General features: G+C 54.7%; 47 protein-coding genes, 1 tRNA gene, 3 rRNA genes and 1 pseudogene (2 of these 52 running past the window's edge). 17 read left to right on the top strand and 35 right to left on the bottom strand.

The genetic code is table 11. The features are described 5' to 3' along the window. Together OQV00_RS23365 and OQV00_RS23360 are read right to left on the bottom strand one after the other, a co-directional pair. Positions 1 to 432 carry the 5' portion of a fimbrial biogenesis chaperone gene (locus tag OQV00_RS23365; protein ID WP_075808918.1) on the bottom strand. 258 nt of this gene lie to the left of the window's left edge, so the window shows 432 of its 690 coding nt (coding positions 1–432); it begins with the start codon at positions 430 to 432; the stop codon falls past the left edge of the window. A gap of 61 nt (positions 433 to 493) precedes the next feature. Then, on the bottom strand, positions 494 to 1,060 hold the full coding sequence (locus tag OQV00_RS23360) for a fimbrial protein (protein ID WP_032716440.1): 567 nt from the start codon (positions 1,058 to 1,060) through the stop codon (positions 494 to 496). A 1,022-nt stretch (positions 1,061 to 2,082) separates the two neighbouring features. Here OQV00_RS23360 and OQV00_RS23355 point away from each other — a divergent pair. The 4 genes from OQV00_RS23355 (at position 2,083) to yjeJ (ending at position 6,754) form a co-directional block, all read left to right on the top strand. Then, entirely contained in the window at positions 2,083 to 2,427 is a 345-nt protein-coding gene (locus OQV00_RS23355; protein WP_224050096.1) for a hypothetical protein, read from the top strand. Between the two features lie 62 nt (positions 2,428 to 2,489). Then, positions 2,490 to 3,773 (top strand): HlyD family secretion protein, encoded by a 1,284-nt coding sequence (locus tag OQV00_RS23350; protein ID WP_032716441.1) that lies wholly within the window; start codon positions 2,490 to 2,492, stop codon positions 3,771 to 3,773. Further along, the gene (locus tag OQV00_RS23345; protein WP_032716442.1) at positions 3,766 to 5,877 is read left to right on the top strand and encodes a peptidase domain-containing ABC transporter; all 2,112 of its coding nucleotides are present in this window, start codon (positions 3,766 to 3,768) and stop codon (positions 5,875 to 5,877) included. Before OQV00_RS23350 ends, OQV00_RS23345 begins: the two co-directional genes overlap by 8 nt. 28 nt (positions 5,878 to 5,905) lie before the next feature. After that, the gene (gene yjeJ / locus OQV00_RS23340) at positions 5,906 to 6,754 is read left to right on the top strand and encodes a YjeJ family protein (RefSeq protein ID WP_015585245.1); all 849 of its coding nucleotides are present in this window, start codon (positions 5,906 to 5,908) and stop codon (positions 6,752 to 6,754) included. A gap of 210 nt (positions 6,755 to 6,964) precedes the next feature. Here the strand turns inward: yjeJ and OQV00_RS23335 are convergent, their stop codons facing one another. Both OQV00_RS23335 and OQV00_RS23330 read right to left on the bottom strand, forming a co-directional pair. Continuing rightward, positions 6,965 to 8,293, bottom strand: coding sequence for an OprD family outer membrane porin (locus OQV00_RS23335; protein ID WP_032716444.1), 1,329 nt, complete (start codon positions 8,291 to 8,293; stop codon positions 6,965 to 6,967). A 77-nt stretch (positions 8,294 to 8,370) separates the two neighbouring features. Then, entirely contained in the window at positions 8,371 to 9,153 is a 783-nt protein-coding gene (locus tag OQV00_RS23330; protein WP_015585243.1) for a histidine phosphatase family protein, read from the bottom strand. 584 nt (positions 9,154 to 9,737) lie between these two features. On the opposite strand from OQV00_RS23330, the gene surE reads away from it, so the two are divergent. Next, positions 9,738 to 10,577: a 5'/3'-nucleotidase SurE gene (gene surE / locus OQV00_RS23325; protein WP_155075448.1), complete on the top strand. Its 840-nt coding sequence runs from the start codon at positions 9,738 to 9,740 to the stop codon at positions 10,575 to 10,577. Positions 10,578 to 10,627: 50 nt separating this feature from the next. On the opposite strand, the gene OQV00_RS23320 is transcribed toward surE, so the two are convergent. From OQV00_RS23320 to OQV00_RS23305, 4 genes are read right to left on the bottom strand one after another with little or no spacing between them, the layout of a single operon-like run. After that, positions 10,628 to 13,786: a CusA/CzcA family heavy metal efflux RND transporter gene (locus OQV00_RS23320; RefSeq protein ID WP_032716448.1), complete on the bottom strand. Its 3,159-nt coding sequence runs from the start codon at positions 13,784 to 13,786 to the stop codon at positions 10,628 to 10,630. A gap of 11 nt (positions 13,787 to 13,797) precedes the next feature. Further along, positions 13,798 to 15,075: an efflux RND transporter periplasmic adaptor subunit gene (locus OQV00_RS23315; protein WP_048025016.1), complete on the bottom strand. Its 1,278-nt coding sequence runs from the start codon at positions 15,073 to 15,075 to the stop codon at positions 13,798 to 13,800. Positions 15,076 to 15,120: 45 nt separating this feature from the next. Next, entirely contained in the window at positions 15,121 to 15,468 is a 348-nt protein-coding gene (gene cusF / locus OQV00_RS23310) for a cation efflux system protein CusF (protein ID WP_015585239.1), read from the bottom strand. A 29-nt stretch (positions 15,469 to 15,497) separates the two neighbouring features. After that, entirely contained in the window at positions 15,498 to 16,883 is a 1,386-nt protein-coding gene (locus OQV00_RS23305; RefSeq protein ID WP_266279487.1) for an efflux transporter outer membrane subunit, read from the bottom strand. A gap of 172 nt (positions 16,884 to 17,055) precedes the next feature. Between OQV00_RS23305 and OQV00_RS23300 the strand changes: the two genes are divergently transcribed. Beyond that, positions 17,056 to 17,739 carry a copper/silver response regulator transcription factor gene (locus tag OQV00_RS23300; protein ID WP_004857434.1) on the top strand — a complete coding sequence of 228 codons (684 nt, stop codon included), beginning with the start codon at positions 17,056 to 17,058 and terminating at the stop codon, positions 17,737 to 17,739. Next, positions 17,729 to 19,180, top strand: a complete 1,452-nt coding sequence (locus tag OQV00_RS23295; protein ID WP_004857437.1) for a Cu(+)/Ag(+) sensor histidine kinase — start codon at positions 17,729 to 17,731, stop codon at positions 19,178 to 19,180. Before OQV00_RS23300 ends, OQV00_RS23295 begins: the two co-directional genes overlap by 11 nt. Before the next feature lie 56 nt (positions 19,181 to 19,236). Here OQV00_RS23295 and OQV00_RS23290 read toward each other — a convergent pair whose 3' ends face one another. Further along, positions 19,237 to 20,358, bottom strand: a complete 1,122-nt coding sequence (locus OQV00_RS23290) for a ribosomal protein uL16 3-hydroxylase (RefSeq protein ID WP_004857441.1) — start codon at positions 20,356 to 20,358, stop codon at positions 19,237 to 19,239. Between the two features lie 622 nt (positions 20,359 to 20,980). Between OQV00_RS23290 and OQV00_RS23285 the strand changes: the two genes are divergently transcribed. The 5 genes from OQV00_RS23285 (at position 20,981) to OQV00_RS23265 (ending at position 27,133) form a co-directional block, all read left to right on the top strand. Continuing rightward, positions 20,981 to 22,519 (top strand): 16S ribosomal RNA (locus OQV00_RS23285). 85 nt (positions 22,520 to 22,604) lie between these two features. Further along, positions 22,605 to 22,680 (top strand) — tRNA-Glu (locus tag OQV00_RS23280). A 218-nt stretch (positions 22,681 to 22,898) separates the two neighbouring features. Further along, positions 22,899 to 25,802, top strand: a 23S ribosomal RNA gene (locus OQV00_RS23275). Between the two features lie 93 nt (positions 25,803 to 25,895). Continuing rightward, a 5S ribosomal RNA gene (gene rrf, locus OQV00_RS23270) occupies positions 25,896 to 26,011 on the top strand. The 16S, 23S and 5S rRNA genes sit together here with 1 tRNA gene alongside, the layout of an rRNA operon. Positions 26,012 to 26,815: 804 nt before the next feature. Continuing rightward, entirely contained in the window at positions 26,816 to 27,133 is a 318-nt protein-coding gene (locus OQV00_RS23265) for a hypothetical protein (protein WP_064357568.1), read from the top strand. A gap of 54 nt (positions 27,134 to 27,187) precedes the next feature. On the opposite strand, the gene OQV00_RS23260 is transcribed toward OQV00_RS23265, so the two are convergent. From OQV00_RS23260 to OQV00_RS23250, 3 genes are read right to left on the bottom strand one after another with little or no spacing between them, the layout of a single operon-like run. Continuing rightward, the gene (locus OQV00_RS23260; protein ID WP_142632021.1) at positions 27,188 to 28,312 is read right to left on the bottom strand and encodes an ABC transporter permease; all 1,125 of its coding nucleotides are present in this window, start codon (positions 28,310 to 28,312) and stop codon (positions 27,188 to 27,190) included. Further along, positions 28,312 to 31,053 (bottom strand): ribosome-associated ATPase/putative transporter RbbA, encoded by a 2,742-nt coding sequence (rbbA, locus tag OQV00_RS23255; protein WP_015585236.1) that lies wholly within the window; start codon positions 31,051 to 31,053, stop codon positions 28,312 to 28,314. Before rbbA ends, OQV00_RS23260 begins: the two co-directional genes overlap by 1 nt. After that, a complete protein-coding gene (locus OQV00_RS23250) occupies positions 31,050 to 32,117 on the bottom strand; it encodes an HlyD family secretion protein (protein ID WP_004857450.1) in 1,068 nt (355 codons plus the stop codon). Before OQV00_RS23250 ends, rbbA begins: the two co-directional genes overlap by 4 nt. A gap of 415 nt (positions 32,118 to 32,532) precedes the next feature. Here OQV00_RS23250 and OQV00_RS23245 point away from each other — a divergent pair. Next, positions 32,533 to 33,941: pseudogene (locus OQV00_RS23245) on the top strand (diguanylate cyclase). 18 nt (positions 33,942 to 33,959) lie between these two features. On the opposite strand, the gene trpS reads toward OQV00_RS23245, so the two are convergent. The 21 genes from trpS to OQV00_RS23140 form a co-directional block, all read right to left on the bottom strand. After that, positions 33,960 to 34,967: a tryptophan--tRNA ligase gene (trpS, locus tag OQV00_RS23240; RefSeq protein WP_004857455.1), complete on the bottom strand. Its 1,008-nt coding sequence runs from the start codon at positions 34,965 to 34,967 to the stop codon at positions 33,960 to 33,962. A gap of 202 nt (positions 34,968 to 35,169) precedes the next feature. After that, entirely contained in the window at positions 35,170 to 36,426 is a 1,257-nt protein-coding gene (gene mtr / locus OQV00_RS23235) for a tryptophan permease (protein ID WP_065905761.1), read from the bottom strand. A 136-nt stretch (positions 36,427 to 36,562) separates the two neighbouring features. Next, entirely contained in the window at positions 36,563 to 37,951 is a 1,389-nt protein-coding gene (tnaA, locus tag OQV00_RS23230; protein ID WP_266279483.1) for a tryptophanase, read from the bottom strand. Positions 37,952 to 38,075: 124 nt separating this feature from the next. After that, on the bottom strand, positions 38,076 to 38,171 hold the full coding sequence (tnaC, locus tag OQV00_RS23225) for a tryptophanase leader peptide (RefSeq protein ID WP_004098218.1): 96 nt from the start codon (positions 38,169 to 38,171) through the stop codon (positions 38,076 to 38,078). 249 nt (positions 38,172 to 38,420) lie between these two features. Further along, positions 38,421 to 38,750 (bottom strand): DMT family transporter, encoded by a 330-nt coding sequence (locus OQV00_RS23220; RefSeq protein WP_004857466.1) that lies wholly within the window; start codon positions 38,748 to 38,750, stop codon positions 38,421 to 38,423. Between the two features lie 17 nt (positions 38,751 to 38,767). Next, a complete protein-coding gene (locus OQV00_RS23215; RefSeq protein WP_004857468.1) occupies positions 38,768 to 39,187 on the bottom strand; it encodes a DMT family transporter in 420 nt (139 codons plus the stop codon). Between the two features lie 14 nt (positions 39,188 to 39,201). After that, positions 39,202 to 39,894 (bottom strand): hypothetical protein, encoded by a 693-nt coding sequence (locus tag OQV00_RS23210; RefSeq protein WP_044348918.1) that lies wholly within the window; start codon positions 39,892 to 39,894, stop codon positions 39,202 to 39,204. A 12-nt stretch (positions 39,895 to 39,906) separates the two neighbouring features. Continuing rightward, entirely contained in the window at positions 39,907 to 40,527 is a 621-nt protein-coding gene (locus OQV00_RS23205) for a phosphate propanoyltransferase (protein ID WP_064359618.1), read from the bottom strand. Continuing rightward, on the bottom strand, positions 40,524 to 40,949 hold the full coding sequence (locus OQV00_RS23200) for a BMC domain-containing protein (protein WP_064359617.1): 426 nt from the start codon (positions 40,947 to 40,949) through the stop codon (positions 40,524 to 40,526). The genes OQV00_RS23205 and OQV00_RS23200 overlap by 4 nt, the downstream gene beginning before the upstream one ends. Before the next feature lie 12 nt (positions 40,950 to 40,961). Beyond that, positions 40,962 to 41,909 (bottom strand): choline TMA-lyase-activating enzyme, encoded by a 948-nt coding sequence (cutD, locus tag OQV00_RS23195; protein WP_004857478.1) that lies wholly within the window; start codon positions 41,907 to 41,909, stop codon positions 40,962 to 40,964. A gap of 54 nt (positions 41,910 to 41,963) precedes the next feature. Continuing rightward, positions 41,964 to 45,356 (bottom strand): choline trimethylamine-lyase, encoded by a 3,393-nt coding sequence (cutC, locus tag OQV00_RS23190; protein WP_071359128.1) that lies wholly within the window; start codon positions 45,354 to 45,356, stop codon positions 41,964 to 41,966. A gap of 133 nt (positions 45,357 to 45,489) precedes the next feature. Further along, the gene (locus OQV00_RS23185; protein ID WP_071359129.1) at positions 45,490 to 46,671 is read right to left on the bottom strand and encodes a 1-propanol dehydrogenase PduQ; all 1,182 of its coding nucleotides are present in this window, start codon (positions 46,669 to 46,671) and stop codon (positions 45,490 to 45,492) included. A 15-nt stretch (positions 46,672 to 46,686) separates the two neighbouring features. Further along, the gene (locus tag OQV00_RS23180; protein ID WP_004857483.1) at positions 46,687 to 46,944 is read right to left on the bottom strand and encodes a EutN/CcmL family microcompartment protein; all 258 of its coding nucleotides are present in this window, start codon (positions 46,942 to 46,944) and stop codon (positions 46,687 to 46,689) included. A 26-nt stretch (positions 46,945 to 46,970) separates the two neighbouring features. Next, positions 46,971 to 48,581 carry an acetaldehyde dehydrogenase (acetylating) gene (locus tag OQV00_RS23175; RefSeq protein WP_004857485.1) on the bottom strand — a complete coding sequence of 537 codons (1,611 nt, stop codon included), beginning with the start codon at positions 48,579 to 48,581 and terminating at the stop codon, positions 46,971 to 46,973. 53 nt (positions 48,582 to 48,634) lie between these two features. Next, the gene (locus OQV00_RS23170) at positions 48,635 to 48,913 is read right to left on the bottom strand and encodes a BMC domain-containing protein (RefSeq protein WP_015585230.1); all 279 of its coding nucleotides are present in this window, start codon (positions 48,911 to 48,913) and stop codon (positions 48,635 to 48,637) included. Between the two features lie 14 nt (positions 48,914 to 48,927). After that, positions 48,928 to 49,212, bottom strand: coding sequence for a BMC domain-containing protein (locus tag OQV00_RS23165; RefSeq protein WP_004857488.1), 285 nt, complete (start codon positions 49,210 to 49,212; stop codon positions 48,928 to 48,930). 16 nt (positions 49,213 to 49,228) lie between these two features. Further along, positions 49,229 to 49,507 (bottom strand): BMC domain-containing protein, encoded by a 279-nt coding sequence (locus OQV00_RS23160; protein ID WP_010634659.1) that lies wholly within the window; start codon positions 49,505 to 49,507, stop codon positions 49,229 to 49,231. A gap of 406 nt (positions 49,508 to 49,913) precedes the next feature. Further along, positions 49,914 to 50,432 (bottom strand): FidL-like protein, encoded by a 519-nt coding sequence (locus OQV00_RS23155; RefSeq protein WP_015585229.1) that lies wholly within the window; start codon positions 50,430 to 50,432, stop codon positions 49,914 to 49,916. Continuing rightward, on the bottom strand, positions 50,429 to 51,241 hold the full coding sequence (locus tag OQV00_RS23150; protein ID WP_004857492.1) for a winged helix-turn-helix domain-containing protein: 813 nt from the start codon (positions 51,239 to 51,241) through the stop codon (positions 50,429 to 50,431). The genes OQV00_RS23155 and OQV00_RS23150 overlap by 4 nt, the downstream gene beginning before the upstream one ends. A gap of 143 nt (positions 51,242 to 51,384) precedes the next feature. Next, a complete protein-coding gene (locus OQV00_RS23145; protein ID WP_004857495.1) occupies positions 51,385 to 51,963 on the bottom strand; it encodes a TetR/AcrR family transcriptional regulator in 579 nt (192 codons plus the stop codon). A 147-nt stretch (positions 51,964 to 52,110) separates the two neighbouring features. Then, complete coding sequence (locus OQV00_RS23140) at positions 52,111 to 52,893, bottom strand: NAD(P)H-dependent oxidoreductase (RefSeq protein WP_048024655.1); 783 nt, start codon at positions 52,891 to 52,893, stop codon at positions 52,111 to 52,113. An 87-nt stretch (positions 52,894 to 52,980) separates the two neighbouring features. Here OQV00_RS23140 and OQV00_RS23135 point away from each other — a divergent pair, with 87 nt between their 5' ends. The 4 genes from OQV00_RS23135 (at position 52,981) to OQV00_RS23120 (ending at position 54,995) form a co-directional block, all read left to right on the top strand. Next, the gene (locus OQV00_RS23135) at positions 52,981 to 53,889 is read left to right on the top strand and encodes a LysR family transcriptional regulator (protein ID WP_004857513.1); all 909 of its coding nucleotides are present in this window, start codon (positions 52,981 to 52,983) and stop codon (positions 53,887 to 53,889) included. Further along, the gene (locus OQV00_RS23130) at positions 53,883 to 54,302 is read left to right on the top strand and encodes a FosA family fosfomycin resistance glutathione transferase (protein ID WP_004857515.1); all 420 of its coding nucleotides are present in this window, start codon (positions 53,883 to 53,885) and stop codon (positions 54,300 to 54,302) included. Before OQV00_RS23135 ends, OQV00_RS23130 begins: the two co-directional genes overlap by 7 nt. 116 nt (positions 54,303 to 54,418) lie before the next feature. Further along, positions 54,419 to 54,706, top strand: coding sequence for a BrnT family toxin (locus tag OQV00_RS23125; protein WP_032716505.1), 288 nt, complete (start codon positions 54,419 to 54,421; stop codon positions 54,704 to 54,706). Further along, positions 54,693 to 54,995 (top strand): BrnA antitoxin family protein, encoded by a 303-nt coding sequence (locus OQV00_RS23120; RefSeq protein ID WP_064357555.1) that lies wholly within the window; start codon positions 54,693 to 54,695, stop codon positions 54,993 to 54,995. The genes OQV00_RS23125 and OQV00_RS23120 overlap by 14 nt, the downstream gene beginning before the upstream one ends. A gap of 100 nt (positions 54,996 to 55,095) precedes the next feature. Here OQV00_RS23120 and OQV00_RS23115 read toward each other — a convergent pair whose 3' ends face one another. Next, positions 55,096 to 56,421 carry an McrC family protein gene (locus OQV00_RS23115; protein ID WP_375334599.1) on the bottom strand — a complete coding sequence of 442 codons (1,326 nt, stop codon included), beginning with the start codon at positions 56,419 to 56,421 and terminating at the stop codon, positions 55,096 to 55,098. Next, positions 56,418 to 57,671: the 3' portion of an McrB family protein gene (locus OQV00_RS23110; protein ID WP_100663657.1), read on the bottom strand. The gene runs 819 nt beyond the window's last position; 1,254 of the gene's 2,073 nt are visible here — the last part of the coding sequence; its start codon lies off the right edge, out of view — the gene reads right to left on this strand; its stop codon occupies positions 56,418 to 56,420. The genes OQV00_RS23115 and OQV00_RS23110 overlap by 4 nt, the downstream gene beginning before the upstream one ends.

Genomic DNA, 57,671 nt, shown 5'->3' with positions numbered 1-57,671 from the left:
GGATAACTCAGCTAACGCTTTGGGCCGATAGATTAATCGCATGCGATGCCTGACGGCGAGCTGTATAGTATTGCTGTTCGCATAGGTATCATCAGACGGTGGTATCGCCATGATGTTAAAAAAATAGGATGATTCGCGGTCAGTGGGAGCATTGATGCTAGCTACAGAGAATATACGGACAGTATTCTTCTGCTTCATCTCCAGGCGAAAAAGCGGAGGTGTCACTATGAAGGCTGGCGTTTTCCCTTCTGGCGCTTCAACCCATGATTTGATCAGATAAGGCATTTCGTCTTTATTATCAATTTGCGCAGATATCTCACGAGCGCCTTCTTTATAAAGATAGCGGGTTGATTCGATAACAATTCCTGCATGCGCAAAACCACTCAGCATCATGGCGAAGGCAAGGGTTGCCTTGATCATCATCTGGTACATTAGATTCCTTCAGCATTTAATTAAAAAGGTCTGCCGGAATGACAGACCCTTTAAAAATTAATTAGATGGTGTAATCAATGGTAAAGGTCGCAATGCCTTTCACCGGACCTTCAGTTACCGGGTTAGCGGCATTGACTTTCACATAACCTGCCAGGTACTCCAGGTTAGTTGCCTGGTGTGGGGTATAGGATTCGGCAAGCGGAGTGCCATCAAACTGGATACGCGCGCTGTTGCTCTTTTTCTGAATACCGATACCGATGTTTCCGGCACCGTTAGCTGCCACGTTATCCAGAATTTCAGGTGATGAAGAGGTCGTACCGGTAACTTTAACGCTCAGGCCGGTTACGTTGTTTTCATCCGGGCCGCCAATAGCGCAATCAGTCACCTGGAAACCAAACTGCTGGTGTTTAAATAAGGTATTCGCTGATTGACCAGTAGCTTCAGCAGTGGTCACCGTCATCAGCTTAACAATACCGTTGTTAAGCGTACCGGTTGGCGTGACGACGCAAGAGGTTTGGGAGTCTGCCACTTCGCCCAGGATAGTCACTTCAGCCTGGTTTGTTGCCAAAGCCTGAGCACTGAAAGCCGCAGAGGCAGTAATAACCATAGCCAGAATTGTTTTTTTCATCCGTTTAATCCATTCATTTAAAGTTAAATTATTAATACCGGAAAAGGTGCCGAAATTAGACTTCAGAAACTGATCCCGTATGTATCCGTATATACTTACTCTTTAACCATTTAACGGTTTGTGTGGGTAAGCGGTGCTATATTAATCGCGGCTCGCACAAATACTCATCTGATTTTTCTTTAATAAAGCTGAAGGGGGTGAATAACTGTCGATTAACCTCTGGATGTGGTTTGCTGATTTAAGTGGAACAGGATGCGCCGGCCGCCATAACCGGGAGCTCAGGCGTAAAAAATGATGCGCAGAGAAAAATTATAAAGTTAAACAAAGTTAATAGCCGTTAAGTGCTTAAATGATCGGGTTTAATCTTGATGATGGCATATAGTTTGCTTTTATTACGACAGCACATTAGTGGAACGTTTATAATAATGGCGATGTTGTTAATAACTTTAGGTTTATTATTAATGACAGTTGTATTATCGTCTTTACTGGTCTCTGCGATACCTTGAAACATCTTGTGGTGCAGCAGGTAAAATGAGGATAGGGTAGGGATATGTGCAGATTTAAACTTGCTGTGGCTAAGGCGGGAAACATTTGTCATATCGGTTCTGTGGTTTTGCTGTTATCTGTTACGCTGACTTGTATCTGACGTCACCAGCTATATTGCTTTTAATATTACCTGGGTGAATCTAATTTTTTGTGATTCAGAAAATTTAATCATTTCTCTCGCTTCTCTTTCTGCGACTGACCAGGGCCGGTGCTTTGTTCTGTCAGTGCCGCAACGCATATGCATACGAAGCATACTGGTTATCGCAGGTTGCTTAACGTCTGATGTTTATTCCCGCGGATGCCAGGATGGGGCCTGAATCATATTTTTATTTCTTATTTTATTTTGCACTGTAGAACATTCATGAAACTAAAGTTGTTTTTTTAGCGGAAGACCTGAAAATAGCCACCCATCAGCACAGCATATGTGATTGATAAATTTATACCATCTGGAATATACAAGTTTATATAAGGACTAAATGATGAAAGAACTTTCTTTTGAAGAAATGAATGTGGTATCCGGGGCGTACTCCTGGAGCAGTCCGTGGGATATCTTTGGCAATATCGGCGAAGCGGTGGTTAGTGCGACGCTGGGCGCGGTGGCGGGCTTTGCCGCCGGAGCTATTATTGGCGGTAAACACGGCGGTGACGGTGGTGGAGTCCTTGGCTTTGGTACTATTGGTCAGGGCGTTGGTATGATCGTTGGTGGTATTATTGGTGGTATTACCTGCGGGATTGGCGGGGCAATTGTAGGGTTTGAAAACACATGGGAATATACTCAGAAAACACTTGACGGTTTCCTTGACGGTACTTTCAAACCTTGATTTTAAAGTAGCTTCTAGTTTGGCCCGATGCGTCGGGCCTTTTAATATCAGGCCGGGTACTCATGGGTAAAAGATTGTTCAGGCGGGAAGCGATAGAGCATCAGAGAAGCTACTGGAAAGGAAGAGTCATTCTGCTCAGAGGCGTTTCACCATTAATCATTTCCGCATGCTGCGTTGCTTTTCTAGTGATGATTATTGCGATGCTTTGTCTGTTTAAATATACCAAAAGAATCGATGTTGTTGGTGAGGTTATCACGTTACCGCATCCTCTTAACATATCTTCACCGCAGCCTGGTTCAGTCTCCAGGCAGTCTATTCAGGTCGGGGATGTGGTTAAGAAGGGTGAGGTATTATTTGAACTTGATGTATCTAAAAGTACCGATGGTGGGAACGTCAGTGATACTAATGTTGCAATGGTGAAAGCAAAGATAGTTAATGCTGAAGATATCATCGCGAAGCTTAAGGTAAACAAAGATGGTTTCATTGAGACAACGCACCGTCAGATTCTGCGTTATGAACACTCCCTGAATGAAACTGAAAAGATGCTGACTACGGCGCAAAAGGGGCTCACCCACATAGAGAAATCGCTACAAAACTATAGCGACTATCTTAAGAGAGGGTTAATCAATAAAGATCAGTACAATAATCAGCACTCTCTTTTTGTGCAACAGCAAAATGCGTTTCAGTCATTATCATCGCAAAAAATGCAGCTGGAATTACAGCTCACGCAGACGCGGAGTGATTTAACCGTAAAGACGGCAGAACTTGATAACCAGATTACCTCGCAATATTCTCAGCTGAGAGATCTGCAGACGCAGCTCATTGAAAATAGCGCCAACGGTAAAATTGTAGTGAAGTCGACTATTGATGGCCGGGTCGAATCGATTGCGGTTACCCGCGGTCAAATGGTGGAAGCCGGGAGCAGCCTGGCTCAGGTAAAACAACTTACCGGTATTGAGTACTATTTATTGCTGTGGTTACCCGACAACAGTTTACCCTATGTCAAAATCGGCGATATCGTTAATATTCGCTACGATGCATTTCCTTCCGATAAATTTGGTCAGTTTTCGGGGAAAGTGCTGTCGATATCATCGATGCCGGCGACCCGACGGGAGTTGGCTGAATATAGTAATAACCAGATGAGCAATGCGCCAGCGCCTACGTTATATAAAGCAATCATCAATATTAAAGACAAAGAATTTATCTATAAAGATCGCAGGCTGGTTCTGGCGAATGGCCTCAAGGCGAAAAGTATCGTTTTTACTGAGGAAAGACCGCTGTACCAGTGGCTATTCTCGCCAGTATATAAAGTCGTTCAGAGTCTGAAGGGACCCGGAGATGAATAAAGATGTGCTTGATTCTATTTTTAAAAGAATCAATTTTTCCATGAAAAACAAAGTTCCGGTTATTATCCAGTCTGAGTCAACGGAATGCGGTAATGCTTGTTTATCAATGATTTGCGGTTTCTACGGGAAAGATATCGATCTGTTTAATTTTCGTAACCGCTACGGTTCCACTTCACAAGGGGCGACATTAAACGTTCTGGCGGCGATTGCGCAGAAGGCTGGACTCAAGACGCGGGCCCTGTCGCTGGATATTGCCGAGATCAAGGAACTCCGGCTGCCGTGCATCCTGCACTGGTCGTTAAACCATTTTGTCGTTCTGGTGGCGATAAAAGGGAAGCGTTTCATTATTCACGATCCGGCGCTGGGAAGACGCGTGGTGCATCTTCAGGAATTATCAGAAAACTTCAGCGGTATTGCGCTGGAGGCATGGCCTGATAGCGACTTTCGCCAGGAAAAGCAGCGCTCCCGACTTAAGCTACTGGACTTAATGCACAACATGGTTGGCCTCAAGTCGGCACTGATCAAAATATTCATGCTGTCCGTGGTGATTGAAACGGTGAATTTGCTGTTGCCGATGGGGACGCAGATCGTGACTGACCATGTCATTACCGCACATGACGAAAACCTGCTGCTGGTCATCTGCGTCGGGTTAATGTTTTTTACCATTTTTAAAACCTGGGTCAGCATGATCCGCGCGTGGGTCTCTCTCAAGTTGAATACGCTGACCGACGTGCAGTGGAAAACCAGCTTTTTTGATCATCTGATGAGCCTGCCGCTGGCATTTTTTGAAAAGCGCCAGTTAGGGGATATACAGTCGCGGTTTGCTTCTCTGGATATCATTCGCGCAACGTTTACCAACAGCATCGTGACGGGAATGATCGACTCGATCATGACTATTGGCCTGCTTATCATGCTGAGTTTGTATGGCGGCTGGCTGGTCTGGGTAGTATTAGGTTTTACCGTTTGCTACGCCATCATGCGAGCGCTGACCTATAAGTTTTATCGTACCGTCAGCGAGGAGTTAATCGTCAAACGTGCGCGTTCTGGCTCGCATTTTATGGAGTCGTTGTACGGTATTGCGACGATAAAATCGCTTAATCTCAAAAACAGACGCTCGCAACATTGGCTGAACACCAATATTGATGTCAGCAATGCCGGTCTGAAACAGACGCGTTTTGATATGCTGTTCGGCGGCATAAACACGTTCATTAATTCAGCCGATCAGGTTGTGATTTTATGGCTGGGCGCGCAGATGGTGATGGATAATACTATGACCATTGGTATGTTTATGGCGTTTAATGCCTATCGCGGCCAGTTTACTCAACGTGCCGCCTCGTTAATCGATTTGACGATGCAGCTGAAAATGCTGTCGCTGCACAACGAACGTATTTCTGAAATTGTCTATAGTGAGCCGGAGGTCGACTCCCCGTTAAGAAACGTTTTCGAAGAGAATGTTGGCGTCTCTCTGGAGGTTCGGGACTTAGCCTATCAGTATGATTTATTGTCAAAACCTGTTTTTTCTAACGTCAATATTAGCGTGGCCGCAGGAGAGTCCGTCGCGCTGGTCGGCGTGTCGGGCATTGGTAAGACGACACTATTAAAAGTCATGTCGGGTCTGCTCACGCCTGAACGAGGCGAGATATTTATCGGTGGTTTCGATATTAACAAAATTGGCATTAATAATTTCCGCAGCAATATCGCCTGCGTCTTACAGGAAGATCGTCTTTTTTCCGGATCCATTACCGATAATATTTCGGGGTTTGACGATGAGGTAGATGAGGCGCTGGTCATCGAGTGTGCGATGCAATGTAATATCCATGAAGAGATTTTACGCATGCCGATGGGCTATGAAACGATTATCGGGGAACTGGGTGCCGGGATTTCTGGCGGCCAGAAGCAGCGCCTGCTGATAGCTCGCGCGCTTTATCAAAAACCACGAATATTATTTATGGATGAAGCGACCAGTCATCTCGATATCAATAATGAAAAGATAATTAATGCAGCGATTGAATCCTTAAATATTACCCGGATTATTATTGCTCATCGTCCTTCGACTATTGCCTGTGCCGACAGGATTATTGATTTGGCAAAAATCACACCGTGACGTCATATTTTATTAAGAGAATCATTTTATGAACAAACTAATGGGTATTAATACCGGGATTATTAAATCAGCGGCAGGCGTACTAGCGTTGGCGCTGAAAGCACACAGTGCATCGGGCTCCGAAAGTCTCATTTATCTGCCGCCCGATCGGCTACAGTCCTTGCTTTTTGCCGTCTTTAGCGGTTATCGCAGGCTGCAGATGATGTTCCGGGAGGATGCTGAGGGCGTCAGAGAGCAGGTGATTGCCCAGTCTGAAGCGTTAAATAGCCGGATCCCTGTCGTCACGCTTGATGAGGTCCAGCAGCCCGATGTCGCTCTGCGGACGATCGATTTTGTGATGAAGCCGTATCAGGAACGGGTCACGTTTTTGTTCTTTTTGCAAAATGATAGCGTGGTCGCTATCGATCTGGCATTGACTCAGATGGAGTATCTACTGGGGCTATTATTAACCACGATCCAAAAGACAGAAGATCGGGACTTTATTTCACTGGCATTACGGGAAAACGATTTTATACCTTTCTATACCGTTGACTTTATGCCTGCGAATGGCGAGGGCATTAAATATAATCAATTTGATGTTCCCGCCTGGAAATCCGCCGCGTTGGACGATTTTTATTCACTGCTTATCGTGCAGGATAATGGTGATATTCCGTGCGGGGTTATTATTAAAGCGGTACCGGGAATTGAACCGAGCCGGGTAAACGCGATTGGTGAGCTGTTGCTCAACAATAACTCGTTACTCATACCCTATCGGCAGCACACCATGACCTTTGAGTATGAAAAGATGGATCCCGCCGCGACAGTAGAGGAGAGAGAGAGTCTGCTAAAGGCGCATATTAAACATCGGCAGGCAAAGATAGATTTATCAGCCCGCTAGAGTCAATCCATCGCCAGGCAAGCCAGCAACAGAGCCCGGAAATCGGGCCTGTCAGCGACGCGGCCACACATCACATTTTTTCGTTCACACGCGCCGGCAAAACGCTTTTTGCGGTCATGATTGTTGAGTGCAGACTCAACAGCGCCTCTTGCTATTTATCGGCGCTGATGGTCTGCAGCGAGAGTTGTTCTTTTACGGCAGGATGAATGATCAGAACAGACTAAAGCGATACTCGATGATGACCTCGGAAGAGAGGGAATTAGCCCGGATATAGTGTCCATCGTTCAGCACCGGCGTTTTTCCGTTCATACGATAGGACCATCCTGGCCCGAACATCGCCCAGACGGTCAGATTTTTCAGCTTCGGATGCGTTGGTACCCAGCGGCTAAACGCGTTGATTTCACCCGTACGCACGTGGTTGCCCTTGTAGTTGAACTGCGCAATGTTGCCCGCCAGACCTATCGCCAGCTCTGGCGTCAGGTTGTAGTCTGAAATATTTGCCAGCACCAGCTCCCCGTCACGCATGTAGTCGCTGCCGGCGTAGGCCATCGAAATAAAGGTGCCGCGTGAGTTCTTGCTCATATGCCGGGGGAAAAAGCCGATTTCGTGGGCTTTTTCGGCATCGGTATAGCCCAGCCCCCACTTCGTGCTCCAGTTATCCGCCTGCCATTTGACATCAATCGCATAATGCCGGGCATTGCTGTCGAAATCGCGCTTATTGGCCGGCATCGCTTTATATTCATCCAAAGCATGAGTGGCATAAATCTGCGTACCAATATTTAACTGCTTCAGCGGTTTGAGTTGCGTGAACAGCACATGGCGGCGCAGGTAGTTATCGCTTTCACCATAGCCGTACTGTAAATTCAGCCGGTCGCTCTGCCACAGAATATCGCCGCTGGCGATATGGTTAAGATAGCGTCCGGTGTTGGTCTGGAAGCGCTTCTTATCCGGCGAGTTACGGTCCATCGAACTTTCGATGTAGGCGCCGCGCAGGGTCACGTCACCGTAGTTGACGCCGCCGGTCCAGCCGAGATAGGTGGTGGGCGACAGACGGGTAGAGGTGGAGATGACGCCAGTGTTTTTAATCATCTGCCAGCCCCAGCGGGCGTTCAGATTGAGATCGGCGAGTTGATATTTCAGCTTCATGCTGCGCTGACCAAACTTGGAGAAACCTTCGGCATTGCTCTTTTTATTACCGGTCCCGTTATTATAGAGCACGCCGCGCGAGTTAAAATAGTCGCTGGCACCCAGCTTGATGGCACCGTAATAAGTTGCATCGAAACCGATGATATCGGCGAAATAACCTGACTGGTAATCCACGGCAACGCCCTGGCCCCAGGCATTGTGCACTTTCTTGGGTTCTGTCTCTTCTTCCTTAAGATATTTCCAGTAGTTTTTAAGCGACAGCGTCATATGGGACTGACTAAAAAAAGGATCGGCAAATACCGTATCAATCATATCCGCTTGCGCAACGTCATTCGCTGACCAGGCACAGGCAGGAAGCGTCAGCAGCATCATAGTAATAATATTATTTTTCATTATAAACCCCGAGGCGAGATGCTGCGAGCCAGCTGGGGCTGGCTTCAACAGTCATCTGCAATAATATAATTAAGCGATCAGTTATTGTTATTGAGAGCCTGCTTGCCGGCTTCGACATATTTCATGGTGCCGATTTCTGGAACCGAATAGATGCCATTTTTATAGACAATTTTCACCACCGCAGCGTTGGCCAGCGGTTTATTTTTCGCCGTGTCGTCGGTCAGGTCGGAAATCATAATTTGCATCGAGGTGCCGGACGAAATGGCGAGGATATTTTTGTCACCCTGGGACTCGGCATTTTCAACGATGGTATGCAACGCCGCCTGAGTACGGCTCTTCACCTGCTGATAATTTTCTGCCATACCTTGCGGGTCGGCAGCGGCCAGCGCGTTCTGACTTTCCGCCACCGGCAGAGTGCCTGCTTTCATTTTGCTGAACAGGGCGGCGCTGTCTTTTAACCCCAGCTGTTTTGCGCCGGCTGCGGCCATATCCTTGTTGAAGCCGCCTTCAAAGCTGCCAAAAAAGGCTTCGCGCAGGCCAGGCAGCTCGATCGGGTGATAATCGGCGATCCCGGCCTGTTTCAGAATCACCGCCAGGGTTTCCCGCTGTCGCCCGGCATCACTGGAATAAAAACGGTCGAACTTCACCTCTTTTAAACCTTCGCCGAGATAACGGGCGACGCGGATACCGTCTTCCGTCAGCGGAGAATCGGCCCATCCCTGCACGCGGTCAAAGGTATTTAATAGCGTTTTCCCGTGTCGGGCAAAATAAATATTAATGCTGCCATCGTCTTTCATTTCCGCTGCTGAACAGGTTGCGGCACTGGCGATCATGATGATTGCGGTTAGCCATTTGTTCATTTTGTTCTCCTTTTTATTATTTTAAAGCCAAAAAAAAACCTACGTCAGCGACTCGGGTTGGGCATGTGTTGCACGATGCCGCCAGAGTATATGACGTAGGTTTTGCCTGTGTTGAAAACAGTAACAATCCAATGTGGCCGACTTTATCATGTTAGCGATGGAAAAACAGGCGGAATTTGTTTTTATATTAATAAATGTGATCGTTCGCATGCCCTGTGGTTTGTTACCAATAACATTCCAACCCCCCGCCAATATCGTCAAAAAGCAGCAGGGATAATTCGCAATGATTAGCTGTTCGGATTCAGGTGAAATATCATTTTTCAGCCTTTGTTTTTAGTGGGAATAGTTTGTTGTTATTGACCGTAGTCACATAATAAGCCTGCTGCCTCTGGATTATTCTGCCGATACGGAGTATTTTTCCAACGTCCTGGGATTGTAACGGAATAACGGCAAAACCTAAGGGACCTGGCGCAAGTCAATTTGCGTGCAGGTCCCTTAGGTTTTTTTTTGCGCCAGATAAATATCTTGATACTGACTAAGGAGTGATCGTGAAAATCAACATCCTCGCCGCTGCGCTGCTCACCATGCTGACCGCCTCGACTCAGGCGGCGGAAAAACCGCTCAGAATCCTGCTGGTTAACGACGATGGCTGCCAGTCGGTTGGCACAACGTCGTTACAGGAAAAGCTGGCCGCCAAAGGGTATGACGTGTGGATGGTGGCGCCTGCGACCAACCAGAGCGGCATCGGCTCAGCGATAACCTTCAAACCGGGTAAAACGTTCGATGTTAAGAAAGTGGCTGACAAGCGCTACTGCTTCCCGGGCACGCCGGCGGATGCCGTGGATTTTGGCCTGTGGGGGGTGATGAAAGAGGCGGCGCCGGACCTGGTCATTTCTGGGGTGAATGATGGCCCCAATACCGGCATGGCGCAGGTGAACTCGGGCACCGTTAGCGCCGCGGCCCGCGCGCTGCGCTACGGTTTCCCGGCTATTGCGGCCAGCATCGGCTATCGCTTCACGGAAGAGGAGATGAAAAACAAATGGCCCAGCACGCATAAATACTGGCCCGATGCGGTGGATTACGTCGTGACCGTGGTGGATAAGCTGAACGCCACCCGCGAGCCGGGTGCCGCCTTATTACCCAAAGGGTCGGGGTTGAGTATCAACTATCCGCCGCTGCCGACAACGGAGATTAAAGGCGTCCATTACATCGACAATGAGCAGTTCCCTGTCCCGCAGATTAGCTATGAGCTACAGGCTGACGGCACGGCGAAGCAGGGCATGAACCCGGCGTCGCTGACGCCAACGACGGAGGATACCGACAGCGGCTGGTTAAATAAGGGCTACATCACTTACACCCTGTTTGACGGTTCGTGGAATGCGCCGCAGTTCCAGGCGCAGTATGAGAAATTACTGGGTCGTTAATACGGCGCTGAAGTGATAAAAGCGGGAGCCGTTCTGGCCCCCGCCTGGTATCAAGCCGATATCGCTTTCCGCGTCTGCCGGTGCCGGTACAGCCACATCAGTTTATACGCTGCCGGGATGATAAACAGCGACAGCAGCGGGGCGGTGATCATCCCGCCGATCATCGGGGCGGCGATGCGACTCATCACCTCCGATCCTGCGCCGGTGCCCCATAAGATGGGCAGCAGGCCGGCGATAATCACCGCCACGGTCATCGCCTTTGGCCGCACGCGCAGCACCGCCCCCTGATACAGCGCCTCGTCGAGCTTTTCGACGCTAAAGGTCTGCGGATTTTCCAGCGACGGGTGAGCTTCAATCGCGTGGCGCAGGTACATTAGCATCACCACGCCAAACTCCGCCGCCACCCCGGCCAGCGCAATAAACCCGGTGCCGGTGGCAACCGACAGATGGAACCCCATCCCATACAGGAACCAGATACCGCCAACGAGGGCGAACGGTACGCTGGTAATGATCAGCAGTGCCTCGCCAAAGCGGCGGAACGCCAGGTAGAGCAGGACGAAGATGATCATCAGCGTCATCGGCACCATCAGCTTCAGCTTCTGATTGGCGCGTTCGAGCAGCTCAAACTGCCCGGAGTACGACACGCTGATCCCCGGTTTCATCTGCACCTGTTCGGCGATGGTTTTTTGCAGGTCGTGAACCACGGAGACCATGTCGCGATCGCGGGCGTCGATGTAGATCCAGCTGGCCGGGCGGGCATTCTCGGTTTTTAGCATCGAAGGACCGGTCACCACCTTCACTTCAGCGACGTCACCGAGGGTGATTTGCTGCTTCATCGGGGTCAGGACTGGCAGCTGGCGCAGGGCGTCCGGGCTGTCGCGATAGCTTTGCGGGTAGCGGATGTTGATCGGATAACGCTCAACGCCTTCTACCGTTTCACCCACCATGGCGCCGCCGATGGCCGACGACACAAACAGCTGAACGTCGCCTACGGTCATGCCATAGCGGGCCGCTTTTTCGCGGTTGATATCGATATTCAGATAGCGCCCGCCCACCAGGCGTTCTGCCAGCGCCGAGGTGACGCCCGGCACGGTTCGGGCGACCACTTCGATCCGCTCGGCGACCTCGTCGATATCGGAGAGCACCGTGCCGGAAACCTTAATGCCGATCGGGCTTTTGATCCCGGTGGAGAGCATATCGATGCGGTTACGAATCGGCGGTACCCACAGATTGGCCAGCCCCGGCAGCCGCACGGTCTTATCCAGCTCCTCAATAATCTTCTCCATGGTCATCCCCGGCCGCCACTGCGCCTGCGGCTTGAGCTGAATAGTGGTTTCGACCATTTCCAGTGGCGCGGAGTCGGTGGCGGTTTCTGCCTTACCGGTCTTGCCAAACACGCGGGCCACTTCCGGCACGGTCATGATCAGCTTATCGGTTTTTTGCAGCATATCCGCTGCCTGCGCGGCTGAGATCCCCGGCAGCGTCGAGGGCATATACAGCAGATCGCCTTCGTTGATCTGCGGTAAGAACTCGCCGCCGACCCGGTTAAGCGGCCAGATGATCGTCAGGATCGACAGCAGTGCAACCAGTAGCGTGGTTTTCGGCCAGTGCAGCACCTTCAGCAACAGCGGGTGATAAATGCGGATCAGAAAACGGTTGAGCGGATTACTGGTTTCCGCCGGGATCTTACCGCGGATCCAGAAGCCCATCAGGATCGGGATCACCACGATCGCCAGCAGCGCCGCACCCGCCATCGACCAGGTTTTGGTAAAGGCGAGGGGACCAAATAGCTTCCCTTCTTGTCCTTCGAGGGTAAAAATCGGGATAAACGACAGGGTAATAATCAGCAGGCTGATAAACAGCGCCGGGCCGACCTCCACCGAAGCGTCGGTGATGATTTTCCAGCGCGTGTCGTTGGCCAGTTTCTGCCCCGGGTTATGGTGCTCCCACTCTTCCAGCCGCTTATGGGCGTTTTCGATCATCACGATGGCGGCGTCAACCATCGCCCCTACGGCAATGGCGATACCGCCCAGCGACATGATGTTGGCGTTCAGTCCCTGAAAATGCATGACGATAAAGGCGATACAGAGACCAAGCGGCAGAGAGATAATCGCGACCAGCGCGGAGCGGATGTGCCACAGGAACAGCGCGCAGACCAGTGCTACGACGATAAACTCCTCCAGCAGCTTGCTGCTGAGGTTGTCGATCGCCCGGTCGATCAGCTGGCTGCGATCGTAGGTCGTCACGATTTCTACCCCTTCCGGCAGGCTGCTTTTCAGGGTCTCGAGCTTGTCTTTAACGGCGGAAATCACTTCGCGGGCGTTTTTGCCGGAGCGCAGGATCACCACGCCGCCGGCCACTTCGCCTTCACCGTTCAGTTCGGCAATGCCGCGGCGCATTTCCGGGCCCATTTGTACCCGCGCCACATCGCGCAAAAAGACCGGCACGCCGTTGTCGCCGGTTCTCAGCACGATATTATTGAAGTCATCCAGCGTCTGCAGGTAGCCGCTGGCGCGCACCATATACTCAGCTTCCGACAGCTCGACGGAGGAACCGCCCGCCTCCTGGTTGGAGGCATCCAGCGCGGATTTCACCGTCGACAGGCTGATGCCATACTGGGTCAGTTTCTGCGGGTCGACGACAATCTGATACTCTTTGACCACGCCGCCGACCGATGCCACTTCCGAGACATTGGGGATGGTTTTCAGCTCATATTTTAAAAACCAGTCTTGCAGCGAGCGCAGTTCGGCGAGGTCGTGTTTACCGCTGCGATCGACCAGCGCATATTCGAAGATCCAGCCCACGCCGGTTGCATCCGGTCCCATTTCGGCGCTGACGCCCGCCGGCAGTTTACCCTGCACCTGATTGAGATATTCCAGTACCCGGGAGCGCGCCCAGTAGGGGTCGGTGCCATCCTCAAAAATGACGTACACATAGGAGTCGCCAAACTGCGAGAAGCCGCGTACCGTTTTGGCTCCTGGCACCGACAGCATGGTGGTGGTCAGCGGCCAGGTGACCTGATTTTCGACGATTTGCGGCGCCTGCCCCGGATAGCTGGTTTTAACAATAACCTGTACATCCGAGAGATCCGGCAGAGCATCGACCGGCGTATGGACGATGGTCCACGCGCCCCAGAGGCTGAGAAACAGCGCGCCCATCATCACCAGAAAGCGGTTGGCCACCGAGCGACGGATTATCCATTCAATCATTTGTCATCTCCTCAGTGGGCGTGCGCTGCGGGTGTCGGTATCGCGGCAGGCGTCTGCGCGCGCATCCTGTCCAGCGCGCCGGAAATATTGGCTTCCGAATCAATCAGGAACAGACCGCTGGAGACCACCTTTTCGCCTTCGCTGAGGCCGGCGCTGACCGCCGTGACGTCGCCGGATTGCTGGAATACGTCGATACGTTTCGGGACAAAACGCCCGTCGTTGTCAACCGTGATCACCCGCTGCTCCGTACCGGTATCGATCAGCGCTTTTGACGGAATCAAGAGCATCGGCTGGCTTTGGGTGTTCAACCGCAGCCAGGCGTTCATCCCCGGTTTGAGCATCTCGTCGGGGTTATCCACCTGCAGGCGCAGCTGTAGCGTGCGGGTCGTGGCATCGGCGCTGGGCAGAATCGTCCATTTGCTGATGGTGAAGGTTTTCCCCGGCCAGGCGGGAACGGAAATCGTCAACTGCGAGCTGTCTTTAAGCAGCCAGGCAATAGATTCCGGTACCGCGGCGCCGATCCACACCGGATCCATTCCCTGAATTTTCGCCACCACGTTATCCTTTGTGATGTTCATCCCGCTGCGCAAATCAAAGGCGGTGATAACGCCATCGATCGGGGCTTTGAGGGTGAAGCGGGTCTGAATTTTACGCGTCGCTTTTAAGCGGCGAATATCCTCTTCCGGCATACCGGCGAGGCGCAGACGCTCGAGGATCCCCTCCACCTGGGTGGCGGTTCCGCCGGTATCCCGCAGCAGCAGATATTCGCTCTGGGCTTCGACCCAGTCCGGAATGGTCAGATCGACCAGCGGCGTGCCCTGGCGAATTTTATCGCCAACGGTCAGGGGATATACTTTCTCGATAAATCCCGCCGAGCGCGCCTGCACAATCACAAACTGATATTCGTTAAAACTGACGCTCGCCGGCAGCAGCTGCTCGAAATGCAGCGGGCCACGGCGAACGGGTTCGGTTTTCAGCCCCAGGTTTTGGGTCTGCGTGGGATCGATACGCACGCCGGGTGTAGACGGGGAGGCTCCCTCTTCGTCGGCATACTTCGCCACCAGGTCCATATCCATAAACGGTGATTTTCCCGGTTTATCAAAGCGCGTATTAGGGTACATCGGGTCATACCAGAACAGCACTTTACGGGCCTCTTTTGTACCGGTCGGTGCCGCGCTGTCCGCGGCGGTTGGTGGCGAGAACCAGGCGTACAGGCTTGCGGAGATCATGCCGCCAATAAGCATACTGCCGATAATCAGCGCGCTGTTTTTGAGGGTTAACGAGGCCATATCTGTGTCCATTCCGGTGTTATTGGGAAGCTATCTCCGTGGGCGTTACTGTGCGAGATGGATATCCTGTAATAAGGAGAGATTGCCCTGCTGAATAAAGGTAAAGGCGACTTTGCTGCCGGCTTTAATGTCGTTGAGCGGCGTTTGCGGGGTAAAGGTGAAACGCATGGTCATCGGTGGCCAGTTCACCGCCGGAATCGCATCATGGGCGATGGTGACTTTTTTGCTTTCCATATCAATGGATTTAACCTCGCCGGTGGCGCTGATGGCCGGCGTTTGTTGCGCGGCGGGCGCGGCGTTCATCATTTCGCCATGCTGATGTTCGTTGGCCTGCGCGCCGAACATCACCGTAGAAAGCAGGCCGAAAATGAGGGTTTTAGTAAGGTGATTCATCATTCATGCTCCTGAAAGTAAATGAGGGGTTATTCCATCCAGCCGCCACCCAGGGCGGTGAATAGCTTGATTTCGTTGACCTGACGGGCGTAGTTGAGGTCCAGCAGGGTTTGTTGCGTGGTGAAGAGCGAACGCTCGGCATCCAGCACTTCGATATAGCTCACCGCGCCGTGCTGATAGAGCGCTCTGGCTCGCTGCCGGGTCGTCTGCAGCGAAGCGAGGTAGCGTTGCTGAGCGCTGATTTGGTCTGCCAGGCTCTGGCGCAGGGCCAGCGCATCGGCGACCTCTTTGAAGGCGGCCTGAATTTTTTGCTCATAATTCATCACCGACTGCTGCTGGCGGATTTCCGCTAAATCGAGGTTGGCCTGATTGCGCCCGGCATTAAAAATCGGCAGTTCGATTTTGGGGACGAAATTCCACATCCCGCTGGCGGGATTAAACAAGCGTGACAAATCCGCGCTGCTGCCGGACAGCGAGCTGGTTAAGGTTATCGACGGGAAAAAGGCCGCGCGCGCGGCGCCGATATTGGCGTTCGCGGCGCGTAAACCGTGCTCGGCTTCTAAAATGTCCGGGCGCTGCAGCAGGATCTGCGAAGAGAGCGCCGGCGGCAAGGCGACGCCGTTGATATCAAGGAGGCTGCTGGCCGCGTCATCAGGCAGATGCTGGTAGCTCCCCAGCAGCAGCTGCAGAGCGTTGTTGGCCTGCGCCAGTTCGCCTTCACGTTTGGCAATATCGGCACGGGTGCTTTCGATGACCCCGCGGGCCTGCTCCAGCGCCAGGACATTGGTGCTGCCGGTCAGCAGCTGTTTCTCGACAAAGGCGTAGGAACGCTGGTAGTTCTGCAACGTCTCCTTCGCCACCTGCAGCTGAGCCCAGGCCAGGCGCTGGTTGAAATAGCTCTGCGAGACATTCGAGACTAATAGAATATGAACCGCCCGGCGGGCTTCCTTGCTGGCGAAATAGTTTTGCCTGTCCGCCTCGCTTAAGTTTTTCAGACGGCCGAAGAAATCGAGATCAAAGCTGAGGTTAAGCCCGGCCTGATAGTCGCTGGCGGTGGTGGTGTCACCTTTGAGTTTGCCGCTCCAGGTGGTGCTGGCGGCGCTATCAAGCTGCGGGTAGCGATCGGCGTCGGTGACGCCATATTGCGCTCTTGCCTCCTGGACTTTGAGCGTTGCCATGCGCAAATCCCGGTTGTTCAGCAGCGCTTCGCCAATTAGCGACTTCACCTGCGGGTCGACGAAAAATGTCCGCCAGCCGCTATCCTGATAATTTACCGGCATCGTGACCAGTTTGTTCTGGCTGCGTGAGAACTGTTGCGGCACCGGCGAGGTTGGCTGCTGGTACTCCGGTGCTAAAGAGAGGCAGCCGGTCAGAACAAAAGTCACGCTGAGCGTGATGAGCTTTAATTTGCGCATAGGGCAGGACGTTTTCGACGACGAATGAATGACGGGTACTGTACAAAACGGCCTCTGTTCGATGCGTGACAGGAAAATGACAAAGCTGTCATTTACCTGAGAATTCATTGCTATCCGGTTTGGCTCCACTAGAATTGGAAACCCGCACAAAAGGCGCGTGAAGGAGCATGTCATGAAGATTTTGATCGTCGAAGATGAGAAAAAAACCGGGGAGTACCTGACCAAAGGGCTAACGGAGTCCGGTTTTGTCGTCGACCTGGCCGATAATGGTCTGAACGGCTATCACCTGGCGATGACCGGCGATTATGACCTGTTGATTCTCGATATTATGCTGCCCGATGTGAATGGCTGGGATATTGTCAGAATGCTGCGCGCCGCCAATAAAGGGGTGCCCGTCCTGCTGCTGACGGCTCTGGGCACCGTTGAGCATCGGGTCAAGGGACTGGAGCTGGGCGCGGACGACTATCTGGTGAAGCCCTTTGCCTTTGCCGAGCTGCTGGCGCGGGTCAGAACCTTGCTGCGCCGCGGTGCGTCGACCATGGTTGAAAGCCAGTTTCAGGCGGCGGATCTGTTCGTCGATCTGGTGAGCCGTAAAGTGACCCGCGGCGGAACGCGTATCACCCTGACCAGCAAAGAGTTCACGCTGCTGGAGTTCTTTCTGCGTCATCAGGGAGAAGTCCTGCCCCGGTCGCTGATTGCATCCCAGGTCTGGGACATGAACTTTGATAGCGATACCAATGCCATCGACGTGGCGGTCAAACGGCTGCGGGCTAAAATTGATAATGACTTTGAACCGAAGCTTATCCAGACCGTGCGCGGCGTGGGCTATATGCTCGAGGTCCCGGATGTTGAGTAAGTGGTTTCCGCGGCCCTTTTCGCTGGCTTCGCGACTGACTTTTTTTATCAGCCTGGCCACGATCGTGGCGTTCTTTGCCTTCACCTGGATAATGATCCATTCGGTAAAAGCGCACTTTGAGGAGCGTGACGTTCACGACTTAAAGCAGCTCGCGACAACGCTTGAAACGGTGCTGAACCACGGCGACTATCCGCAGGCCCAGCGGCTGGACATCGTGAAAAACGTCATTGATGGCTACGCCAACGTCTTTATCTGCCTCGATGATGCTAACGGACAGACGCTTTTCCAGTCGCCGAATGGCCCGGATCTGAGCCATATCATGAACACCCCCGGGCTGGTGGCTCGCCTGCAGGACGGGAGTGTGATCTCGTGGAGCGATCCGCATCCGCGGGCGATGACGCATGATAACCATCAACTGCAAAGCAGCGCCTGGCGGCTGATTATGCTGCCGCTCGGCAAAACGGCGGAGGGCAAACCGGCTTATTACCTGCTGATGGCGTTATCGATTGATTTCCACCTGCACTATATTAACGAACTGAAGGCGAAACTGATTTCGGCGGCGTCGGTGATCAGCATTCTTATCATCTTTATTGTGCTGTTCGTGGTTTATCAAGGACACAAACCGATCCGCCAGGTCAGCCGGCAGATCCAAAACATCACGTCCAAAGATCTCGACGTACGGTTAAATCCCGGGAGTGTTCCGGTGGAGCTGGAGCGGCTGGTGATTTCGTTTAACCATATGCTGGAACGTATTGAAGATGTCTTCACTCGCCAGTCCAACTTTTCTGCCGATATTGCCCATGAGATCCGCACGCCGATTACCAACCTGGTGACGCAAACGGAAATCGCCCTCAGTCAGACCCGCAGCCAGAAAGAGCTGGAAGATGTGCTGTACTCCAGCCTGGAAGAGTTTTCGCGGATGTCGCGGATGGTGAGCGATATGCTGTTTCTGGCGCAGGCGGATAATAATCAGCTGATCCCCGAGCAGAAAACCCTGAACCTGGCCGATGAGGTCAACAAAGTGTTCGACTTCTTTGAAGCCTGGGCGGAGGAGAAAGAGGTGACGCTGCGTTTTACGGGAAATGCATGCTGGGTGAACGGCGACCCGCTGATGCTGCGGCGGGCAATCAGCAACCTGCTGTCGAACGCCATTCGCTACACGCCGGGTCAGCAGGCGGTGACGATTCAGGTCAGCGAAAGCGCCGGGCAGGCGAAGCTGGTGGTGGAAAATCCGGGGGCGCCGATTGCGCCTGAGCACTTGCCTCGGCTGTTCGACCGTTTTTATCGCGTCGATCCTTCCCGGCAGCGTAAAGGTGAGGGGAGCGGTATTGGCCTCGCGATCGTGAAGTCTATTGTCACCGCGCATCACGGCAGCGTGGTGGTGGAGTCCGATAGCCGCTCAACGCGCTTTATCCTGACCTTGCCAAAACAGATGCCATAAACGGCGAAAGCCTGGCAAAACCAGGCTTTCGGGTAGACCCGTGCGGGGCCGCGGGATTACTCTTCGAAGTACCAGTAGCCCTGATTGATCAGGCGGACGAGTTCCGCCACAAATGCCGGATTCTGTAGCGCTTCGCCCAGCTCGCCCTGACCCACAGTGGTATACCGGCACAGAGCGTCCAGCGCATTCGCGTCGGTTGTTTCCAGCTGCTCGCTGTTGACAAAGAAGCTGTCGCCGATATGCAGAACTCGTAGTCCGCTCAGGCGGCACAGCTTTTCCCCCCCCGTCAGCGCATCCACAACGTCCTCTTCAGTATACGGCGGTTCGGCCGGGGCAATGTCCAGCTCATGGCGCGGGGTGGTCGCAAAGCGGCCGAACCACTGCTTAAAGTCTTCCGGTTGCTTAATCATGTCGATCATCATCGACTGCAAGCGCTCGAGCTCATACTCTTCCACGCGGCCGGGATGCTCACGGCAGGTGAGGTCCGGATCGCTGTAGTGCTCGCCGCCGAGATCGTTTTCCAGCGCGTAATCGGCAAAGCTACTGATGAGATCGCGACCATTAGGACCCCGGAAGCCGACGGAGTAGTTCAGCGCGGTTTCGTGGGTAACGCCATCGTGCGGGAATCCCGGCGGGATATAGAGGATATCGCCTGGCGCCAGATCTTCATCAATGATTGGCGGGAAAGGATCGACATGCAGCAGCGCCGGGTGCGGACAGAACTGGCGCATTGGCAGCTTGTCGCCCACGCGCCAGCGACGGCTGCCCATTCCCTGAATAATAAAGACATCATACTGATCGATATGCGGGCCAACGCCGCCGCCGGGGACGGAGAAGGAGATCATCAGATCGTCGAGGCGCCAGTCCGGCAGAACGCGGAAGGGACGTACCAACTCAGCAGCCGGCATATGCCAGTGGTTTACCGCCTGTGCCAGCAGAGACCAGCCGCTCTCGCCCAGGCCGTCAAAATGTTCAAACGGTCCGTTGCTCGCCTGCCAACGGTCGTTAACCAGGCTCACCAGGCGACTGTCGACTTCTGGTTCCATGGCCAGACCGGCCAGCTCATCCGGCGTAATCGGATCGACGAAGTCCGGGAAAGCATTCTTTAATACCACCGGCTGCTTTTGCCAGTACTTCTCTAAAAACTCGGGCCAGTTGATGTTCAGTTGATAAGCCATAGGTTCACACCAGTAATGTAGAAACGGGCCTGATTATAGAAAGGAGTCGGCCAGCGGCGCTTTGTCATGAGTCAATACAGCCGCTTAATTCGCCATCTGCGACGGTACGCGGTGAGAGGAGTAAAGAAAGAGAGGTGGAAAAATGGCGATGACCCATACCGCGCGTGCTTTTTTACACCGAGCAGGATTTGGCCTTGTTACCGCTGTAAGCCGCGTGGATACTGGGTTTCTCCGTTTCAGGGCCACCGGGGAGAAAACGGGAAAGTTCAAATAATGAGCGTTTGATAAGTTTTTTGTATTTTAAGGCTTGCCATGCAAACAAAACTCCCTATAATGCGCTCCCACTGACACGGCAAACGTGAACGAGTTCACAGATTAAGCCGGGTCGGCAGAGAAAAAATTCTGAAATTCAGGGTTGACTCTGAAAGAGGAAAGCGTAATATACGCCACCTCGCGACAGAGCGCTCAGCGCCGTCGCACTGCTCTTTAACAATTTATCAGACAATCTGTGTGGGCACTCAAAGTGACATGGATTCTTAACGTCCTCGGACGAAAAATGAATACCAAGTCTCTGAGTGAACACGTAATTCATTACGAAGTTTAATTCACGAGCATCAAACTTAAATTGAAGAGTTTGATCATGGCTCAGATTGAACGCTGGCGGCAGGCCTAACACATGCAAGTCGAGCGGTAGCACAGAGAGCTTGCTCTCGGGTGACGAGCGGCGGACGGGTGAGTAATGTCTGGGAAACTGCCTGATGGAGGGGGATAACTACTGGAAACGGTAGCTAATACCGCATAATGTCGCAAGACCAAAGTGGGGGACCTTCGGGCCTCATGCCATCAGATGTGCCCAGATGGGATTAGCTGGTAGGTGGGGTAATGGCTCACCTAGGCAACGATCCCTAGCTGGTCTGAGAGGATGACCAGCCACACTGGAACTGAGACACGGTCCAGACTCCTACGGGAGGCAGCAGTGGGGAATATTGCACAATGGGCGCAAGCCTGATGCAGCCATGCCGCGTGTATGAAGAAGGCCTTCGGGTTGTAAAGTACTTTCAGCGAGGAGGAAGGCATTAAGGTTAATAACCTTAGTGATTGACGTTACTCGCAGAAGAAGCACCGGCTAACTCCGTGCCAGCAGCCGCGGTAATACGGAGGGTGCAAGCGTTAATCGGAATTACTGGGCGTAAAGCGCACGCAGGCGGTCTGTTAAGTCAGATGTGAAATCCCCGGGCTCAACCTGGGAACTGCATTTGAAACTGGCAGGCTTGAGTCTTGTAGAGGGGGTAGAATTCCAGGTGTAGCGGTGAAATGCGTAGAGATCTGGAGGAATACCGGTGGCGAAGGCGGCCCCCTGGACAAAGACTGACGCTCAGGTGCGAAAGCGTGGGGAGCAAACAGGATTAGATACCCTGGTAGTCCACGCTGTAAACGATGTCGACTTGGAGGTTGTTCCCTTGAGGAGTGGCTTCCGGAGCTAACGCGTTAAGTCGACCGCCTGGGGAGTACGGCCGCAAGGTTAAAACTCAAATGAATTGACGGGGGCCCGCACAAGCGGTGGAGCATGTGGTTTAATTCGATGCAACGCGAAGAACCTTACCTACTCTTGACATCCAGAGAACTTAGCAGAGATGCTTTGGTGCCTTCGGGAACTCTGAGACAGGTGCTGCATGGCTGTCGTCAGCTCGTGTTGTGAAATGTTGGGTTAAGTCCCGCAACGAGCGCAACCCTTATCCTTTGTTGCCAGCGATTCGGTCGGGAACTCAAAGGAGACTGCCAGTGATAAACTGGAGGAAGGTGGGGATGACGTCAAGTCATCATGGCCCTTACGAGTAGGGCTACACACGTGCTACAATGGCATATACAAAGAGAAGCGACCTCGCGAGAGCAAGCGGACCTCATAAAGTATGTCGTAGTCCGGATTGGAGTCTGCAACTCGACTCCATGAAGTCGGAATCGCTAGTAATCGTAGATCAGAATGCTACGGTGAATACGTTCCCGGGCCTTGTACACACCGCCCGTCACACCATGGGAGTGGGTTGCAAAAGAAGTAGGTAGCTTAACCTTCGGGAGGGCGCTTACCACTTTGTGATTCATGACTGGGGTGAAGTCGTAACAAGGTAACCGTAGGGGAACCTGCGGTTGGATCACCTCCTTACCTGAAAGAACCTGCCTTTGTAGTGCTCACACAGATTGTCTGATGAAAAGTAAATAGCAAGGCGTCTTGCGATTGAGACTTCAGTGTCCCCTTCGTCTAGAGGCCCAGGACACCGCCCTTTCACGGCGGTAACAGGGGTTCGAATCCCCTAGGGGACGCCACTTGCTGGTTTGTGAGTGAAAGTCGCCGACCTCTATATCTCAAAACTGATTCTCAGGAATCACGTTTGAGATATTTGCTCTTTAAAAATCTGGATCAAGCTGAAAATTGAAACGACACACTGTTTCCTTTCTACGTAATAAGAGAGGAAAAGCGGTGTGTTCGAGTCTCTCAAATTTTCGCAACGCGGACTGTTTTACGAAACAGTTTCGGGTTGTGAGGTTAAGCGACTAAGCGTACACGGTGGATGCCCTGGCAGTCAGAGGCGATGAAAGACGTGCTAATCTGCGATAAGCGTCGGTAAGGTGATATGAACCGTTATAACCGGCGATTTCCGAATGGGGAAACCCAGTGTGATTCGTCACACTATCGTTAAGTGAATACATAGCTTAACGAAGCGAACCGGGGGAACTGAAACATCTAAGTACCCCGAGGAAAAGAAATCAACCGAGATTCCCCCAGTAGCGGCGAGCGAACGGGGAGGAGCCCAGAGTCTGAATCAGCGCGTGTGTTAGTGGAACGGTCTGGAAAGTCCGGCGGTACAGGGTGATAGCCCCGTACACTAAAATGCACACGTTGTGAACTCGAAGAGTAGGGCGGGACACGTGGTATCCTGTCTGAATATGGGGGGACCATCCTCCAAGGCTAAATACTCCTGACTGACCGATAGTGAACCAGTACCGTGAGGGAAAGGCGAAAAGAACCCCGGCGAGGGGAGTGAAAAAGAACCTGAAACCGTGTACGTACAAGCAGTGGGAGCCTACTTGTTAGGTGACTGCGTACCTTTTGTATAATGGGTCAGCGACTTATATTCTGTAGCAAGGTTAACCGTATAGGGGAGCCGCAGGGAAACCGAGTCTTAACTGGGCGTTAAGTTGCAGGGTATAGACCCGAAACCCGGTGATCTAGCCATGGGCAGGTTGAAGGTTGGGTAACACTAACTGGAGGACCGAACCGACTAATGTTGAAAAATTAGCGGATGACTTGTGGCTGGGGGTGAAAGGCCAATCAAACCGGGAGATAGCTGGTTCTCCCCGAAAGCTATTTAGGTAGCGCCTCGTGAACTCATCTTCGGGGGTAGAGCACTGTTTCGGCTAGGGGGTCATCCCGACTTACCAACCCGATGCAAACTACGAATACCGAAGAATGTTATCACGGGAGACACACGGCGGGTGCTAACGTCCGTCGTGAAGAGGGAAACAACCCAGACCGCCAGCTAAGGTCCCAAAGTCATGGTTAAGTGGGAAACGATGTGGGAAGGCACAGACAGCCAGGATGTTGGCTTAGAAGCAGCCATCATTTAAAGAAAGCGTAATAGCTCACTGGTCGAGTCGGCCTGCGCGGAAGATGTAACGGGGCTAAACCATGCACCGAAGCTGCGGCAGCGACACTATGTGTTGTTGGGTAGGGGAGCGTTCTGTAAGCCGTTGAAGGTGGCCTGTGAGGGTTGCTGGAGGTATCAGAAGTGCGAATGCTGACATAAGTAACGATAAAGCGGGTGAAAAGCCCGCTCGCCGGAAGACCAAGGGTTCCTGTCCAACGTTAATCGGGGCAGGGTGAGTCGACCCCTAAGGCGAGGCCGAAAGGCGTAGTCGATGGGAAACAGGTTAATATTCCTGTACTCGGTGTTACTGCGAAGGGGGACGGAGAAGGCTATGTTAGCCGGGCGACGGTTGTCCCGGTTTAAGCATGTAGGCGGGAAGTTTAGGTAAATCCGGACTTCTTTTAACGCTGAGGTGTGACGACGAGGCACTACGGTGCTGAAGTAACAAATGCCCTGCTTCCAGGAAAAGCCTCTAAGCATCAGGTAACAACGAATCGTACCCCAAACCGACACAGGTGGTCAGGTAGAGAATACCAAGGCGCTTGAGAGAACTCGGGTGAAGGAACTAGGCAAAATGGTGCCGTAACTTCGGGAGAAGGCACGCTGATGGTAGGTGAAGTGACTTGCTCATGGAGCCGAAATCAGTCGAAGATACCAGCTGGCTGCAACTGTTTATTAAAAACACAGCACTGTGCAAACACGAAAGTGGACGTATACGGTGTGACGCCTGCCCGGTGCCGGAAGGTTAATTGATGGGGTTATCCGTAAGGAGAAGCTCTTGATCGAAGCCCCGGTAAACGGCGGCCGTAACTATAACGGTCCTAAGGTAGCGAAATTCCTTGTCGGGTAAGTTCCGACCTGCACGAATGGCGTAATGATGGCCAGGCTGTCTCCACCCGAGACTCAGTGAAATTGAACTCGCTGTGAAGATGCAGTGTACCCGCGGCAAGACGGAAAGACCCCGTGAACCTTTACTATAGCTTGACACTGAACATTGAGCCTTGATGTGTAGGATAGGTGGGAGGCTTTGAAGCGTGGACGCCAGTCTGCGTGGAGCCAACCTTGAAATACCACCCTTTAATGTTTGATGTTCTAACGTAGACCCGTGATCCGGGTTGCGGACAGTGTCTGGTGGGTAGTTTGACTGGGGCGGTCTCCTCCCAAAGAGTAACGGAGGAGCACGAAGGTTAGCTAATCCTGGTCGGACATCAGGAGGTTAGTGCAATGGCATAAGCTAGCTTGACTGCGAGCGTGACGGCGCGAGCAGGTGCGAAAGCAGGTCATAGTGATCCGGTGGTTCTGAATGGAAGGGCCATCGCTCAACGGATAAAAGGTACTCCGGGGATAACAGGCTGATACCGCCCAAGAGTTCATATCGACGGCGGTGTTTGGCACCTCGATGTCGGCTCATCACATCCTGGGGCTGAAGTAGGTCCCAAGGGTATGGCTGTTCGCCATTTAAAGTGGTACGCGAGCTGGGTTTAGAACGTCGTGAGACAGTTCGGTCCCTATCTGCCGTGGGCGCTGGAGAATTGAGGGGGCTGCTCCTAGTACGAGAGGACCGGAGTGGACGCATCACTGGTGTTCGGGTTGTCATGCCAATGGCATTGCCCGGTAGCTAAATGCGGAAAAGATAAGTGCTGAAAGCATCTAAGCACGAAACTTGCCCCGAGATGAGTTCTCCCTGACCCTTTAAGGGTCCTGAAGGAACGTTGAAGACGACGACGTTGATAGGTCGGGTGTGTAAGCGTAGCGATACGTTGAGCTAACCGATACTAATGAACCGTGAGGCTTAACCTTACAACGCCGAAGCTGTTTTGGCGAAGAGACGAAATGTTCAGCTTGATTACAGATTAAATCATCACGCAGAAATGCGGGGTGAAACAGAATTTGCCTGGCGGCGATAGCGCGGTGGTCCCACCTGACCCCATGCCGAACTCAGAAGTGAAACGCCGTAGCGCCGATGGTAGTGTGGGGTCTCCCCATGTGAGAGTAGGGAACTGCCAGGCATCAAATAGAACAAAAGGCTCAGTCGAAAGACTGGGCCTTTTGTTTTATCTGTTGTTTGTCGGAGAGTGACTCTTTGAGCAGGACAAATTCGCCGGGAGCGGATTTGAACGTTGCGAAGCAACGGCCCGAAGGGTGGCGGGCAGGAAAGCCCGCCATAAACGGCCAGGCACCAAATCAGTCAGAAGCCCGTCCTCACCGACGGGCTTTTTGCGTTTTTGTCGGTACACAATCTGGCCTGACAGACAGGTGCGATCGGGCATCCCGGACAGATGTCACGCGTAACCCCCCTTCAGGATGGTGAAACAGGCGTCATACCTCACTCAGGCACTGCGCAACGAGAGATTCACTGCAACGCTCATCTTTTATTCTGCGAAAATACTGCTTTTCATCTCTCGTGGTGCAGAATATATCCCGCTTCTCTTTATGACGCTTTATTTATTAATATTAAATATTATTTCCTGAGTTTGTTATTGTCGTAATAAATAAAGCCAAAAATCCATATTTATATTTAAAAGTATTTGATTGATTTATATTTTTAATTTTAATCATTATTTATCAATATATTAAAATAGTTTGTTTGTATTTAACGACATGTGCTGTTGTAACTGGACTTTCGAGGGAAAATGTTTTAGTGTCATTAACAGTTTGTTAACTCGATCGAGTTCGTGTCACTGTAATATCGATATAATGTAGCGCGTACGATCAGTATTAATGCTATCCCGATGTCGCTGAGATCCTCCTCTACTCCACGCAGTCTCATGGGTGTGGCATCAATGTTATCGAGCGACACGATGAGAATATAAATGAAGATCCTTTTAAAATGGTCGCCTGTGCGACGGTTCATCCGTTACCTGCAGGAACGCTTCACCTTTTTGGTTCTGCTGTGCTGGCCGGCGATTATCTGGGTTGCTTGCCGGGTGTGCGTCTGGGCCGTTGACAGCGCAATGCTGCTGATGGGGAAACCGGTAAGCGAATCCTTTACCGTCTACCTGCAGCCGCTGATGACGTTCAGCGCGTTAGTGCGTATTTCGCTGAGCTGGGTGGTTCTGCTCTTTATCCTGTTCAGCATGGCGATGGGTTTTACCTGGCTGCTACGTCGCGTGATAAACCGCAAGCACTAACCTCGTCCCTTATCGCCGGTGGCCGTCACCTGACGTACGGCCACCGCGCATCACTCATGCCATTGTGCCAATCGTTTTACGAAAACGTAGCAGTGCAATAGTAAAGAACACGCCGCCGATGGCCATCAGGGTTAAAAACTGCGGCCAGACGATAGCAAAGTCAGCTCCCCGATACAGAATCGCCTGCGCCAGGCTGACAAAATGCGTGGTCGGCATGGTTAACATAATATCCTGCACCGCCTGCGGCATGCTTTCCCGCGGGGTCGACCCACCAGACAGCATCTGCAGCGGCAGCAGCACCAGAATCATCAGCAGCCCCAGCTGCGGCATCGAGCGAGCCAGCGTTCCCATAAAGATACCGATTGAGGTGGTGGCAAACAGGCTCAGGGCCACGCCCAGCATAAATAGCGGGATGGAGCCTTCAATCGGCACCTGTAGCACCCCCTGGACCATGAGCAGCAGCGACAGCCCGGAAACAACCAGGACCACCAGTCCCATCGACCAGATTTTTGCCAGCATAATTTCGAATGGCGTGACCGGCATGACCAGCAGGTGTTCGATTGTCCCGTGCTCGCGCTCGCGGATCAGCGCCGAGCCGGTCAGCACGATGGCCAGCAGGGTGATGTTATTGATGATGGCCATGACCGCGCCAAAACGCTCCTGTTCGAGATTGGGGTTAAAGCGCATGCGCACCGCCAGCTCGACCGGCAGGGTATCATTACCCCGGTAGCGAGCCACGAAGCTGTTCACCTCCCCGCTAATGATATTCTGGATATAGCCATTGCCGGTAAACGCCTGACTCATACGCGTGGCATCGACGTTCACCTGAATTTCCGGCTGCCGTCCGGCGAGCACATCACGCTGAAAGTTGGGCGGAATATTAATGGCAAAAGTATAGTTCCCGGCATCCAGCCCGGCATCCATCTCATCTTCATTGATCAGCTCAGGCGGTAAAAACCACGGCCGATAAAAGCCGTTGATAATACGCGAAGAGAGCTGCGATTTATCCATATCGGCAATCGCGACAGGCGCCAGATGCAGCGACCCCGGCATCACGGTCGCTGAGGAATAGACCGACACGGTAAAGGCGAACATGATTAAGGTCAGCATCGCCTTATCGCCGAGCAGGCTGCGCAGCTCTTTGACGCCGAGATTATAAATATTGCGTAATCCGCGCATCATCCCTCCTGTTTTTTCAGCAGCCACACGCTGAGGCCGAGCACCAGCGGGATGGCAATCAGCAGCGGTATAAAGGACGCCCACAGATCGGTCAGGCTCAGGGCTTTTGAGAATGTGCCGCGGGCAATGGTCAGGAAGTGGCTGGTCGGGTAAATCTGCCCAATCCAGCGCCCTGGCCCCTCCAGCGAAGCGACCGGGTCAATCATGCCGGAAAACTGCGTGGCCGGTATCAGCGTAATAATGGCGGTGCCGAAGATGGCCGCAATCTGGCTTTTCATAAAGGTCGAGATCAGCAGCCCCAACCCGGTGGCGATGGTGACATAGAGCAGCGCCGCCAGCGTCAGGGTCAGAAAACTGCCCTTATGCGCCACGCCAAACACCACGACTGACAGCGCGCACAGCAGGAGGAAGTTAAACATACCCAGCGCGATATACGGCAGCTGCTTGCCCAGTAAAAACTCGCTGCGGGTCGTCGGCGTGACGTACAGATTGATGATTGAACCAAGCTCTTTTTCACGGACCACGCTCAGCGCGCTGAGCATCGCCGGGATCATCATCAACAGCAGCGGGATCACCGCCGGAACAATGGCCGGCAGGCTTTTCACGTCCGGGTTATAGCGATAGCGCGTCTCAATGGATATCAGCGACGTATCGCGACCGGGCGTCGCCTGCCGTCCGGCCATCTCCTGCAGCCAGGCCAGATGCATCGCCTGGACGTAGCCGCGTACCGTCTCAGCCCGGTTAGGCATCGCGCCGTCCACCCAGACGCCAATTTTTACCGGCGTACCGCGGGCAATATTGCGGCCGAAATCAGGTGGAATTTCAATGGCGACGGCCAGTTCGCCGTTGCGCATCCGCCTGTCCAGTTGGTCATAGCTCTGCAGCGGCGGTTGCTCAATGAAGTAGCGCGAACCGGCGATATTCTGCGACCAGGCCTGACTGCTGAGAGTCTGGTCGCGATCGAGGACCGCGAAGCGCAGATCTTCCACATCCATACTAATGCCATATCCCATGATGAACATCAGAATCACGGTACCCAACAGCGCCAGAGTCGAACGTACCGGATCGCGCCGCAGCTCCAGCGCTTCACGTCGGCTGTAGCTAAACAGTCGCCGCAGGCTGAACGCCTGGCGCGGGGCCGTCGTTCCGGCGGGAGAGCTAACCGGCGGGGCGGGCGGTATTTGTTCGACGGGCCGCTGGGCATCCTGCAGCCAGGCGATAAACGCCTCTTCAAGGTTCGCCGCGCCGCGCTGCGCAACCAGCGCCTGCGGCGTGTCGCTGGCCAGTACCTTCCCGGCGTGCATTAGCGAAATGCGATCGCAGCGCTCGGCTTCATTCATAAAGTGGGTCGAGATAAAAATCGTTACCCGATCCTGACGGGCGAGATCGACCATCAGCTGCCAGAACATATCCCTGGCGACCGGATCGACGCCGGAAGTCGGTTCATCAAGGATCAGCATTTCCGGACGATGGATCACCGCCACGGCAAGCGAAAGGCGCTGACGAATGCCTAACGGCAGAGAGGCGGGCAGCGCATCTTCGACCTCCGTTAACATAAAACGCTGGCTCATTTCCGCCACCCGAGCGGGGATCTCGGCATCCGGAATGTGAAATAAACGGGCGTGCAGTTCGAGGTTCTGCCTGACGGTCAATTCGCTGTAGAGGGAGAACGCCTGCGACATATAGCCGACGCGGCGACGGGTTTCGATATCCCTGGGATTGACCGGCTGACCAAATAGCCAGGCTTCGCCTTCGCTGGCGGGCAGCAGGCCGGTCAGCATTTTCATGGTGGTTGATTTACCGCAACCGTTCGAACCGAGGAAACCAAAAATCTCGCCGCGCGCGATGCGGAAGTTCACGTGATCGACCGCCACGAAGTTGCCGAAGCGCATGGTCAGGCCGCGGGCTTCAATCGCGATGTCATTTTCCTGGGCGTTACGCGGCGCAATGATCACCTCTTTATGCGCCTTGCGCTGGGCTTCCGGCAGCAGGGCGATAAACGCCTGCTCCAGGGTCTGACTGTGGGTTTGCGCTTTAAGTTCTTCGGCACTGCCGGTTGCCAGTACTTCCCCCGCGTTCATGGCTACCAGCCAGTCGAAGCGTTCCGCCTCTTCCATATAGGCCGTAGCGACCAGTACGCTCATCTCCGGCTGGCGCTGGCGGATGCTGTTAATCAGCTCCCAGAACTGGGCGCGAGAAAGCGGGTCAACGCCGGTCGTCGGTTCATCAAGGATCAACAGCTGCGGATCATGGATCAGCGCGCAGCACAGGCCTAGCTTCTGCTTCATCCCGCCGGATAATTTCCCGGCAGGGCGATCGCGGAAAGGGGCCAGTCCGGTGCTGCGCAGGAGTTCATCGATGCGGTTCTCGCGTTCGGCTTTGTCATGACCAAACAGACGGGCAAAGAAATCGACGTTTTCATATACCGACAGAGTGTGATAGAGGTTTTTGCCCAGCCCCTGCGGCATCCAGGCGATTTTGGGGCAAACATCCCGGCGGTGACGCGCATCGCGCATATCGCCACCGAGCACCATCACGTTACCCTGTTCAATGACCCGCGCACCGGAAATCAGCGACAGTAAGCTGGATTTACCGACGCCATCAGGGCCGATCAGACCGACCATCTGACGAGCGGGGATGCTTAGCGTGATATCCCGCAGCGCGACGGTGGCACCAAAGCGCTGGCCGACGTGTTCCAGCAGGGCGACCGGTGGGTGAGTATCCTGCTGAACGCCTCTCATTGCGGTAACCTCACCGTGAGCGTATCGGGCCACGCCCGCTGGCTATCCAGGCGAACATACGCCATGCCGGGCAGACCGGTTTTCACATACTCCAGGTGCTGCTCCAGCAGCTCCGGCGGGATGCGGGCCTTCACGCGGAACATCAGCTTCAGGCGTTCATCGCTGGTTTCTACCGTCTTTGGCGTAAACTGCGCGACGCTGGCGACAAAGCTGATATGAGCAGGCACCACCAGGCCCGGGGCCGCGTCGAGCACGATGCGTGCTTCGCTACCCAGTGCCAGCAAGCCTGCCTGCTCGGTAGGCAGGAAGAAGGTCATATAGACATCGGAGAGGTCAACCATATTCAGCACCCGACCGCCGGCGGCCAGCACTTCGCCCGGTTCGGCGACGCGATACTGAATGCGGCCGTCGCGTGGCGCTTTGAGTTCACTATCGTCAATATCGGCAAGGATGCGCCGTTCGGTTGCCTGAGCGGCATCAACGCGGGTCTGGGCCTGAATAATGCTGGTACGGGCGGCTTCAATTGCCGCTTTTGCCGCTGAGACCTGGGCTCTGGCGGATTCGAGCGCTGCCCGGGCGCTTTCCGCTGCCGCCCGATCGTCGTCAAGCTGCTGGGCTGACACCGCGCCGCGCTGCGACAGCGCGCTGGAGCGCACGTGGCGTTTCGCGGTGGAGTTCAGCTCCGCCTGCCGCTGCTTCACCACCGCTTCGGTGGCGCGCATTTCGCTTTGTCGCTGATCGAGCAGCGCTTTGGCGGCGGCGACCGCGCTTTGCGCCTCTTTAATCTGGGCGGCCGCTTCGAGGCGCTGTTCGTTCAGCACCCGAATATCCATCCGCGCCAGCACCTCGCCCTTGTGAACAAACTGCCCCTCTTTGACCAGAATGGCGTCGATGCGTCCGGCAGTTTTGGTGGCGATATCCACCTCAGTGGCTTCTATTCTGCCGTTGCTGCTGGCAAAGCCCTGCGGAAGTCCCGGCGGACGTAATGCCCACCATATCAGGGCGGCGATAACCGCCAGCAGGCCGATAAGGCACCAGGCCCAGTGCTGTTTGATTTTGTCCATACGCTACTCGCTCTGTTCCATATTGCTGAGTGATGCGCGTCTCTTCCCTCCGTTGTACGGAGCGTTATCCCTTTGTAAGGCAGAGGTGGGGAGGGGCAAGGCCGACCGGCGCGCACGTCCAGCTGCGCGACTACCCGGTGAAATAGATGTGCTACGAATGTGGTCATCATCAGCAATCCTGGCCTTAAATGAAACACGCATAAATATAGCTACTGTCTATGGGATACTAGCATTTACCGTGAGTATGTCCATACGATAAACATGGGTTATTGATGTCGCAGCGCCAATCACCGCAAACGGTCGGACAGGAGAGGGGAAAGCCCGGCTGCTGCATTTTTAATCTGGTTGACCTGGGCGAACTGTTGTATGATTTGCGGCCTTGAAAATAGACCTATGTCGGCGAGTGCTTTATTTCATGAGCGATGAAAGCAAAAAATATATCTCAGTTATTTTTAAGGAGTGGTTGCCGTTGTATGACGGCCTGAAGCCGGAAGTGAAGGCGATTCTTAAAAATATTGCCGCTGAGCAGTCTGAAGCTCTGGCCGCTCGTTTTTATGACTTCATTTTTCAGGATCCCGATATCGCCCGCCACCTGACTTACGATCTGGTTCAGGAACGTCTTAGCCGTTCACTGGCCGTGTGGGTCAACGACATTTTGACCAGCGAGAAAGATCAGCTGCAGGCGCTGGCAGAAAGGCAATATCATATCGGCAGTATTCATGCGCGCATCGGCATCCCCGCTGAGGCCGTACTGCGCGGCGCACGCCAGCTTAAGGCCGGGCTGATTGAATATGTGCGGGATAACGATAAGATTGACCACCAGACCGGCCTTGCGACCATCCACTACGCGGTGATGGCGATTAATATGGCGATCGAGATGATGTGCCATGCCTACACCTTATCGCACTATCGGGCGACGAAAAATGAAGAAGCCTATCGTCTGTATAGCCTGATGGATAATGTGCCAATGGAATATGGCAAACAGCAGGCCTCGCTCTCCGGCTGGGAAAATAGCGCGATTTTTAATATTGTCAGTGAAAATAAGAACGATATTAACGGGACGTTATTATCTGAATCTGAGTTTGGCCTGTGGTTCCGTCATAAATGCGTGCGTTATTTTAACAAGAACGCGCAGATGGAAGAGATCGCCGACTTGATTACGCAGGTAGACAATTTGATCATCGGCTGGAAATCCTCAGACAGCGGCGCTGAATATAAAAATACGCAAACTTTGCTCCAGAGCATCCACATCCTTTGCCAGAAAATCAGCAGCCAGCTCGGGGTCATCTTCAGCAGTCTGTCGCAGATGCAGAACGGTAAAGACTCCCTGACCAGCCTGCTCAACCGCCGCTATCTGCCGGTCGTCCTCAAGCATGAGGTCACGCTCGCCATGGAGCATGAACTGCCGATGACGGTGGCGATTGTCGATATCGATCATTTTAAAGAGATTAATGATAACTGGGGTCATATGGTGGGCGACCGGGCAATCAAGCACGTTGCCGATCTGCTCAGCAATAACATCCGCTCCAGCGATTATATCTTTCGCTACGGCGGCGAAGAGTTTCTCTGGTTCTGGTGGAAACCGGCGCGGCCGAGGCTTTTGCGCTCCTTGAGCGCTTACGTAAAAGCATCAGCCAGCTCCCGTTTAATGTCGGCGGCGAGACGAATATCGCCATTACCACCAGCGCCGGCTTCGCCGTGCATACCGGCCATCCGGACTATAATCGGCTGCTGCGCGACGCTGACAGTGCGCTGTACGTGGCCAAGCGCAGCGGACGCGACTGCGTGAAGATGCACCAGGTTGAGCAGGACCCGCAGCATTAAAGCGTCGCCCCCCGGCGCTCAGAACAGAACCGGCAATCCTAATCCGCGCATCACCTCATGCAACGTTTGCTGCGTGAGGCGATGCGCCCGCTCGCTCCCCTGACGCAGCAGCTCCAGCAACATTCCTTTATCCGCTATATACGTTGCCCGGCGTTGGCGAATGGGCGCCAGCAGCGTCTGCAGACACTCCTCCAGCGCGTTTTTGCACTGTCGGTCACCCAGCCCGCCGCGTTGATAATGCGCCTTCATCTCGGTGACAAAGGCAGGATTGGGATGGAAAGCATCGAGGTAAGTAAAGACAACATTGCCTTCGATTCGGCCTGGATCGCTGACCCGCAGATGGGTCGGGTCGGTATACATGGCGCCGACCGCACGATGAATCTGCTCTTCACTGGCCGAGAGCGTGAGCGTATTGCCCAGCGATTTTGACATCTTGGCGCCGCCGTCAATGCCCGGCAGGCGGCTGACATCGCTGAGCAGCGCCCGGCAGTGCTGCAGTACCGGCGTCGTGGTCAGGCTATTCATTTTGTGGACGATCTCATTGGTCTGTTCGATCATCGGCAGCTGATCGTCGCCAACCGGTACCAGACCGGCCTTAAACGCGGTGATATCGGCCGCCTGACTAATGGGATAGGCCAGAAAACCGACCGGTAGTGAACGGGAGAATCCCTTCTGGGCGATTTCACTTTTGACCGTCGGGTTACGCTCGACGCGGGCGACGGTGACGATATTCATATACAGCGCGCTCAGTTCCGCCAGGGCAGGCAGCGCTGATTGCAGGCAAATCGTGGTTTTGTGCGGATCGATACCTACCGCCAGATAATCGGCCATCACCTCAAAGATATTGCTGCTGATTTTCTGCGGGTCGCTGCCGTTATCGGTTAATCCCTGCAGATCGGCGATCAGGATAAACTGTTGATGATCGTGCTGAAGCTGTACGCGCTGGCGGAGCGATCCCACGTAGTGGCCGAGATGCAGCTGGCCGGTGGGGCGATCGCCGGTAAGAATGGTCGGGTTGGTATTCATCAGAGACTCCTTACGATGCTGTTAAGCCGAAAGACGTCGCTGAGAAACGATAAAGCCGCCTTCCGGCGGCTTTAAAATGGATATGTGAATCGTGCCGCCTGTTATGCAGGCAGCCACCAACGATATGGGCGGACAATGACGACGATTCTGTTCATCGGACTATCCTGCCACGAAACGCGGCGGCAGTGAAAGCGGTTTTTAGTTAGCGATACACCGGCAGCAGGTTAAAGCTGGATAAAATATGAATGATCGCGTTGGCGCCACCGAAACATAAAATCAGGATAATCATGGCATTGCCGCCCCAGACCCGATAGGCAGGGCTACCAAAACGTCTGCGCGAGGCGCGCGCCAGCAGGGCGGGAACAATAGCGGCCCAGACGGTGGCGGCGAGACCGGCGAAACCGATGGCATAGATAAAACCGTTGGGCCACAGCAGCCCGCCGACAATGGGCGGCAGGAAGGTGACCAGCGCGGTTTTAAAGCGCCCCTGACGGCTATCGTCGAACTTAAACAGATCCGCCAGATAATCAAACAGGCCAAGCGTGACGCCAAGGAACGAACTGGCGACGGCGAAGTTGGAAAAGACGGTTAGCAGTAAATCCAGGCTTGAACTGTTCAGCAGGCCGCTTAGCGTCTGCACCAGCACGTCGATATTGCCGCCTTTCCCGGCGATATCGATAAACGCCGGACGCGGAATATTGCCCATCGTACCGACCAGCCAGATAATATACAGCACCAGTGCCATCAGCGTGCCGAGCAGCAGGCAGCGGCGAATGACCTGCGGGTCTTTACCGTAGTACTTCATCAGGCTGGGGACATTGCCGTGATAGCCAAAGGACGCCAGACAGAACGGCAGCGTCATCAGCACGTAGGGCAGATACGACGCATTCGCTTCCGCGCGATTGAACAGAATCGCGGGCTCCACGTGCCACATCAGACCGCCAAAGGTCATAAAGAAGGTGAGAATTTTGGCGCCCAGTACGATGGTGGTCATCCGGCTGACCGCTTTAGTGCTCAGCCAGACGATAAAGGCGACGACCAGCGCGAACGCCAGGCCGCCTGAGCGCGCGGGAACCGCGAGATGCATTTGCGCAAAAGTATGCTGAATAACCGAACCGCTGGCGGATATATAGGCATAGGTCAAAATATATAATACGAAGGCCACGGTCAGGCCGTTAATAATATTCCAGCCGGTGCCCAGTAAATCTTTCGTAATAGTGTCGAAGCTGGCGCCAGTATGATAATTCAGATTCGCCTCGAGGATCATTAACCCCGAATGCAACATACAAAACCAGGTAAATACCAATGCCAGCAGAGACCAGAAAAACCAGGCGCCGGACATGATCACTGGTAATGAGAACATGCCTGCGCCAATAATAGTGCCGCCGATAATCATCGCCCCGCCAATAAGCGATGGCGTATTTGTTGAGACCGCTTTTGCGACCGATAATGTAGCCATAAGGTTATTCCTCACGTGGCTATATATTAAGTAACAGGTTGCGGAAAAACGGCTACCGAGACGCAACCCGAGCGATTGAGCTTATTTTTCTGTATGCGAAATTAAAGGCGCTCCCGTTGCGAGAGCGCCCGGGGGGTTATTTCACCGGTTTCAGTCTGGCGACGAAGTGGCGTAATACCGGCGGCTCATAGGTAAAGGTCAGGCCCTTAATCGTGGCGGCGCGGGCCTTAACGGCAATCAGCGCATCAGCGATATAGTCCATATGATCGTTAGTATAAACGCGGCGCGGAATGGTCAGGCGCAGCAGCTCCATCGGCGAGGACTTCTGCTTGCCGGTTTCCGGGGCGCGGCCGAGCAGCAGGGAGCCGATTTCCACGCTGCGGATACCCGCCTCCAGATACAGCTCGTTGTTTAACGCGTGCGCCGGGAACTGCTCCGCCGGGATATGCGGCAGCAGCAGTTTCGCATCAACGAATACCGCATGACCGCCGGTCGGATATTGAATCGGAATGCCGCCTTCGCGCAGGCGTTCGCCAAGGTATTCCACCTGATTGATACGATAAGCGAGGTAATCCTCGTTGGTACCTTCTTCCAGACCAATAGCCAGCGCCTCCATATCGCGTCCCGCCAGACCACCGTAGGTGACAAAGCCTTCCATCGGTACGCAGCGAATACGCACTTCGTTGAATAGCTCTTCGTCATCGCGGAAACAGCACAGGCCGCCGATATTCACCATCGGGTCTTTCTTGGCAGACATGGTCAGCATATCGCCGTACTGGTACATCTCGAGAATAATCTCTTTCACCGATTTATCGGCGTAACCCTCTTCGCGCTGTTTGATAAACCAGGCGTTTTCGCAGAAGCGGGCGGAGTCGATCACCACCGGAATATTATTCTGGCGGGCAATCTGATATACCTCGCGCATATTCGCCAGCGATACCGGCTGGCCGCCAGAGCTGTTACAGGTGACGGTGGTAATGATGGCCGCCACATTTTCTGCGCCATGTTCGGCGATGGTCGCTTTCAGCAAATCAATGTCGAAATTGCCCTTCCAGTCGTACCACGACGTGGTGTCGAAGGCTTTTGGCGTCACTACGTTAATCGCTTTCGCGCCGTTGAGTTCGACGTGGGCGGCGGTGGTATCGAAATGGAAGTTAGAAATAAACACCGGATGCGCCGACTTGCGGCGGGCAATCAGGCTCGGGAACAGAATCTGCTCTGCGCCGCGCCCCTGGTGGGTCGGAATGGTGTACGGATAGCCGATAATCTCTTTGACCTTCTCGCACAGGTGCTGATAGTTACGCGACCCGGCGTAAGCCTCATCGCCCATCATCAGCCCGGCCCACTGATGGTCGCTCATCGCGCCGGTGCCGGAGTCGGTCAGCAGGTCGATATAAACGTCCTGACTATTGAGCAAAAACGGGTTATAGCCTGCTTCTGCCAGGGCTTTGACGCGATCGTCAAAGGTGGTCATGCGAATGTTTTCGACCATTTTAATGCGGAACGGCTCAGGGATGCGTTTCATTTATTTTCTCCATGGGAATGCTGTGCCGCGTTTGGCTATTCGGCGACAAATAACAGGCGCAACAAATAGCGACTAAACGCAGTGCTAAATTAATTTTATTTAGAGGGTAAACAGCAGCGGAGAATTAACGAGGGAAGTCGTTGGAGATACGGTGATCCAAATTATACCAGTCGTCCAGGCCGCCCTGGGCAATGAGGCGATAAATCGATTTTTGCGTCATTACATCGTCCTCTGTAGGTGAAGGGATGTGATAAAAATAAGGCAAAATGAGAAAATAACTACGATTAAAATCACAAAAAGTTATTTATGGCTAAACGGAGCAGCAAAATTTGACGTTGGTCGTGTTTTTAGCGTTATTGATTATTTGATTAGCAGGCGATGGTTTTTTGTTTTTTTTATTGCGGCAATAACATGTTATTGAGTGCGGTTTTTGCGCCCTCATCGAACTCAATGAAGGCGCAGGCGAAACTTACATGCTGGAGAAGACGTTCATGATGATGCCGCCGGAAATAATCAGCACCATGGCGAGGATCGCCGGCAGATCCGGTTTTTGCTTGTAGAGGATCATCGAGCAGATGGTGACGCCGACGATGCCAAAGCCGCACCATAGCGAGTAGGCGACGCCCACCGGAATCGTGCTCATCGCGCGAGTGAGGGCGAAGTAGCACAGGCCGTAGGCGCAGACCACCAGTACCGACGGCGCCAGTTTACTAAAGCCGTTGGTCTTTTTGATCATCGAGGTACCGGTGATTTCGGAGCCGATAGACAGCGCCAACCATAAAAATCCGAGATTAAACATATGCGATTCCTTTTTCGTTAGTTGGCGACTTTTTTGTCCAGGGATGAGGGTGAAGCAACCGGTTTAACTGGCGTATCTTCGCTCTCTTCGCTACCCATTTTGGAAAACAGATTCATGATAACGATGCCGCTGGCGATAACGGCCATGCCGATAATCGCCGCGGTGTCCGGATGCTGACCGTAAAATGCCATCCCCAGCGTCGAAACCACCAGAATCCCGGTACCGGACCAGGTGGCGTACGCCAGGCCAACGGGAATATCTTTCACCGCGCGGGAAAGGGAGTAGTAGCAGGTGCAGTACAGCAGCACCAGCAGCCCGAGCAGCAGCATTTTGGTGGTCCCTTCGCTGCTACCGAACATTTTCAGGGTGGAAGTGGCCGAGGTTTCCGAAAGGATAACCAACAGCATCCATAGCCAACATTTTGTTTTTGAAGACATAATAAACTCCGGATCTATTTATTAAGGTAGGGTTCTTTTTTTCTGTTTTTCAAAAAATCGATAGCGGCATCGGTTAACTGCGCTGCGGGTGCACAGGCCAGCGCCGGATTATTCACGATGTCTGTGACAGTGAGATAACGCCGCGCGCCGGCGGTCGGTGCCTGAGCGGGCGCCTCCGTTCCTGCTGCCAGCTTCGCCAGTAGCTCATTCATGGTGCACAGCGTGACACCGCATGCCGTCAGCCGCGTCAACGTGGACTGCATATGTCCGGCGTAGGGCGTCGTGCTATCTGCTCCGCGCAGCTGGTTTAACTCGCTGGCCGGATCGCAGTGATAGCGCAGCGCCAGTACCGGCATGCCGGTAAGCAGAGCAGCATGCAATCGTCTGGCTTGCGGGTTTTGCAAGGTGCCGTTAACCAGATCGGCCGCCAGCGGATAGTCGAGAAACGGCACCACTACGGCCCGCCAGGTTGCCGACGGCAGCGCTTCCTGCCAGGCGTTGGACGGCAGCGTTTCACCGACCGCCTGCCACAGCGCGGCATCCGTCACACTTTCGTCCAGCGCCAGCTGCAGACGCTGTCCGCATCCCGCCAGACGGCTGCGGATGGCCTGGCGATAGCCCGCGGCCGGACCAACCATCACCAGCACCGGCGGCCGCAGACGCTGGATAATGCGTTCCACCAGGTATTCCATCTGTTCGTCGGTCATGGCTGGCCTCCGTTAAGCGATGAGCGTGACCTGCGCGCCGTTTTTCAGTCCGGCGGCGTTGGCTTCTTCGGTATCAATATGAAACTCCAGCGCGAAGTCATCGCGCACCCGCACCACCACTTCGTCGAAGGTCAGCTGGCGTTCGCCGTTGCTGCGGACGCTCACCTTCTGGCCATTGGCGACATTCAACTGCCGCGCATCCTGCGGCGACATATGGATATGCCGCCAGGCGCAGATCACCTGAGAGCGCAGTTCGACGTGGCCGGCCGGGCCGATCAGCAGCGCGTTACCCGCGTTCTCCAGCTGGCCAGATTCGCGAACCGGCGCTTTGATGCCGAGGGTAAAGCAGTCGGCGCGGGAGATTTCCAGTTGAGTCACCGGGCGGGTTGGCCCGAGGACGCGAACCTGAGCGAGCGAGCCCTTCGGGCCGACGACGGTCACGCACTCCTGGGCGGCAAACTGCCCCGGCTGGCGTAGGGGTTTAAACGGCGTCAGCGTATAACCCTGGCCAAACAGCGCCTCGACATCCTGCTGAGACAGATGAACGTGACGGTTAGAGATACCGACCGGGATATCGGGCGCGGAGCGCGTCAGTCGGGCGGTGATTTTTTCATGTAGCAGGGTGTCGATCATGCCTTCTTCCCTTTCTTCATCGCGGCATTTTTATCTTCCGGCTCCCCCGGCGCTGGCGGGGAAGGCGGCGTCTGCGGCTCGACTTTTTCCATCGCAGCCGGCACTGCGTTTTTCATGTCGGCGTGGTTCGCGACCGGTTTTGCCTCCGGGCGGCCTTTCAGATGACTCAGCGCCGCCACCACGCTGGGTTCCGGACGGGCGATGACCAGCGACTTGACGTGCTGCGCAGCGCCCGCCACCTCGACGCCGCGCTCAATGGCGGTGTGGATGGCGCTGATCTCGCCTTCGAAGCAGACGCTGACCAGCCCCGATCCGATTTTGCGATAGCCAATGCAGGTCACGCCTGCGGCTTTACAGGCGGCGTCTACGGCCTGAATGGCGGTGACCAGCCCTCGCGTTTCAATTACGCCTAAACTTTTCATTGTCGGCTCCTGTTAATGGCGGACTAAGCGAATATCAAAATCAAACTGCGTGAAGAACGTCTCCAGCTGGTTCAGCTCTTCGGACGAATAAGACGGGTCCTGGGTAATGGGGTAGGGCATATCCAGGCGCTCGTATTTTTTGCGGCCCAGCTGGTGGTACGGCAGCATGTCGATGCGGCGGATATTTCCGCGCTTCGCCAGTTTCTGCACGTAATCAATAGCCCCGGTAATGGCATCAAATGAGTCGTTATATCCGCGAACCAGCGGCATGCGAATAATCACGTTAGCGCCGGAGTCCACCAGCCATTCCAGATTGCGGCGAATACCTTCATTGCCGATGCCAAATAACGCTTTATGGTGTTCGCTGTTTATTTGCTTAATATCGAATAAGAAGGTGTCGGTCACCGGCGCCAGCTTTTGATAATTGGCCAGCGGGGTCGTGCCCTGGGTTTCGATGGCGGTATTGAGCATCATCTTTTTGCATTCGCTGAACAGCGCCACGGCAAAATCGGTTTGCAGGCTCATTTCACCGCCGCCGATGGTCACGCCGCCGCCGGAAGCAATGTAGAAGTCATAATCTTGCATGATGATGTCCATCAGCTCGCTGACGGTGACGTCTTTACCCATAATATCCAGCGCGTTCTGGGTACAAATCTCTTCGCATTTGCGGCAGCCAATACAGTCTTTATTACGGTCGACAAAATGCTTCATCTCGCCGTTTTCTTCTGCCCGATAGTGAATGCCGGCCGGGCAGACATTGACGCAGTCGCCGCAGTTAATGCATTTGTCGTGCGAGAACATGACCTGGAACTGGCTATTCAGCCCCTCCGGGTTAGCGCACCATGGGCAGCGTATATTGCAGCCTTTGAAAAAAACCAGCGTGCGAATGCCATCGCCGTCGTAGATCGAATATTTCTGAATATTGAATATTCGTCCGGTTAATTCTTGTTTTGCGCTCACACATACCTCCAGTAAAACGATCGGGACATCCGTGTCCAAAAACGTCCGTGTTTATCAGAACTTCTCAATCACCGTACGGCTGATGATTTCGTCCTGTACCTCTTTGCACAGCTCAACGAAGTACGCGCTGTAGCCGGCGACGCGGACGATCAGGTCGCGATATTTTTCCGGCTCCTGCTGGGCTTTTTTCAGCACTTCGTTATCGACGTAGCTGAACTGCATCTGACCGTTGCCGAGAATCGATGCCGTGCGCAGCAGGGTAATCAGGCCATGGCGACCCTCAGGTGTGTCCAGCAACCCTTTGAGGAACTTGAAGTTATGCACCATGCCGATATTCATGGTCTCCACGTTCATCTTGCTGACTGACTTGATGATGGCGGTTGGACCCTGCTTATCCGCCCCCTGCGTCGGGCTGATACCATCGGAAAGCGGCATCCATGCCAGACGGCCGTTCGGCGTGGCGTTGGTCAGCTCGCCAATCGGCGTGTTGTTGGAGATAGAGAGGGTGCCGTGGCTCAGCGTGGAGTAGAGCATTTTGTACTTGCGGCACTCGCGCTCGGTCCACTCGGTAATATCCAGCGCGTACTGGTCAACGTAGTTATCGTCGTTACCGTATTTCGGCGCGTTCAGGCAGTCGCGGCGCAGGGCCTCAAAGCCTTCAAAGTTCGCCAGCATCGCATCGCGCATCTGTTCGAGGGTGTACTTCTTATCTTCGAACACCAGCTTACGAATCGCCGCCATCGAATCGACGTAGGTCGCCAGACCGGAGAAGATCAGCCCCGGGCCGTGGTTGATCATCGCGCCGCCGGCGGCGACGTCTTTGCCGCTCTCCATGCAGCCTTCCACCAGCAGCGACATCAGCGGTTTCGGCGCCACGTCGCGGTGCACGCGCTGGCTGATCACCGTGCCAATTGCCGACAGACGGACGATATGGGCAATCTGCTGTTTCACCGCCGCGTCAAACTCTTCGAAGGTGCGCAGCTCACGCAGGTCGCCGGTATCCAGCCCCTGATAGCTATCAAACAGCACCATCCGGCCGCGGTTTAAGACGAACTCGATGGCGATAGGCCACTGGGTGTAGCCGGTGGAGGTCCACTGATAGATGCGGCCGGATTTCTGCGGTTCGACGCAGCCCATCAGGCAGTAGTCGCGGGCATCTTCGAAATCGAAGCCCTTACGCAGCATCATCTTGATATGGGAGTCATCGAAGTGGCAGGCCGGGAAGCCCATCCCCGCCTTGACGACGTCGACGATTTTTTCCATGTACTTCTGCGGCGACTGGTTGTGAATACGGCAGGCCAACGACGGCTGGTAAACCTTCACAAAGCGCACGGCATCCATAATCAGATAGGTCAGGTCGTTACAGGCATCGCCGCCGGAGCGTTTCTGACCGCCAACGGTCAGGTTGATAAACGGCTGATAACCGGCGAAGTATTTCGCCCCCAGCTCGCTCGACATCCACATCAGCTCGGCGCATTTGATGATAAACGCCTGCAGCAGCTCCAGCGCAGCTTCGTGAGTCAGGCGGCCTTCGCGAATATCGGCTTCAAACATCGGGTAGCAGTACTGGTCCACGCGGCCCAGCGACAGGCCGGTCTGGTTCTCTTCAATTTCAAACAGCGACTCCACGGTCCAGATACTTTGCAGCGCTTCCTGCAGAGTCTTCGGCGGGTTCGCCGGGACGTTCTGGTTCACTTCGGCAATGGTCAGCAGCTCGGCGCGACGCTGGGCGTTTTGCTCAATAGCGGCCAGCTCACGGGCGCGCGCGGCGATGCGATGCGCATAGTTAATCACCCCTTCGCAGGTTTCAATCGCCGCCTTGTAGTAGTAGATGCGGTCGATATCTTCCGGGTTTTCCATGCTCAGGCTGGCAAGATGCGCCTCCGCGTCGGCTTTAATGCCGTTCATCCCTTTGCTGAACAGCAGCACGTCATAGCCCGGGCAGGTATCGCCGCCGCCGTTGATCTGATGGTAGGAGAGGTCGCTGACGAAGGTTTCGCCGCTGAACGCCCACACGCCCGCTTCGCGGTACTGGGCTTCACAGATCTCATCCAGCGAGCGGCCTTCCCAGAACGGAACGATCTCTTCGCGGATGGTTTTCTTATCTTCTTCGCTGATCTCAAACGGATCCTGCGGTCGGGTACTCATGGTATCGAGTTCGTCGCGCACCCAGCGCCAGGCGATATCCGGCGAGAAGGCCCCGGCGCGCGGCTTGCCGCACGGATGGCCGACGATCAGCTCATCGTCCTGAATCAGGATCGGCGCGGTTTCGCAGGCGTGACGGAAAGCTTTGGCGCGCAGCAGAATGGTCGGCATACCCGGATTTGCTTTCACCACCTCGGTAAAGGCCAGCGCGCGATAGATAGAGACGCTCGGGCGTACCGTCAGGTAGTGGTTGCGCAGGCGCTGCATGCGCGGAGTCAGCCCTTCTGCTGTTGTCGTTTCGCTACAGGCGGCAAACGGCGCGGCGGAGACCTTTTGTTCGCCGTGGAACAGACGCACCGGCAGATTGAGCGCGCTCAGATTCCGCTGTGCGCAGAGGAACAGCGCGGAAAGTTCGTTGATGATTGTGCTGGGGTCATCGAGGCTGGCGCCGTGGCGCAGGGCGTCGAACATCGGGTAGCCGTCGATAGCGCAGGCGGCGCGGACTTCGCTCAGCTGCGCCAGTTTGAACCACAGGCACTCAACGATTTCATAGGCCCGTTGCGGCGTCAGGGTGCCGTTGGCGATGTCGCGCTGATACCACGGCAGCAGAGCCTTATCGGCACCTTCCGGGTTTACCGCATAGCTGCCGTTGTCCAGCTGCAGCGCCAGCTGAAACAGATAAAATGCCTGGCAGGCCTCTTTGAAGTTACGTGCCGGGTGGGCCGGAACGTGATGCAGAATCGCCGCGCTCTCCAGCAGCTCGGCCTGGCGGTACGGGTTGCTTTCCGCCGCCGCGAGCGTTTCGGCGCTGGTGGCCAGATTCTGCGCCAGGGCGAGGAGGGCGTCGCAGGCGTAAATGGCGGCCCGGCAGCCGTTGACTTCATCCATACCGCTGCGGCTGACGGCGCTACCCAGGCTGCGGGTTTTCTCTTCCAGCTGGTGTTTAATCGCCAGCGCGCCTTTTTCAACAATCAGCCGGTAATCCGGGGAGTCCAGGTCGCTGCTGAGATTCAGGAAACGGAACGCCGACGGACGCTGCGCGGCGCTTTCATCGTGAAAAATTGCCCCGTGCGGTTTGCGGGTCTGGTCGCCGACAATGAGCTCATCGGGGCTGATGCACAGCGGCAGCTGGCGCATCAACTCATAGAAACGACGCGCCGGCTTGACGGCGGCGGGAATGCCCGCGATATCGCCATCAAGGGCGTTCAACGTGGCGGCATGCTCGGTGCACAGGGTGCTTTTATGTGAGAGTAAACGTTCAGCCAGCACGTGGACGCGCGGCGTTAAGCTGTAGTGTGCCATGTAGTATTCTCCAGATGTTCTGTTCCGCGGCTGATTAACAACCCGGCTGTGGATGCTGTGTCCGCCTGCTTGCCGGGGGGCGGCTGTCGCCTGACCCGGCCTACAAATCACTCAATGATCAACCGGTTATCTGTTACCCGCAGGCCCGCGCAAGCGGAGCGACGCCGGTCAATTCCAGGTGACCGGTCCACGCCCGGCGATAGAGTTCGCTTAAAGCGTGAGCGTCCGGCGTACGTGGGTTGGTCGGTGTACAGCTGTCGCGTAGCGCCTGGCCAACCATCTCCGCCAGGCGTTGCTCAAACTCAGCGCTGGAAATGCCGGTATCACTAATGCCGGCCGGCATCGTCATTTCGTCTTTTAATGTCTGAATCGCGACCAGTAAGCTGGCGACGCCCTGGCGGGTATTGGCCGCCGGCAGATCCAGCAGATGGGCTAAGCGCGCATATTTGCGCGCGGCATCGGTCGCGCACTGCCCGTGATAATCGGCGTTCCAGGCCACCACCTCGGCCATTAACAGCGCGTTCGCGCGGCCGTGGGGGACGCGAAAGACGCCGCCAAGCGCATGGGCCAGGCTGTGGGTGATACCCAGCGAAGCGTTGGTAAACGCCATGCCCGCCATACAGGAGGCGTTGTGCATCTTTTCGCGGGCCAGCAGGTTGTCGCCGCTGCGCCAGCAGGTGGGCAGATAGCGGAAAACCTGCTGCACCACTTTTTCCGCCAGCGCATCGGAAAAGTCGCTGGCGGCGCGGGAGACGTAGGCTTCCAGCGCGTGGCACAGGACGTCCATCCCGGTATCGGCGGTGATGGACGGCGGGACCGAGGCCACCAGCGCCGGGTCGAGAATGGCGATATCCGGCAGCAGCGTCGGATCCACCAGCACCAGTTTTTCAGCATGGGCCTTGACGACCGAAAAGGCGGTCACTTCTGAGCCGGTACCGCTGGTGGTCGGGATCGCCACGAAGCAGGGACGCTGGCGCCCGGCCTGCGGACGGGTCTGCGCAAGGGCGAAAATAACCGCTTTGGCCGCGTCAATGACCGACCCGCCGCCCAGCGCCACCACCAGATCCGGATAGCTGGCATCCATCAACTTCATCCCGCGTACGATGGTGGCGATATCCGGATCCGCCACCACGTCATCCCAGACCTGGAAAGCGATGCCGCGCTGGCGCCAGGGGCCAGTCACGCGATCGGCGAGGCCAAATTTGACCATCGCCTTGTCGGTCACCAGCAGGACGTTGCGGGCGGGGAGCTCGTCCAGAACCGCTAGCGCGTCCTGACCAAAGCGGATCCGGGGTTTCAGCAAAAATTCACTCATTGGGTTATTCACTCCTTAAGCGTCCCGAAACACGTTCTCGACAATGGCGACCACCGACATGGCTTTGTAGCGCTCGGCGTTGAGCGCGAAATACTCTTCAGCCAGGACGATGTCGTGCATGCCGGCGCCGACGCTATCGACGGCGACCCAGGTCTGGTCCTTCATGGGCTGCTGGTCATCGTCCAGTTTGACGATCAGCAGCAGGTTACTGCCGCGTAGCTCTGCGCATTTCTGCGTGGCGACGACATGTCCGACTACCTTTGCGAGAATCATTGTTTTTATCGCCTTATTTCAATGCATTACTGGCCTAAGCGCTCAAGCACCTGGCGGATGATGCGTTCCACGTTCTGCTCGTTGATCTCGCCTTCCGCTTCGACGGCGGCGGCGACAGCAAAGCGGTTATCAGCCCCTGTATCGCCGGCGGTAGCGACCGGGGTCGCGGCGCCTGGAGAGGTGAAGCGCACGTCGTCGAGAATGCTGCGCTGCGGGTTATCTGTCGGCGTGACGATGGTCGGCTGCGGTTCAGGGCGGCTGCCCGGGGCGCGCAGTTCATCGATGGAGCGTACGCCGTAGCCGACCCGGCGGATGTTGAGCAGGTTCATCGGTCCGACGTTATCGGAGCTGGAACCGCCGCCAACTGCGCCGCAGCCGAGCGTCAGCGCCGGCGTGATATTGGTGGTGGCACCGATGCCTCCCAGCGCCGCCGGGGTGTTAATCAAAATGCGGTTAACCGGTTTTTCGAGGCAGAACTGGCGAATCACATCCTGATTGCGGGTATGGATAACCAGCGTATGGCCGAGGCCTTCGTTGGTCAGCAGTTCCATCACCCGGTGGCAGGCCGCTTTCCAGTCCTCTTCCACGTACAGGCCGAGAATGGGACACAGTTTTTCGCGGGAGTAAGGGTTCTGGTGAGAGACGGTGGTCTGTTCGGCGATCAGCACTTTGGTGCTGGCCGGAACGCTGAAACCGGCAAGCTGGCTGAGATACAGCGCGGTTTTACCCACCACTTTCGGGTTGATGGTGCCGTTCGGGCGCAGAAGCAGAGCCGCCATTTTGGCCGCTTCACCTTCATTCATGAAGTAGGCGCCCTGGGCTTCGAGTTCACGATGCACATCGTTATAAATGCAGCGTTCGACGATGATTGACTGCTCGGAGGCGCAGATCACGCCATTATCGAAGGTTTTGCTGGTGATAATATCTTTCACCGCGTGATGAATATCGGCGCTGCGCTCGATAAAGGCCGGTCCGTTTCCCGGGCCGCCGCTAATGGTCGGGGTGCCGGAAGCGTAGGCCGCGCGAACCATGCCTTCGCCGCCGGTCGCCAGAATCAGCGAGACGTCTTTGCTGTGCATCAGTTCTGAAGTGGCTTCGAGGGTCAGTTGGCTAATGGCGTCAACGCTGCCTGCCGGTGCGCCTGCGGCTTCGGCGGCGCGCTTGACGATCTCGATCGCCTTCCAGCTACACTGACGTGCGCCCGGATGTGGGGAGAAGATAATCGCGTTGCCGGCTTTCAGGGCAATCAGCGTTTTGTAGATCACGGTAGAGGTTGGGTTTGTTGACGGGACCAGCGCACAAATCACGCCCAGCGGCACGCCCACGTCCATCACTTTTTTTAGCGGATCGTCATGAATGATGCCGACGGTCTTCATATCTTTGATGGCGTCGTAAACGCGCAGCGAAGCGAAACGGTTCTTCAGCACTTTATCCTGCCAGTTGCCAAATCCGGTCTCTTCCGCAGCCATTTTCGCCAGCGCTTCGGCGTGGTGCGCGGCTTCCTGGGCCACGTTTTTCACGATGGCGTCGATTTGTTGCTGCGAAAAGGTGGCCAGAATCGCCTGAGCCTTTTTGGCGCTGCGCACCAGTTCCCGCGCGTTCTGGCGGGACTGCAAATCGTTATCCAGTTCAATCATGAGTCTATCCTTCATCAGACTAAAAGAGTGGAGACGGGGCGCGCCCTGTCAGGTCATGCTTTATGCTGCGACGCGATTTTTTCGATATCGTTATGCGGACGCGCAATGACGCGAGAGGTGACCACTTCACCGATGCGTTTTGCCGCCTCCACGCCGGAGTCAACGGCCGCATTGACCGCACCGACGTCGCCTTTTACCATCGCGGTGACCAGCCCGGAGCCGACGTTTTCATAGCCAATCAGCTCGACGTTGGCGGCTTTACACATCGCATCGGCGGCTTCAATACAGGCCACCAGACCTTTGGTTTCGATCAGACCAAGCGCTTCTTTCATCATGTTGTCTCCCGTTATTCCGTCACTTTGTAATGTGCGACGATCTTGTTGATGTCGTTATGCGGACGGGCGATAACCAGCGAGGTCACCACTTCCCCAATGCGTTGTGCCGATTCCACGCCGGAATCCACCGCCGCTTTCACCGCGCCGACGTCGCCTTTCACCATCGCGGTGACCAGGCCGGAACCGACGTTTTCATAGCCGATCAGCTCGACGTTGGCGGCTTTACACATCGCATCCGCCGCTTCGATACAAGCCACCAGACCTTTGGTTTCAATCAGACCTAATGCATCACCCATTTGCGTTCTCCTGGCCTTAAGCCTTGTGTTTAATGACGATTTTGTTGATGTCGTTATGCGGACGTGCAATCACCAGCGAGGTCACCACTTCTCCGATGCGCTGCGCCGATTCCACGCCGGAATCCACCGCTGCTTTCACCGCGCCGACATCGCCTTTCACCATGACGGTGACCAGGCCGGAGCCGATGTTTTCATAGCTAATCAGCTCGACGTTGGCGGATTTGCACATGGCATCCGCTGCTTCAATGCAGGCCACCAGGCCTTTGGTTTCAATAAGCCCCAATGCATCACCCATTGTGATCTCCTCCAGAACAGGTTTTGTGATTCGGGAAAACCGTCCGCGTAACGGCGTCAACACGCGGCAGCGGCGTTCGACGTCCACTATAGGGAAATGAAGATGGAGTGAAATTTAAATCCGTGAAATGTTTGTTTTTAGGTTTTTACTCTGTTATTTAGCCTTTTGTTGCCGATTATTTATCTGTTTGTGCTGATGTGACGTAAGGGATTTGGCGTTACCTCGCGCGGTTTTTTGCGCGTTGAGACGCGCCGCGGGGAATGTTAACGGGGTGCTAATTTATTGCGGACGCGGGGTAATATATCCCTCGTTTAAATGTGGGTATGGTCATGTTTTTTAGCGCCAGATAAATGCAAAAAGTGCGCTTTCGCGGCGAGGGCGATACCGGGAAAGCAGGGGAGGGAGATTAATCGAACTGACTGCCGGATTTCAGGGTGCAGACATAGAGCGGGGAGTTAATGGAGCTCAGCAGAATTGCTTTCTCGTTGAGCTTCTGGGCGTTGAGAAACAGGCCATCATGGCTGTCGGACATTTCTCGCATAAAGTAGGCAAAGATAACGTCCGGTGACTCATCGATTGACGAGGCGCTGGATTCCCACTTGCTGATGCGGTAGTGGCGTTCGGTCGATGAGATGCGTTGGCTGGTCCAGTTAAACTTGACGTAGCGCTGCAGATAGAGCCAGCCGGCCGCGGAGTCGGTATAGCCCTCGACGACCATCGAGCCCTTGCCGTTGGCGGCAAAATTAAAATGAATATTACCGTTGACGTTCTCCTTCTCCATGTTCTCAAAACGCATGATGGCTTTGGTCGAGCAGCTCATCACCCCGTCTTTTTCAACGGGCAGCAGTTTCCAGGCGCTGACCCCGGCCGCGACGATAAATACCAGCGTAGAGAGGGCGAAAAAGGGGCGAGGAGCGAGTCTCATTGCGGCTTCCAGGAGTAGTAGAAATAGTTATCGCAGTAGCTGAACGGGTTGTCTTCATGCATGGCGCAGTGGGCGAGGAACACCCGGCCCAGCCCGTTGGTTTCCAGCCTGTCGCCATAGAAGAAGACGAAGCGCTCGCCGGGTTTGCACTCCAGCTTCAGCCGCTGGCGTACCTCATCAAAATTCCTGGCGTAGGCGGTGGCGGAGACCGAACGCAGCATCTCGTCACTGGCCAGCAGTTCGCACTGGCTGTGGGTCATCTGCGTCAGGGTGATGGGACGGGATTCGCCGCCGCCGACGAAAGCAAACGCCAGCAACAGCAGCGCGATGGCCAGCAGACTGGCGCCGGCCATATACCAGCAGGTGCCTCGCGCATGCCGGGAGGGGGCGGGATCTTCCTCGGCGCGGGTGAAGGGGGCCCCGGACTCCTGCATCGGCGCGACTTCCGCCGCGGGCTCAGACGGCGCCTCCGCTATGTCGTCAATAATGGCGATGGTTAATTCGGGGTTGAGCTGCAGCATACCGCGCGACACCGTGACGATGATGTTCTCAATGTCGTAATGACGGAAGGTTTTGCGCAGCATGCTCAGATACTGGTTGAGGTTGCTGTTGGATGACGTTAATCCGTTGTCATCCCACACTTTTTTTAGTACCTCATCGCGGCTGATAACATCGGTATGGCGCAGGAAATAGTAGAGCAGCGCGCTGGCAGTGATAGACAGCTGGCTGTCAGGTTCGGTGCTTCCCGGTAGGGTGAGTGTGCCGTCCGTTGCATCATAAATGAGACGGGCATTGATGTTGTAGCGCATCGCGGCCTCAATCTAAGAGCCTACATGAGGCTATTTTATTTGTCAGTCTGGTCCGGGGAGCGTCTACGTATTTCACGTATGCCCGGGTGCTCCAGACGGCCTGCAACCATCCATAACGCCTGACGGGGCAGGCTTTTCCGGCATCACGCCGGCAGCGTCATCCGCGTCAGATCGCGCACCAGCGATCGGCGGTGGTCGGCGCCCATGGTGCGTCCCTCCGTCAGTTCCGACAGCCAGATACCGTCCGCCGCATAGCGCACCAGGGTGCCGGTATGGCTATTATCCAGCGCATCACCCTGTGCCAGATGCCCCAGCATCCAGTCTCGCCAGCATTTTCTCAGCACCGGCTCATCCGGCATCGCCAGGGACAACACCATCAGCTGCCGGCTTTCGTGGGTATCCGTCAGGTCAGAGAGATAGTGCAGGTAGGCGCGGGTAAAACGGCCATAAGAGACATTATCGGCCGCCATCAGCCCCGAGATGGCCTCTTCCATAATGGCCAGCAGACGGGCGAACAGCGCAAAAATGAGCGCCTGCTTGTTGGGGAAATGGTGCAGCAACCCGCCTTTACTGACGCCTGCTTCACGCGCGACGGCATTCAGCGAGAGCGACGCGATGCCATCCCGGCCGGCAATCATTGCCGCCGACTCCAGCAGCTGCTGATGCAGGCGTGCAGGATCTTTTTTTCGGTGCTGGGCTTCCATATTCATGGCCCGAATCATACCGACCAGACGGTATGATTATTTTTGATAGCGATCAAGATGCGGGGCGGTGTCGCGCAGTGAATTGTCGTTATTGCGCGGGGGGTCACAATTCGTCATATGAATTCCGGTGGTGTCTGCGGCATCTCAGCGACCACCGGGAAGGCATTACTTTGTCGTCTGATGCAGCGCAAACCCGCGTTCGCCAGGCGCCAAATCCGGGCGCAGCGTCAGGGACGGGATCAGATAGTCGCCGTGATTTTGCCGGCGGAAGGGGATTGGCGCGGTGCTCGCCAGCGTATCCAGCCGTTGCCCGAGTTCCCGGCACTGCTGCGCAAAGCGCTGCTCGTCCGTTTTCTCCGTGCGGTAGAACACCAGCGGCGGCAGCACCGCAAAGCCGGGGTAAAACAGCATCCCGTGCTGGATCGGAAACAGGATATCGTTAATCGGTCCGTTAATGCCGCGCGGGGCGTAGTGCTCCTCCCAGCCGCCGGTAGTGACAACCAGCATCGCCCGTTTGCCCGCCAGGGTGCCTTCGCCATAGCGGTCGCCCCAGTGGCGGTCGCTGTGCTCCCCGACGCCGTAGGCGAAACCGTAGGCGTAAACCCGGTCGATCCAGCCTTTCATAATGGCGGGCATCGAGAACCACCACAGCGGGAACTGGAAAATCACCGTATCCGCCCACAGCAACTTCTCCTGCTCGGCAACGATATCCGCGCTTTGGGTGCCCTGTTCAAAAGCCTGCTTTGAATCGAGCGTCGAGCGCCAGAACTCGCCGACCGGCGGGGCGCTGCTGTCGTCGGCATCAAAACCTGCTTTCCAGCGCATGGCGTAGAGATCGGAAACCTGCACCTCATGACCGGCATTTTGTAGATGCCGGACGGCAAAATCTTTTAGCGCGCCGTTCAACGAGCGCGGTTCCGGATGGGCGTAAATCAGCAGTACTTTCATGGAAATCACCTCTGAGTCATGGAGAGCTGCAGAGTAAGCGGTTGGCCGCTATAGTAGAAATTAATTGCTTAAATCTCAGGTATAGCCGTGATTAATTTACATCGTCTGGATCTCAACCTGCTGCGCACCCTCGACGTGTTGCTGAGTGAGCATAACGTTACGCGAGCGGCGCAGCGGCTCAACCTGTCGCAGCCGTCGGTCAGCATCCAGCTGGCGCGCCTGCGGGACATTTTTGCCGACCCGCTGCTGCTGCCCGGGCCGCGCGGGATGCTGCCGACCGCCCGCGCCGATGAACTGCGCGGACCGCTGCGCGATGCGCTCACCGCGCTCGAACTGGCGGTGGCGCCTGCCAGCCATTTTGATCCGGCGACGGCGGCGCAGACCTGGCGGGTGGCCGCCACGGATTATATGGCCTCGGCGATTTTGCTCCCGGCGCTGCACACGCTGCGTCGGGCTTCCCCGGGCAGCCGCCTGGCGGTCTTTGAGCTGCAGCCCTCGCGGCTGGTGTCGCAGGCAGAGCGTGACGAAGTGGATCTGTTTTTCCATACCCGGGATGGCGCACCGGCGGAGCTGCATCAGCGGCTGCTGTTCAGCGAACGCTACGTGCTGGCGGGCAGAGCGGGGCATCCGGCGCTGCGGGCGCCGTTGAGCCTGGCGCAGTTTTGCCAGCTGGATCAGGTTATTGTCTCCCCTGACGGCGGCGGTTTTCATGCCGCAACCGATACTGCGCTGGCCAACCTTGGGCTTTCGCGGCGGGTTGTCCTTTCGGTGCCACATTTCCTGTTTATGCTGGAAACGCTGCGCAATAGCGATCTGGTGGCGGTGGTACCGGAACGGCTGGCGCGTGGGGTAAGTGGCCTGATGGTCGTCGAGCCGCCGCTGGCGGTGGCCGGGTTTGATATGCTGATGCTGTGGCACGAGCGCTGGCATCGCGACCCGGCCCACCAATGGCTGCGTCAGCAAATCGTGATGTCATTGGAGGATAAGTCATGTTAAGCGGATTGAATCATCTGACCCTGGCGGTCAGCAGCCTGGCGCCGAGCGTGGCGTTTTATCACCAGCTGCTGGGGATGACGCTGCACGCGCGCTGGGACGGCGGGGCCTATCTCTCCTGCGGCGATCTGTGGCTGTGCCTGTCGCTGGATCCGCAGCGGCGCGTCACTCCGCCGGAAGAGAGCGACTATACCCACTACGCCTTTAGCGTCGCCGAAGCCGACTTCGCCGGGTTCAGCGCGCGGCTGGAAACGGCCGGGGTGGCGGTGTGGAAGGTGAACCGCAGCGAAGGGGCGTCTTATTACTTCCTCGACCCTGACGGCCACAAGCTGGAGCTGCACGTCGGCAGCCTCGCCCTGCGCCTGGCGGCGTGCCGCGAGCAGCCGTATAAAGGGATGGTGTTTTATGACGAGTGAATGGGAATAACCTTTACAAATTAGCCTCTGGAAATGTGAGGTTTTTTCCAACATTGATAGTATACTTGCCTGATAATTGTCTATACTTTTTTGTATATACAATCGGGATGAATGCTATGCCAATGGAGTTTGAATGGGATGCAAACAAGGCAGCAAGCAATCTAAGAAAACATGGGATTCGCTTCGAGGAGGCGGTACTGGTTTTTGACGATCCGCAGCATCTTTCCCGACATGATCGCTATGAAAATGGTGAGTATCGATGGCAAACCATCGGGCTTGTTCATGGCGTGATTGTTGTTCTTGTGGCGCATTCGATCCGATTTGAAAGTGGAACGGAGGTCATTCGTATTATCAGCGCCCGGAAGGCGGACAAAAAAGAGAGGAGTCGTTATGAGCATGGTTAAACATAAACGCGATAACCCGACAGCGCTTACCGCTCAGCGTGAAGACGAACTCAAAGCGCTGGCGAAAAAATCAGATGATGACATTGATTACAGCGATATCCCCTCTTCGGACGATGAGCCGTGGTCAGAGGCGGTTCGTGGTAAATTTTATCGGCCATTAAAAACGCAGGCCTCTGTGCGCATCGATGCAGATGTGATGGAGTGGCTTAAACGCCCGGGAAAAGGCTATCAAACCCGGCTGAACGCGATTTTAAGAGAAGCGATGAACCGCGATCTGGGTGAGAAATAAGCCTCTATCGGCCATACCTGCGCGTTCCCGGCGCTTGAGCTCGTCGCGCCTTATCCGGACGAGCAACCCGCGCGCCCCGGTAATCGCGGCGGCGCCGGGGTTAGTTTATGCCCGCAAGGGTAAAGTTTTCAGGCATATGCAGCATTGAGGTATCCAGGCTGGTTCCTGTTTCAAAGGGAACGACCCACAGCCGTAGCGTTTTACTCTCGGAATGGCGGAACTCATACGGGTGAATCGGCGGCGCCGTGAAGCCTTTATGGTGCGGGTAGATCAGCAACATATCCCCCTCGCCGCGTAGATGATTTATCCCGTATGCCAGCATCTGGTACAAATCGCTTTGCGCGAGGTTAAGCTTATCTTGCGTGGCATCCACTATTTTCCATTTCATATCGCAAATGACGGCAGAGACCCCCGGGCCGTTACGCGGGATAAGCCATACATCTGGCCGGAGCTGAAATCTGGGCGTTTCACCCTGGTGGACAAGATAATGTGACTTTGATTGCGGCTTCACCTGCCAGTGAGCATGGCAACGATAGCGCAGCCAGGCAGTGACAAAGGATTCAAACACGGCCTCCATAGGAAAGAGAAGTGAAATGGCCTGAGCATGCCCCTGCATACAGTGCGGTGAATGACCTTTTAGAATGAGCTTTGCCCACTCCAGCGCCGGAGAATAATGTTGCATGTGGCGATCGAGGTGAACCTGCCGGAAAGCCATATCAACATTACCGATCCCGGGGATGGGCTCAAATAGCGCTTGTAGACGATTCAATTTCTGCAGCAGCGCGGGGCTACTGGTGTAGCCATACACCTTATCGATCGCGGTTTTTAGCAATCTGTTTTCAAGCCGTTCGATGCGGTATTCATCATATTCGACATAAAAACGATCGCGGCGAACGCTGTTTTTTTTCAGCTGCTCGCTGACCAGGAGTTTTCCCTTCAGCCACGGCAAATTGTTCTGCTGACGAAGATAATCGTGTTTGAGACCTTTGCGGACGATAGCTTCGAGACTGGTCACAAATTGCTGAACGAAGATATCCATTAAGGTCATCTTCGACGTCATGATGCTCGCTGCCGAGGTCTCGATATGACGAAAATTTTGTAATGTCGACAGCATCATCAGCAGTCGAGAACGCGCGTGCGATGCGTTTTCCTGTCTCTTATCCGCCTTCGGCAGAACTTCAATCATTCTCTGCTGGGGGAGTGCGATGACGCCAACATAGTTCTTCACCTGGATGACTTTGATGCCGTTCAGGGCGCGTAAGGATAGTAAACGCCGATCCTCACTGTCTTCATCGTTCAGGCAGCGTTGTTCCAGCCAATGAAACGCCGATGCGGGTAAAGACACCGAATCGGTTAATTTGCCGCTGTCCTCTTCATTAACCAGGTAGCCATATTCGAAAATGGAGTACGAGGTGCCCGCCATCAGTGCTGCTCCGCGGCTTTAGCCTGCGGTTGGTAAATCTGCTGGTAAGCCTGCGGGTTATCCCATACCGGATCATTATCCTTGCATAGCTGATAGCTCACGCCGGCTTCTTCAAGGTCCTCAATTGCCGTCTGGCCAAACAGCGTTGACACGTCGTTCTGATTAGCGACGGAACGGATAAAGCGCAGCGTCTGGTCCGCTTTTTGATTATCGCCAAGGACCAGACGGATTTTCTGCCAGTCGTTGTAGAAATACTCTTCCAGTAACGGAAGAACCTTATTTTTCATTACGCGTTTTAATCTTTTTAGCGCCTCGACGGGATTATCTTTTGCCTGCACCACCGGAATGAAAAAGGCATGCCCTAGCGTATGCTCGCTGTCGTAGAGGGCCTGGATACGTGCGTTCAGGGTAATCAGCAGCGCTTTGAGGTCGATACCATGAATATGAGTATCATTCAGCACCGAGGCATCGGGCATCAGCGCTTCAAATTCAAAGCGTCGACGCAGCGCTGTATCCAAAGCGGTTAGAGAACGGTCTGCGGTATTCATGGTGCCAACAATGAAGAGATTGCCAGGCACAGAAAACGGTTTAGCGGAGTAGGGGAGACTTACGCTCAGCGCTTCGGCTTCTCCCGCTCGTTTTGATGTCTCAATCAGCGTAATGAGCTCGCCGAAAATCTTAGAAATATTCCCGCGGTTTATTTCATCAATAATGAGGACGTAGTTTTGTTTTTTCTTTTCTGTTATTGCCAGCGGCGTGGCGGGAATGTTGAAATGATGAATGAGATAATTAAGAATGCCGCGCACGTAGGAGATGTTGTAAATATTTTCGGTCTCGCCATGATATAAGCGACGAATATTCTCGATAGACGCCGGGTAGCCGCTTTCAAGTCGGTCGTTCTTCGATTGTGAAGGGAAGATACGGAAGGTGCTGTTATTGGCGTAGGTCACTTTGAACATACTGCCATTTGTCGTTTTGAGCGTCACGCCATTTTGCTCGGCGCATTGCTCTTTAAGCTTTTCTACGGCTTCGTCCAGCGCGAGCTGCATTCCAGAGTCACCGAAAGAAGCGTCCTCACAGATCTGCTTAAACACGCCCGGTTTAATATCATAGCGCACGCTGCCATCGTCGCTGGTTTCCGCTCTTAATCCTTCAATAAATTCTTCATAACCAAAGCTTTGATGGAATGTGATAAAGCGAATGCGCTTCTCTTCAACCAGCGCGTCGTAGAGTTTTTTGAGCTCTACCCGACG

Source organism: Klebsiella sp. DY2415, assembly GCF_026314315.1.
Classification (GTDB): Bacteria; Pseudomonadota; Gammaproteobacteria; order Enterobacterales; family Enterobacteriaceae; genus Klebsiella; species Klebsiella ornithinolytica.
The sequence above is the reverse complement of the archived record's forward strand: the minus strand, read 5'-3'. Positions and strand labels throughout refer to the sequence as shown.

What these genes read in the sequence shown, in the direction of transcription:
- OQV00_RS23140 (WP_048024655.1), bottom strand. Translation starts at nt 52,893, where the DNA reads ATGAAAGTACTGCTGATTTACGCCCATCCGGAACCGCGCTCGTTGAAC.
- OQV00_RS23125 (WP_032716505.1), top strand. Translation starts at nt 54,419, where the DNA reads ATGCCAATGGAGTTTGAATGGGATGCAAACAAGGCAGCAAGCAATCTA.
- OQV00_RS23335 (WP_032716444.1), bottom strand. Translation starts at nt 8,293, where the DNA reads ATGAAAAATAATATTATTACTATGATGCTGCTGACGCTTCCTGCCTGT.
- OQV00_RS23290 (WP_004857441.1), bottom strand. Translation starts at nt 20,358, where the DNA reads ATGGCTTATCAACTGAACATCAACTGGCCCGAGTTTTTAGAGAAGTAC.
- OQV00_RS23355 (WP_224050096.1), top strand. Translation starts at nt 2,083, where the DNA reads ATGATGAAAGAACTTTCTTTTGAAGAAATGAATGTGGTATCCGGGGCG.
- OQV00_RS23170 (WP_015585230.1), bottom strand. Translation starts at nt 48,913, where the DNA reads ATGAAAGAAGCGCTTGGTCTGATCGAAACCAAAGGTCTGGTGGCCTGT.
- OQV00_RS23295 (WP_004857437.1), top strand. Translation starts at nt 17,729, where the DNA reads ATGTTGAGTAAGTGGTTTCCGCGGCCCTTTTCGCTGGCTTCGCGACTG.
- OQV00_RS23315 (WP_048025016.1), bottom strand. Translation starts at nt 15,075, where the DNA reads ATGGCCTCGTTAACCCTCAAAAACAGCGCGCTGATTATCGGCAGTATG.
- OQV00_RS23180 (WP_004857483.1), bottom strand. Translation starts at nt 46,944, where the DNA reads ATGATTCTCGCAAAGGTAGTCGGACATGTCGTCGCCACGCAGAAATGC.
- OQV00_RS23205 (WP_064359618.1), bottom strand. Translation starts at nt 40,527, where the DNA reads ATGATCGACACCCTGCTACATGAAAAAATCACCGCCCGACTGACGCGC.
- OQV00_RS23200 (WP_064359617.1), bottom strand. Translation starts at nt 40,949, where the DNA reads ATGAAAAGTTTAGGCGTAATTGAAACGCGAGGGCTGGTCACCGCCATT.
- OQV00_RS23330 (WP_015585243.1), bottom strand. Translation starts at nt 9,153, where the DNA reads ATGAACAAATGGCTAACCGCAATCATCATGATCGCCAGTGCCGCAACC.
- OQV00_RS23130 (WP_004857515.1), top strand. Translation starts at nt 53,883, where the DNA reads ATGTTAAGCGGATTGAATCATCTGACCCTGGCGGTCAGCAGCCTGGCG.
- OQV00_RS23150 (WP_004857492.1), bottom strand. Translation starts at nt 51,241, where the DNA reads ATGCGCTACAACATCAATGCCCGTCTCATTTATGATGCAACGGACGGC.
- yjeJ (WP_015585245.1), top strand. Translation starts at nt 5,906, where the DNA reads ATGAACAAACTAATGGGTATTAATACCGGGATTATTAAATCAGCGGCA.
- OQV00_RS23120 (WP_064357555.1), top strand. Translation starts at nt 54,693, where the DNA reads ATGAGCATGGTTAAACATAAACGCGATAACCCGACAGCGCTTACCGCT.
- OQV00_RS23145 (WP_004857495.1), bottom strand. Translation starts at nt 51,963, where the DNA reads ATGATTCGGGCCATGAATATGGAAGCCCAGCACCGAAAAAAAGATCCT.
- OQV00_RS23175 (WP_004857485.1), bottom strand. Translation starts at nt 48,581, where the DNA reads ATGATTGAACTGGATAACGATTTGCAGTCCCGCCAGAACGCGCGGGAA.
- OQV00_RS23265 (WP_064357568.1), top strand. Translation starts at nt 26,816, where the DNA reads ATGAAGATCCTTTTAAAATGGTCGCCTGTGCGACGGTTCATCCGTTAC.
- cusF (WP_015585239.1), bottom strand. Translation starts at nt 15,468, where the DNA reads ATGAATCACCTTACTAAAACCCTCATTTTCGGCCTGCTTTCTACGGTG.
- OQV00_RS23300 (WP_004857434.1), top strand. Translation starts at nt 17,056, where the DNA reads ATGAAGATTTTGATCGTCGAAGATGAGAAAAAAACCGGGGAGTACCTG.
- OQV00_RS23220 (WP_004857466.1), bottom strand. Translation starts at nt 38,750, where the DNA reads ATGTTTAATCTCGGATTTTTATGGTTGGCGCTGTCTATCGGCTCCGAA.
- OQV00_RS23165 (WP_004857488.1), bottom strand. Translation starts at nt 49,212, where the DNA reads ATGGGTGATGCATTAGGTCTGATTGAAACCAAAGGTCTGGTGGCTTGT.
- OQV00_RS23350 (WP_032716441.1), top strand. Translation starts at nt 2,490, where the DNA reads ATGGGTAAAAGATTGTTCAGGCGGGAAGCGATAGAGCATCAGAGAAGC.
- OQV00_RS23360 (WP_032716440.1), bottom strand. Translation starts at nt 1,060, where the DNA reads ATGAAAAAAACAATTCTGGCTATGGTTATTACTGCCTCTGCGGCTTTC.
- OQV00_RS23210 (WP_044348918.1), bottom strand. Translation starts at nt 39,894, where the DNA reads ATGACCGACGAACAGATGGAATACCTGGTGGAACGCATTATCCAGCGT.
- OQV00_RS23320 (WP_032716448.1), bottom strand. Translation starts at nt 13,786, where the DNA reads ATGATTGAATGGATAATCCGTCGCTCGGTGGCCAACCGCTTTCTGGTG.
- OQV00_RS23185 (WP_071359129.1), bottom strand. Translation starts at nt 46,671, where the DNA reads ATGAGTGAATTTTTGCTGAAACCCCGGATCCGCTTTGGTCAGGACGCG.
- OQV00_RS23260 (WP_142632021.1), bottom strand. Translation starts at nt 28,312, where the DNA reads ATGCGCGGATTACGCAATATTTATAATCTCGGCGTCAAAGAGCTGCGC.
- OQV00_RS23160 (WP_010634659.1), bottom strand. Translation starts at nt 49,507, where the DNA reads ATGGGTGATGCATTGGGGCTTATTGAAACCAAAGGCCTGGTGGCCTGC.
- trpS (WP_004857455.1), bottom strand. Translation starts at nt 34,967, where the DNA reads ATGAATACCAACCCGACCATTCTTACCGGCGATCGCCCCACCGGCCAG.
- tnaC (WP_004098218.1), bottom strand. Translation starts at nt 38,171, where the DNA reads ATGACGCAAAAATCGATTTATCGCCTCATTGCCCAGGGCGGCCTGGAC.
- OQV00_RS23305 (WP_266279487.1), bottom strand. Translation starts at nt 16,883, where the DNA reads ATGCGCAAATTAAAGCTCATCACGCTCAGCGTGACTTTTGTTCTGACC.
- rbbA (WP_015585236.1), bottom strand. Translation starts at nt 31,053, where the DNA reads ATGAGAGGCGTTCAGCAGGATACTCACCCACCGGTCGCCCTGCTGGAA.
- tnaA (WP_266279483.1), bottom strand. Translation starts at nt 37,951, where the DNA reads ATGAAACGCATCCCTGAGCCGTTCCGCATTAAAATGGTCGAAAACATT.
- OQV00_RS23250 (WP_004857450.1), bottom strand. Translation starts at nt 32,117, where the DNA reads ATGGACAAAATCAAACAGCACTGGGCCTGGTGCCTTATCGGCCTGCTG.
- cutC (WP_071359128.1), bottom strand. Translation starts at nt 45,356, where the DNA reads ATGGCACACTACAGCTTAACGCCGCGCGTCCACGTGCTGGCTGAACGT.
- mtr (WP_065905761.1), bottom strand. Translation starts at nt 36,426, where the DNA reads ATGGCTACATTATCGGTCGCAAAAGCGGTCTCAACAAATACGCCATCG.
- surE (WP_155075448.1), top strand. Translation starts at nt 9,738, where the DNA reads ATGCTGACCGCCTCGACTCAGGCGGCGGAAAAACCGCTCAGAATCCTG.
- OQV00_RS23155 (WP_015585229.1), bottom strand. Translation starts at nt 50,432, where the DNA reads ATGAGACTCGCTCCTCGCCCCTTTTTCGCCCTCTCTACGCTGGTATTT.
- OQV00_RS23345 (WP_032716442.1), top strand. Translation starts at nt 3,766, where the DNA reads ATGAATAAAGATGTGCTTGATTCTATTTTTAAAAGAATCAATTTTTCC.
- OQV00_RS23215 (WP_004857468.1), bottom strand. Translation starts at nt 39,187, where the DNA reads ATGTCTTCAAAAACAAAATGTTGGCTATGGATGCTGTTGGTTATCCTT.